The organism is Thioalkalivibrio sp. ARh3 (assembly GCF_000377265.1).
Classification (GTDB): domain Bacteria; phylum Pseudomonadota; class Gammaproteobacteria; order Ectothiorhodospirales; family Ectothiorhodospiraceae; genus Thioalkalivibrio; species Thioalkalivibrio thiocyanoxidans.
Genome location: NZ_KB897947.1, coordinates 170,079 through 227,491 on the forward strand (window position 1 = coordinate 170,079; position 57,413 = coordinate 227,491).

Here is a 57,413-nt window from a genome sequence, read left to right on the forward strand (position 1 = left end):
ATCTGCGAAACCTGTTGATCCATGGTTATGCCAAGATCGATAGCCGTATTGTCTGGAGCACTGCCACGACCGACGTCCCGGTTATGGCGCGAGAACTGGACAGTTTACTGCGGCAACTGGATGAGTGAGGCCCGCAATAGCGGCCGTCACGTTGGGCTGCTAGCTGTTTGGGAAACCTTGCCTACGTTGCCCCTCGGCGGAGCACCACATACAGGTCCCGGATAAACGCTTTGCAATTCCCGGGGTGGCAAAGAACCTGGTTCCAGCGGACATGACACGAAAAAGCGCCCGGCGGATGATCCGACCGGGCGCTTCTTTTTGCCTGGCCCACTGACGGGGCGCTGGCGTAGGCCTTATGCCGAGGCGGCGCGGGCGGCCTTCTTGCGTTCGTGCTCGAGCAGGAACTTCTTGCGGATGCGGATGTTTTCCGGGGTGACCTCGACCAGTTCGTCGTCGTCGATGAACTCGATGGCCTGCTCAAGGGTCATGCGGATCGGCGGGGTCAGCTGGATGTTCTCGTCGGTCCCGGCAGCACGGATATTGGTGAGCTGCTTGGCCTTGAGCGCGTTGACGACCAGGTCGTTCTCGCGCGAGTGCAGGCCGATCACCATGCCTTCGTAGACCTCGTCGCCGGGGCCGATGAACAGCTTGCCGCGATCCTGCAGGTTGAACAGGGCAAAGCCCAGCGCCTTGCCGGCGGCGTTGGCGATCAGCACACCGTTCTGGCGCGAGGCCACCGCCCCCGGCTGGTAGGGGCCGTAGTGGTCAAAGATGTGGTGCAGGATGCCGGTGCCGGAGGTCGCGGTCATGAACTCGGTCTGGAAGCCGATCAGTCCGCGCGACGGGATGATGAAGTCCAGGCGCACGCGGCCCTTGCCGTCCGGGACCATGTTGGTCATGTCGCCGCGGCGTTCGCCGAGCTTCTCCATGATCGTGCCCTGGTGCTGCTCCTCGACGTCGACGGTGACGGCCTCGTAGGGCTCCTGCTTCACGCCATCCACTTCCTTGATGACCACTTCCGGGCGCGAGACGCCCAGCTCGTAGCCTTCGCGGCGCATGTTCTCGATCAGGATGCCCAGGTGCAGTTCGCCGCGCCCGGAGACCTTGAACTTGTCAGCGTCGTCGGTCTCTTCCACGCGCAGGGCGACGTTGTGCTTGAGCTCTTCCAGCAGGCGGTCGCGCAGCACGCGCGAGGTCACGTACTTGCCCTCGCGCCCGGCGAACGGCGAGGTGTTGACCTGGAAGGTCATGGTCACCGTCGGCTCGTCCACCGTCAGCGGTTCCATCGCCTCGACGTTATTCGGGTCGCACAGGGTGTCGGAGATGTACAGCTCGTCCATGCCGGTGAAGGTGATGATGTCACCGGCGCGGGCCTCCGCGACCTCGACACGCTCCAGGCCATGGAAGCCCATGATCTGCAGCATGCGGCCGTTACGTACCTTGCCCTCACGGTCCACCACCTTGACCGGGGTGTTCGGCTTGATGCGTCCGCGCTTCACGCGGCCGATGCCGATCAGACCCTGGTAGGAGTTGTAGTCCAGCGAGGAGACCTGCATCTGGAACGGGCCGTCGGCGTCCACGTTCGGCGCCGAGACATGCTCGACGATGGTCTCGAACAGGCAGGTCATGTCGCCTTCGGTGACACTGGAATCCATGCCGGCGAAGCCGTTCAGCGCGGAGGCGAACACGATGGGGAAATCCAGTTGCTCGTCGGTCGCGCCGAGGCGGTCGAATAGGTCGAACACCTGGTCCACGGCCCAGTCCGGGCGGGCGCCGGGGCGGTCGACCTTGTTGACCACCACGATCGGCTTGAAGCCCATCGCGAAGGCCTTCTGCGTCACGAAGCGGGTCTGCGGCATCGGGCCGTCGACCGCGTCCACCAGCAGCAGCACCGAGTCGACCATGGACAGCACCCGCTCGACCTCACCACCGAAGTCGGCGTGTCCGGGGGTGTCGACGATGTTGATGCGGTAGTCCTGCCATTTGATGGCGGTGTTCTTGGCGAGGATGGTGATCCCGCGTTCCTGTTCAATCGCGTTGGAGTCCATGACCCGCTCGCCGTGATCACCACGTTCGTCGAGGGTGCCGGACTGGCGCAGGAGCTGGTCCACCAGCGTGGTCTTGCCATGGTCGACGTGAGCGATGATGGCGATGTTGCGAAGCTTTTCGGTCATGAACGCGAGAACTCTGATACTGAGGAAAAAGGGCGGCTACTATACAGGACTCTGACCGCGCGCGTTGCTTCTTCCGCGTCGCGGGTGCAGGCAAAGCCCCTTCGGGCCGCGCGATGGCCGAGTCATTTTCCCGTCACCGCGAGAAGGCGCTGCCGCCACGCCGGTCGGGTGGGATACCCCGGGTTGGGGCAGCGCCAGGCGAATGGTGCCCGGTCCAGCGCCGTGATCGGCCAGGGGCTGGCCTCCTGCACGGCAGGTCGAGACCCCGGGAACGGGACGGGCTGCCCCCAAGGCTTTGGTTACCCCGGCGTACGGGCAACCCCGAACTGTAGGAGGCCGGCCCTCCGGCCGATGCGACGGCGTGCATCGCTCCGGCGCCCGGACCCGCCCCGGCGTTGGGACAGCACCCGGCGAATGGTGCCCGGTCCTGCGTCGTGATCGGCCAGGGGGCTGGCCTCCTACACGGCAGGTCGAGGCCCCGGAAACGGGACGAGCTGCCCCCAAGGCCTTGGTCACCCCGGCGTACGGGCAACCCCGAACTGTAGGAGGCCGGCCCTCCGGCCGATGCGACGGCGTGCATCGCTCCGGCGCCCGGACCCGCCCCGGCGTTGGGACAGCGCCCGGCGAATGGTGCCCGGTCCTGCGTCGTGATCGGCCAGGGGCTGGCCTCCTGCACGGCAGGTCGAGACCCCGGAAACGGGAAGAGCTGCCCCCAAGGCCTTGGTTACCCCGGCGCACGGGCAACCCCAAACTGTAGGAGGCTGGCCCTCCGGCCGAGGCCGGCGGCACATCCGTGTGCCGTTGGGAAACGCCGATGAATCCGCGTTTCTTCAGGCGCCGGGGACCTGTTCTTCTTCCTCCGGGGGCGGGAACTGGAGGTGGAAGCCCTGCTCCTTGAGGTTGGCGAGGACCTGCTGCGGGTCTTCCTGGGCCAGGGTGCGGTCCGGCGTCAGTTCGAACTCCAGCGCAAACTCGAGGCGACCCAGAGCACGGGTCAGGCCATCGGGGAGCTCGGAGAAGTCGTCCTTCTCGGGCAGGTAGACATAGGTATCGGCGCGCCGGGTCGCGCGGTAGACATAGCACTGCATCGGTTCAGTCCTCGAGATAGGTGTATCCGGTCAGGCCCTGTTCCAGTTCGGCCAGCAGCCGCCCGGCCTCGCCGCCGCGCAGGCCCAGGGCGTCGATCTTGGCGCGGAAGGCGCGGCGCAGGTCGTCCGGGGCAAAGTGCACGTAGGACAGCAGTTCGTCCACGGTGTCGCCGCGCTCCGGGTCGACCAGCCGGTAGCCGCCCTCCGGCAGCAGCTCCACGTTTACGGTGTCGGTGTCCCCGAACAGGTTGTGCAGGTCGCCCAGGATCTCCTGGTAGGCGCCGACCAGGAAGATGCCAAGATAGTACGGCTCGCGGTCGTTCCACGGGTGCAGGGCGAGCGTGGTGTGCGTGCCCTCGCGCTCCACGTAGTGCTCGATGTGACCATCGGAATCGCAGGTCAGGTCCTGCAGCACCGCGCGCCGAGTCGGCCGCTCGTCCAGCCGGTGCAGCGGCACGATCGGGAAGATCTGGTTGATCGCCCAGGTGTCCGGGATCGACTGGAATACGGAGAAGTTGCAGAAGACCTTGTCCGCCAGCTTGTCCGTCAGTTCTGCGTGGATCTCCGCCGGCAAAGCCTCCGGCTGCGCCAGCAGGCGCTGGCACAGCGCGAAGTAGATTGCCTCGGCGCGGGCGCGGTCGGCCAGCGACAACATCCCCCGGGCAAAACGCGCCTGTACCTCGGACAGGCCGTAGGCGGCATCGTGGTAGATCTCGGAGGCCGGGCGCTCGCCGTCCTCCAGCAGGGCACGCATGGCGGCGATTTCGGGCAGTTCGCCATCCTCCGCGGGCGGCACGTCGCCATCCCCCGGGGCCGGCTCGCAGTCGATCACGTTGGTGATCAGCACCGCGTGGTGCGCGGTCAGCGCGCGGCCGGACTCGCTGAATACCTCGGGCATGGCCAGGCCATGCTCGTCGCAGACGCGCTTGAGCGGGCGCAGGATGTTCAGCGCGTACTCCTCCACCGAGTAGTTGATCGAGCACTCGTTGCGCGAGCGCGAGCCCTCGTAGTCGATCCCCAGCCCGCCACCGACATCCACCACCTGTAGCGCGGCGCCCGCCTCGGTCAGCGCGGCGAAATAACTGGCGGCCTCGCCCATCCCGTTCTGGATGTCGCGGATGTTCGCGATCTGCGACCCCATGTGAAAGTGCAACAGCTGCAGCCGATCCAGCCAGTCGAGACCCCGCAGGCGTTCCAGGATGCCCAGGACATCCGCCGCGGACAGGCCGAACTTGGCCTTCTCGCCTCCGGTGTTCTGCCACTTGCCCTTGCCGATCGAGGCCAGGCGTACACGCAACCCCAACAACGGCGCGATATCCATCTCGTGCGACTGGCGGATGACTTCTTCCAGTTCCGAGGGCTTCTCGATCACGATAAACACGCGATGCCCCAGCTGGCGTCCGATCAGCGCCAGGCGCACATACTCGCGGTCCTTGTAACCATTGCAGATGATCACCGACCCGGGGCGCGACTGGGCCAGCACCGCGATCAGTTCCGGCTTGCTGCCCGCCTCCAGCCCCACTTGCGGGGTGAAGCCCTCGGCGTCCGGGGTATCGCCCGCGGCCAGGATGCAATCCACCACCGAGCGTTGCTGGTTCACCTTGATCGGATAGATGGCGGTAAATGCGCCGGCGTAATCCAGCTCCTCGGCGGCATTGGCGAAGGCCCGGGCCAGGCGCCGGACCCGCCCGTCCAGCACATCCTGAAAACGCACCAGCGCCGGCGGCCCGATATGCTCCTCGCGCAGGCGGCTGGCCAGGTCGTACAGATCCACCCCCGGGTGCTCCGGCCAGTCCGGACGGCGCATGACCACATGTCCCGCCGCACTCAGCTCGAAGAACCCACCGTTCCAGTGGTCGATGCCGTAGGTGGCACGGGCCTCGTCCAGATTCCAGGGCGTAACGGTCATGATGTTCCCGGATTTCAAAAGCTAGGAAAGTCCCGTCATTGCGAGGAGCGAAGCGACGTGGCAATCGCCTTCATCATCCCCCCGAACACCAGGGGCGATCAGGGCAACCAACCGCACTGCCCTCATTCAGGAGATTACTCGCTACGCTCGCCCTTCGGGCCGGCCGGCGGCCGTTCAACGCAGCTTCGCTGCTTTTGTACGTCGCCGCCTGCGGCTCCTCGCAATGACGAGAAGAGCAGAGTTGCCCGCAGGATACAGGGCACTATCATAGCGGCGCATCATACCGTCCACCGCACCGGCAAGGGGAGCCGCCAATGGCACTCGACAACAACTGGTTCAGCGAACCGCACGAAGACATGGCGCTGTCCCTGCGCATCAAGCAGAAGCTGCATGAAGAGCAGACCCCGTACCAGAAGATCGAGATCTACGAGACCGAGGCCTTCGGCAACCTGATGGTGATCGACGACTGCGTGATGCTCACCGGCCGCGACAACTTCATCTACCACGAGATGATGTCGCACCCGGTGCTGTATTCGCACAGCGCGCCGAGGAACGTAGTGATCATCGGCGGCGGCGACTGCGGCACCCTGCGCGAGGTGCTCAAGCACGACGAGGTCGAACACGCCGTGCAGGTGGATATTGACGAGCGCGTCACCCGCCTGTCCGAGCAGTACTTCCCGGAGCTTTGCGACGCCAACGACGACCCGCGCGCCGAGCTGCTGTTCGACGACGGTGTGCAGTACTTGAAGGACGCCGCCCCCGGCTCCATCGACGTGATCATCGTCGACTCCACCGACCCGGTCGGCCCGGCCGAAGGGCTGTTCTCCACCGCGTTCTACAAGGACTGCGTGAAGGCCCTGGGCGCAGACGGCCTGCTGGTGCAGCAAAGCGAATCACCGCTGCTGCACACCGACAGCATCATCCGCCCAATGCACGACAGCCTGCGCGCGGCGAACTTCATCGACGCCCTGGCATTGCACTTCCCGCAACCGACCTATCCCTCCGGCTGGTGGACCTGCACCATCGCCGCGAAGGACTGCCCGGTGTCGTTCCTGCGCGAAGAGGCAGCCGAGGAGCTGCCGTTTCTCACGCACTACTACAACGCCGCGATCCACCGCGCGGCAGGCGCTACTCCGGAGTTCTTCCGCCGCAAGCTGTTCGCCTGATCGCGCGCCAGGCCCCTGGCGGGGCCCTTCAATAACCCGTCATTGCGAGGCCCCGCATGGGCCGTGGCAATCTCCCAACGAAACCCCCGACGTCTGCCCCGGCCGGCGTCAGGGCCGCCCACGGAGATCGCCACAGCGCTGCGCGCCTCGCGATGACGGGCACCACAAACGCCGCAGGGTGCATTGAGCTCGTGACTAGGCGTGGCGGCCGGCCTTGAGGCGGTCGAGGCGCAGGCGTTCGCGGGTGTCGAAGAGGCGGCGGGAGGCGAACCAGACCGCACCGAGGGTGCCGAAGCCCGTGCCCGCGGTGATCAGGAACATGATCAGGATCTGGTACTTGACCGCCTCCACTGGCGGGGCGCCGGCCAGGATCTGGCCGGTCATCATGCCCGGCAGGCTGACGATGCCGGCGGCGGCCATGGCGTTGATGGTCGGCATCAGGCCGGAGCGCGCGGCCTCGCGGCGCATGGTCGTGACCGCCTCGCTCCAGGAGGCCCCCATCGCCAGCCGGCCCTCGATGGTGCGGCGCTCGCGCCAGACGGTCTGCGTCAGGCGGTCCAGCCCCAGCGCGATGCCGGTCATGGTGTTGCCGAGCAGCATGCCCAGCAGCGGGATCGCGTACTGCGGCTCCCACCAGGGGGTTGGTCCGACCATGGTGGTCAACGCCAGCACCGTGACCGCGAACGCCGAGATGAACATGGTGACGGTGCCGATCCCGTAGCCCCAGAGCCCGGCGAAACGGCGCTGCTGGCGCGCCATCACCTCGTAGCCGGCCACCGCCAGCATGACCACGGCCATCAGCGCCACCCAGCCGAGCTGGGCGTGATCGAACAGCGTCTGCAGGATCAGCCCGACCAGCAGCAGCTGGATCACGGTGCGCGCCCCGGCGATCAACAGGCTGCGCCCCAGGCCCATGCGTGCCCAGACCGTCACTCCGGCCAGGGCAACGACCAGCAGCGCGGCCAGCGTCAGATCGAACGGGGAGAGCGAGATCAGGTCCATGCCGGCGCCTCCAGTTGTCCGTCGCGGATCGTGAGGATGCGGCCGCCAAGGCGCTGGCGTTGCAGGGTGTCGTGACTGACCCACAGCGCCGCCGCTTCTTCCTCCGCGAGATACGCCCGCACGGCGCGCTCGATGCGCTTAGTGTTCTCCAGATCCAGGTTGGCGGTGGGCTCATCCAGCAGCAGGACACGCGGCTGGTTCATGAGCGCGCGCACCAGGCCCAGGCGCTGCTTCTCGCCGCTGGAGAGACGTTCGATCTCCCAGCGCAGTGATTCCTCCGGGAGGGCCACTTGTTCCAGGAGGTGCAGCGCCTTCGGGCGCGCGAAATCGGCCGGGAGGTGCTCGTCTACGCGCTCGCCCCACCAGGCGGTCTCCGCCGGCACGTACGCCACGCGTCGGCGCCATTCGACCGGCGGGATGGAATCGCGCGGTTCCCCGTTCAGCGTCACTGCGCCGGCGTTGGGGTCGAGGTCCGCCAGGGCCCGCAGCAGCAAGGACTTGCCGGAACCCGAGGCGCCCGTGATCTGCACCAACTCGCCCGGCTGAACCGCCAGGTCCAGCGGGCCAAGATGTGCGGTTTTCAGTTGGCGAACGTCCAGAAGGCGATCCATGCGACAGGGTTCCGAGGCGACGAACTGGCGATCGTAACCGAAGCCGGGGCAGCGGGATGAATGGCCGGACCGGAAGGCGCTGCTTGCTGCGAGAAGAGCGGTCGGCTGGGTCGGGTTACCTCTGCGGATGTCGACCGCGCGGTCCGGCGCGGGCCAGGGCTTCGCGGGCGAGCCCGCTCCCACAGCTTTGTAAACAAAAAAAGGCGCCCTGGGAGGGGCGCCCAAAGGCCAACATCCGAGTCCCGGGAGACTGTCTTGTCGGCGTCGGAGGAGACGATATCGGGGCCGAGCCAGCGGCCCGACCCCGGTTCAGGTTAACGCGGGTTTATTGCTTGCCGGTGAACTCCGGATAGGCCTCGAGGCCACACTCGGTGATGTCGGCACCCAGGTCCTCGTCCTCTTCGCTCAGGCGGATGCCCATTACCGCCTTCAGGATGGCCCAGACGATCAGGGAGGCCACGAAGACGAACACGAAGATGGACAGCAGACCCAGCAGCTGGGCGACGAAGGTCGCGTCCGGGTTGGACAGCAGCACCGCGAACACACCCCAGATACCGGCAGTACCGTGCGCGGAGATCGCGCCGACCGGGTCGTCGATCTTCAGCTTGTCCAGCGCGACGATCGAGAACACCACGATCACGCCACCGATGGCACCGATGATCATCGCCAGGAACGGGCTGGGCATCAGCGGCTCGGCGGTGATGGACACCAGACCCGCGACTGCACCGTTCAGCGCCATGGTCAGGTCGGCCTTGCCGAACACCAGACGGGTGGTAATCAGAGCGGCGACCACACCCCCGGCCGCAGCCAGGTTGGTGTTGGCGAACACGGCAGCCACGGCGTTGGCGGACTCGATGTCCGAGACCTTCAGCTCGGAACCGCCGTTGAAGCCGAACCAGCCCAGCCACAGGATCAGCACACCGAGGGTGGCCAGCGGCATGCTGGAGCCCGGGATCGCGTTGATCTGGCCGTCCTTGCCGTACTTGCCCTTGCGTGCCCCGAGGAGCAGCACGCCGGCCAGCGCCGCGGCGGCGCCCGTGAAGTGGACGATGCCGGAACCGGCGTAGTCGAGGTAGCCGATCTGGTCGAGGAAGCCCTCGCCCCAGCTCCAGAAGCCCTGGATCGGGTAGATGAAGCCGGTCAGCACGACCGCAAAGGCGAGGAAGGCCCACAGCTTCATCCGCTCGGCCACGGCACCCGAGACGATGGACATCGCGGTGGCCACGAACACGACCTGGAAGAAGAAGTCGGCACGATCGGAGTAGTAGATGTCGCCATTGCTACCCAGCACGTCACCCACCGCGTTATCGCCCGTGATCAGGAAGCCGATACTCGGGATCACGGAGCTCAGGCCATCGCCGTACATGATGTTGTAGCCGATCAGCATGTACATGATGCTCGCGATCGAATACAGGGCGATATTCTTGGTAGCGATTTCGGCGACACTTTTGGTGCGCACCATCCCGGCCTCGAGCATGGTAAAGCCCGCGGCCATCCACATCACCAGTGCACCGGCCACCAGAAAGTAAAATGTGTCCATCGCATAGGCGAGTTCGACGACTTGTTGTTCAATTTCCATGATTGAAATTCCTCATTCGATGGAAGAGGGAAAACCCTTAAAGGGCCTCCGGGCCGGTCTCGCCCGTGCGAATACGCACGACCTGCTCCACCGGGGTGATAAAGATCTTGCCGTCGCCGATCTTGCCCGTGCTGGCAGACTTGGAAATGGCCTCGACCACCTGATCGACCAGGTTTTCGTCGACAGCCACTTCCAGTTTCACCTTGGGCAGAAAATCGACCACGTATTCGGCACCGCGATAGAGCTCGGTATGGCCGCGCTGACGACCAAAACCCTTTACTTCGGTCATGGTCATGCCTTGCACGCCGATCTCCGAGATCGCCTCGCGAACATCATCAAGCTTGAACGGCTTGATCACGGCGGTAATCATCTTCATGTCGGACTCCTTGAGCGGGGCCGCCGAAAGGCGGGCCCGCGGTTACTTGAGGGTAAAAGCCGGGTCTAGAACGTCTTGGTCCAGCCCACCCAGGCACCAACGTCCTCGTCGGACTCGTCGACGTATTCGAGATTGAAGCTGAACTCGCCCCAGTCACCGGCATCGCGCGTGAGGCTCGCGGTGTAGTGGGTGTAGTTGTCGTTCTCGTTGGTGTCGTCGAAGGTCTGGCGACCGACCAGGAAGCCGGCGCTGTAGACATCCATGAACGGGATGTCGAGGCCGCCGTAGTAGTACGTATCCTTGCGCTCCAGGGCGGAGTCGGAGCTGTCGGTGACGACGTGCGCGATACCGCCGTACAAGCCGACGGGGCCAGTGTCGAAACTCAGTTCGCCGTAGATCTCGCCAAAGTCGGCGCTCAGGGATCCGCTGTCATCACGGGCATCGGGATAGGCGTAATAGAGGTAGCCGACGTCATAGCCAAAACCATTGTCGAACTCGTCGGCAAATCCGAGATAAAGATCCATCTCGTAGCTGGTGTCGTCACCAAAGTCGACATTGGAGAGCCAGGTACCGACGTAGAAACCGGACTCATGTTCGTAATCAATGCCACCCTGGATTGCGGCGCCATCGTCGGTCTCGGAAAAACCGCGGAAGTAGTAATTGGAGACCGCCCCGATGTTTACGGAAAGCTCCGCGGTGGCAGTCGAGGTAAAGGCCACACCGCCGGTGGATCCGACAGTGACGATGGCGGCGGCCAGTGCGGAACGAGTGAACTTCTTCATGTTGTGTTCTCCCAGTTGTGCAATCGAGTGTCGCGTAATCGACACCCGGTCCTTGCACGGGGCGTGCCATATCGGGAAAACGGAGCCAGATCGGCTTTTCACAACACCTGTTGCAGGCGAACGACGCCAGCACGCACAAGAGCGGTGCGCACTAAAAGTGCACACGCACCAAGATGGGTCAGGAAATGAGGAATCTGTGACCGGCCGCACGGCCGGAGTCGAGAGGAGCTAAGGCAGGAATCGAGGCGAAGGGATCAGGAGGAGGCCGGGAGGGTGCCGCGTTCGACCGCGATGCCGACTTCGGCCACACCGGCGACCGCGCCGGGCTTGCCCAGCTCGATGCGCACCCACGGAGTGCGAAACTCGGTCATCAGGGCCTCCGCGATCTCTTCGGCCAGGGACTCCAAAAGCGCGTGGGGTTCGCGCGTGACGATCGCGCGCACGGCATTCGCCACGGCCTCGTAATCGACCGTGTCCGTGATCTCGCCGGAGTGCGCGGCCACCCGCGTATCGGTAGCCAGCTCGATGTCGAAGCGCAGGGGGCGCCGGATGCGCTGCTCCCAGTCATAGACGCCGACGACGGCATCAATGCGCAGATCCTTGAGGTAGATTCGATCCATCCCGTACCTTCGCGGTCCGGCCGTGGCGGCCGGCGCCTATCGTACTGGCTTGCCCACAGCAGGTACACCGAACCGTTATCATGACGCGGCACCTCCCCGAGGACACCCTTGATGCCCGAGGCCTTTCACGAACTGCCCTGGCCCGACAATCCGGAAGGGGCACCCCGACGGGTGGGCGTGGAGATCGAGATGGCCGGCGTCTCCCTCGAGCGCATGGCCGAGGCGATCCGCGCGGAATTCGGCGGACAGGTGCACTGTGACAGTCCGTTCATTGCCCGGGTCTGCGATACGGAACAGGGCGACTTTCAGGTCGAGCTGGATGCCCGGGTACTGAAGGACCGGGCCTACCGCAGCCACCTGCGCCGCCTGGGGATCGAGCTCGACGACTCCGACGAGGCCGCGCTGGACCGCTGGCTGGCCGATGCCGCCGGGCGCCTCGTGCCGCACGAGATCGTCGCGCCACCGATGGCGGCCTCGACACTCCCGCGCCTGGACCGTGTACGCCACGCACTGCAGGAGGCCGGGGCGCTGGGCACCGAGCGATCGCTACTCTACGCGTTCGGGTTGCAGCTCAACATCGAGATACACAGCACCGATACTCAGTGGATCCTCGACGTCCTGCGGGCCTTCCTGCTGTTGTACGAGATGCTGGTGAATGCGGGCGCGATTGACCTGGCAAGACGGCTTTCCCCCTACATCCGCGCGTTCCCCGGTACTTTCGTGCGCGAGACCCTGGACCCTGATTTCGAGCCGGACCAGGGGCAACTGATCGACCATTACCTCGCGCACAACACCACGCGCAATCGTCCACTGGACATGCTGCCGCTGTTCGCAGAACTGGACCCGAAACGCATCGACGCCGCACCGGTGGAGCACGAACTGGTCAAGGCTCGACCCGCATTCCACTATCGCCTGCCCAACTGCGAGATCGACGACCCCGACTGGAGTCTGGCCCACCCGTTCAATGGCTGGGTCGAGGTCGAACGGCTGGCCGCGGACCGCGAACGCTTGCAGCGGATGAGCCGCGAATACCTGGAACGCCCCACCCAGGCGGTGGGCCGCTGGGCCGACGACTGGGCACGGAGGCTGCGTGGCTGGTTCTGAGCGCGGCACCACGACCTCGGCCGACCACCCGCAACCACGGCGACCTGTGATTGCCATCACCGGCCCTGACGAGGGGGGAGGCCCCGCCTGGCTGTTCACGGCACTGGCCGTCTGGCGCGCCGGCGGGCGCCCCCTGCGCGTACGTCCCGGCAAGCCGCGCCACCACCAAGCATTCGACGGGCTCGTGGTCGGGGGCGGAGCGGATGTCGACCCCGAACTCTACGGGGAATCACTGCCTCAGGGCCCGAAACCGGAGGCCATTCGCGGCGCAGAGCGTCGACTGTCCCAACGGCTGATCGGCTACCTGTTCTATCCCGCACTGTGGCTGCTGCGCCGGCTGTTCCAGTCGCACGGCGGCGTACTGGACATCGAGCGCGACCGGCTGGAGAAGGCGCTGATCCGTCGCGCGCTGGACGAGCACCGGCCGGTACTGGGCATCTGCCGCGGGATGCAGCTGATCAACGTGGTACGCGGCGGGACCTTGCGGCAGGACCTGGCGGAGTTCTATATCGAAACCCCACAGGCGCGCAGCCTGCTGCCGGTCAAGCCAGTCATGCTCGACAGCCGCAGCCATCTGGCCGACATTCTGGGCTCAGGCGCCATTCGCGTGAATGCACTGCACAATCAGGCGGTGGACCGGCTGGGCCAGGGGATGCGCGCCGTCGGACGCGAGGCGACGGGTGTCGTCCAGGCGATCGAGGCCGAGCAGGGCTGGTGCATCGGCGTGCAGTGGCACCCCGAATACCTCCCGCAAAAGGGCCGCCACCAGCGCCTGTTCCGGGCACTGGTGGCGGCAACACGGGTCCCGGAAGGGTCCCGCTGATCAGGCCTCCAGGGCCCGGGCCGGGCCAAAGAACTCGAAGAAGCAGCGTTCGTCCGGCACGCCCAGCTCCCGCAGCTGCTGACGCACCTGCCGCATGAACGGGGTGGGCCCCAGGAAGTAGACATCGACCTCGGTGCGATGCGGGAGCCACTCGGCGAGCCGCTCGCGGGTCAGAAAACCCGTCGCGTCGGCGGCATCCTCGTTGGCTGGCTCGCTGTAGCAGAAGTACGGGCGCAGGTGCTCGTGCTCTTGCGCCCGCGCCTCGACCTGCTCGCGAAAGGCATGGACCCCACCATGGCGGGCGCAATGGATAAAGTGCACCTGGCGTCCGGCCTCCAGTGCCGGATCCAGCATGGCCATGGTCGGGGTAATCCCCACACCCGCCGAGATCAAGGCCAGCGGACGATCGCTTTCGCGCAGGACGAAATCACCGGCCGGCGGGGTGAGCTCCAGGACATCGCCCTCCTGGATGCGGTCGTGCAGAAAGCGTGATACCTGGCCTTCGGGCTCCCGTTTCACGCTGATGCGCAACCCGCCCGCACCCGGGGGGATGGAGAGCGAGTAGTTGCGGCGCAGCTCTTCGCCATCGATGTCGACCTTCAGCCCGATGTACTGGCCGGGCTGGAACGGGGGGACAGCGCCACGGTCCTGAGGCTCCAGATAGAACGAGGTGATCTCCTCGCTCTCCGGCACCTTGCGGCGCACGACAAACGAACGCAGTCCGCGCCAGCCGCCCGCCTGCGCCTCGGCCTGCTGATAGGCATCCTCCTCGGCGGCGATCAGGATATCCGCCAGCTGCTGGTAGGCCGCACCCCAGGCCTCCAGGACGGCGTCGGTCGCGACCTCCTCGCCCAGCAACTCGCGCATCGCCCGCAGCAGACACTCGCCGACAATCGGGTAGTGCTCCGGCTGCACCTGCAGCGACACATGCTTGTTCACGATCTGCCCGACCAGCGGCCCCAGGGCCTCCATCTCGTCGATATGCCGCGCGTACTGCAGCACCGCATTCGCCAGTGCCCGCGCCTGCTGGCCGCTCGCCTGATGGGCCTGGTTGAACAGGGGCCGCACCTCGGGGTAGTCGCGGAGCATGATGTTGTAGAAGTGGCGGGTCAGGTCCTCGCCCCCGGATTCCAGAATGGGGACCGTCTTCTGGATGATGGCCTTGTGGTCGTACGACAGCATGTATCTCTCCTTATGTTGCATTGTGCGTGCAGCTTTATACGGGAACGGCGGCTGCCCGTCAAACGGTGCATAGCATATGCAACTTAACGGCGGGTACCGCCAGCATCAGCCGCTCCCTCGGTCACGGTGGTAAACTGCGCGCCCGCAAGCCCGAACAGCCAGAACCGCCATGGATACCCAGACGGCCCATTCCGTAGCTCATGTCCTGATCGAGGCGCTGCCCTATATCCAGCGCTTCGCGGGCAAGACGATCGTGATCAAGTACGGCGGCAACGCCATGACCGAGGACCACCTGAAGGCCTCGTTCGCGCGCGACATCGTGCTGCTCAAGCAGGTGGGCGTGAATCCGGTGGTGGTGCATGGCGGCGGCCCGCAGATCGGCCAGCTGCTGGAACGGCTGGGCAAGCAGACGGAGTTCGTCAACGGCCTGCGCGTGACCGACCGCGAGACCATGGACGTGGTGCAGATGGTGCTCGGCGGGATCGTGAATCAGGAGATCGTCTCGCTGATCAACCGCTTCGGCGGGCGCGCGGTGGGCCTGACCGGCAAGGACGGCCAGATGATCCGCGCAAACCCGCTGCGCGACTACGGCGCGTCCGAGGGCCAGCCCACTGTGGACCTGGGGCACGTGGGCGAGGTCGAGGGCGTGGACCCGGCGATCGTGCATACACTGGATGACAGCGACTTCATCCCGGTGATCGCGCCGATCGGCTTCGATCGTGAGGGCAAGGCCTACAACATCAACGCCGACACCGCGGCCGAGAAGCTCGCAGTGGTGCTGGACGCGGAAAAGCTGTTCCTGCTGACCAACACACCGGGCGTCCTGGATGGTAACGGCCAACTGCTGCCCAGGCTGTCAGCCCCCGAGGTGGACGAGATGATCCGCGACGGGACGATTCACGGCGGGATGATCCCGAAGATCCGCTGCGCGCTGGATGCCGTACGCAGCGGCGTCAACGCCACGCATATCGTCGATGGCCGCGTGGAGCACGCGGTGCTGCTGGAGCTGCTGACCGACGAGGGCGTGGGCACCCTGATCAGCCGCTAGTAGACCGACCTTTAACGGCGTTGCTAGCCTTCGCCGTCGAGGACCAGCCGCTGATAGTCCTCCCGGTCCAGATCCAGCCGCTGCTGGATGGCGGCGAGTCGATCTTCCTGCCCCTGCCGGTAGGCGCGCTCGCGGGCGATACGCTCTTCCAGATCCTCGAGCTGCACCTCGAATCGCTCCCGATCCGTGGCGGACTCGCTGTCGGCACGCTGTTGGCGGATACGCTCGCGCTCACGCAATAGCGTTTTCTCCTGAGTCTCGGAACGCGCGATATCCGCACCAATGGCCGCTTCGCGGCGTGCACGTAGTTCCTCGATCTCGTCCAGATTCTCGTAGGCCTGACGCAACTGACGCTCGCGCGCCGCCCGATCGGCCCGCGCCTGGCGCGCAACTTCCAGGTCCTGCTGCGCCTGTTCCTGTTCGGCCCGGGCCTGTTCGCGCTCCTCGAGGGTGGGGGGAGCGGGTATGATCTCCCGCATCAGGCCACGCGAATCAAATACGCGCCGCTCGCGCTGGCTGGCCTCGGGCTGCGGGGTGTTCGAGTAGTGCACGGTGCCGTCATCATCGACCCAGCGAAAAATATCCGCATGAGCCGGCAACGCCAGCACCAAGACCAGCAGTCCCCAAAAAACACCGTGCCCCCACACGGAACCGCGCTTTCTGCCCCCTGACATGACCATACTCGAACACCTCGGCCTGCTCGTGATCGCCATCCTGGCGAACGGATTCTCCGCCCTCGCAGGCGGCGGGGCCGGCCTGTTGCAGCTGCCGGTCCTCATTTTTCTGGGACTCCCCTATCCCGTTGCCCTGGCCACCCACAAGATCGCCACCGTTGCGCTGGGCGCCGGGGCCAGTGTGCGGCACATCAAGCAAAGCACATTCGAACCGGCGCGCCTAGCGGTCATTCTTGCGGCCGGTCTTCCCGGGGTGCTGATCGGTGCCTGGCTGGTGCTGGAGATCCCCCCGCGGGCCGGCGAGATTGCGCTGGGGCTGCTGACCATTGCCCTGGGCTGGTACTCCTGGCGCCGGCCACAACTGGGCCAGGTCGTGCGCGAGACCGACAAGACCCTGCAGCACGCCCTGATCGGCGCGCTGGGCCTGTTCATCATCGGCATCCTGAATGGCTCGCTGGCCTCCGGCACCGGGCTGATGGTGACCCTCTGGCTGGTGCGCTGGTACGGGATGAGCTACACCCAGGCGGTCGCCTACACCATGGTACTGGTGGGGCTCGTCTGGAATGGCGCCGGGGCCCTGCTGCTCGGCACCTTCGGCACGGTCCAGTGGGACTGGCTGCCGGCACTGCTGATCGGCAGCTTTATTGGCGGCTATCTGGGGGCGGCCCTGGCCCATCGCTACGGCAACCGGCTGGTCAAGCGGACGTTCGAGGTGGTCACGGTCCTGACCGGGATCGCGCTGCTGGCCCCGGTGCCCTGAGCCAGGACGGAAACACGCACAAAAAGAAGCCCCGCGCGAGGCGGGGCTTCGATTAGCGGCATGTCTTGTAGCCGATCAGGCGGACCGGGCCTCGCGCTCGGCCCTGGCTTCCGCCTTGGCCTCGTCGCTGTCGTCGTACCCGATATTCGGCGCGAGCCAGCGCTCGGCCTCCTCGAACGACATGCCCTTGCGCTTGGCGTAGTCCTCGACCTGGTCGCGGTTGATCTTGCCCAAACCGAAATAGCGCGACTCCGGATGGGCGAAGTACCAGCCGGACACGGCCGAGACCGGCAGCATCGCGTAGCTCTCGGTGAGCGTCATGTCCGCGTGCTCGTCGGCCTGCAGCAGCTCCCAGAGCGTGCCCTTCTCGGTGTGCTCGGGGCAGGCCGGGTAGCCCGGGGCCGGGCGGATGCCCTGGTACTGCTCGTCGATCAGGTCTTCGTTTTCGAGCGCCTCGTCCGGGACATAGCCCCAGTAGTGCTTGCGCACGTACTGGTGCATGCATTCGGCAAAGGCCTCCGCCAGACGGTCCGCCAGGCTCTTCACGAGGATCGCGTGGTAGTCGTCGTTGGCCTTCTCGTACTCCTCGGCCTTGGCATCGACGTCGCCACCGGCGCTGACCGCGAACGCACCCAGGTAGTCCGGGCCACCGGCCTCCTTCGGCATCAGGAAGTCGGCCAGCGAGTGGCTCGGCTGACCACGGCGCTTCTCGGTCTGCTGACGCAGGTGGTGCAGCTTCTTCAGCACCTTGGAGCGACTCTCGTCGGTATAGACCTCGATGTCGTCGTCATTGACGGTGTTCGCCGGGAAGAAGCCGACCACACCACGCAGGGTGACCCACTTCTCCTCGATCATGCGATCGAGCATCTCCTGGCCATCCTTGAACAGCTTGCGCGCCTCTTCGCCCACCTTCTCGTCATCGAGGATGCGCGGGTAGGCGGCGTGCAGCTGCCAGGAGTGGAAGAACGGCGTCCAGTCGATGAAGTTCCTGACCTCGTTCAGGTCGAAGTCATCGAAGCGCAGCAGCACGGAACCGTCGCCATGCGGGTGCAGCACCTTCGGCGCGCCCGGCAGGTCCTCGGTCTCCAGCGCCTTCGGCTTCGTCGGGGTGTAGCTCGACCAGTCGATCTGCGGCTTGTTGGAACGCGCCTTTTCCAGCGAGAGCCACTGAACCTTCTTCTTGCGGCCGGCCGTCTGGACCCGCAGCTTCTCGTATTCCTCGCGGATCTCGGCGGCGTAGTTCTCACGCAGCTCGGGGCTGATCAGGCTCTGGGCCACACCCACCGCACGCGAGGCGTCCTTCACCCAGACCACCGGGCCGGAGTAGTTCGGCTCGATCTTGACCGCGGTGTGGGCGCGTGAGGTGGTGGCACCACCGATCATCAGCGGCGTGGTCATGCCCTCGCGCTCGAGGTCGGCGGCGAAGTTCGCCATCTCCTCCAGGGAGGGGGTGATCAGGCCGGACAGGCCGATCACGTCGACATCGTGCTCCTTGGCCGCCTTCAGGATCTCGGCCCCCGGCTGCATCACCCCGATGTCGATGACCTCGAAGTTGTTGCACTGCAGCACCACGCCGACGATGTTCTTGCCGATGTCGTGGACGTCGCCCTTCACCGTGGCCATCAGGATCTTGCCGTTGTTCTCGGTACCGGTCTTCTCGGCCTCGATGTACGGGATCAGGTGGGCCACGGCCTTCTTCATCACGCGCGCGGACTTGACCACCTGCGGCAGGAACATCTTGCCCTCGCCGAACAGGTCGCCGACCACGTTCATGCCGTCCATCAGCGGACCCTCGATCACCTGGATCGGGCGGTCATAGGCCTGACGGGCCTCTTCGGTGTCGTCCACCACGTAGGTGTCGATACCCTTGACCAGTGAGTGCTCGAGGCGCTTGGTGACTTCCCACTCGCGCCACTCGAGGTTCTCTTCCTTCTTGCCGCCGCCCTGGCCCTTGTACTCATCGGCCAGGTCCAGCAGCCGTTCGGTCGCATCGTCGCGACGGTTCAGGACCACGTCCTCGACCGCTTCCTTCAGCTTCTCGTCGATGTCGTCGTAGACCGCCAGCTGGCCGGCGTTCACGATCCCCATGTCCATGCCCGCCTTGATGGCGTGGTACAGGAACACCGCGTGGATCGCCTCGCGCACCGGCTCGTTGCCGCGGAAGGAGAACGAGACGTTGGACACGCCGCCGGAGACCAGCGCGTACGGCAGGTCCTGCTTGATGCGACGGGTGGCCTCGATGAAGTCCACGCCGTAGTTATTGTGTTCCTCGATACCGGTCGCGACCGCGAAGATATTCGGGTCGAAGATGATGTCCTCGGCCGGGAAGCCGACCTTCTCGGTCAGCAGCTTGTAGGCGCGGGTGCAGATCTCGACGCGGCGGTCCTCGTTATCGGCCTGGCCGTCCTCGTCGAAGGCCATGACCACGATCGCAGCGCCGTAGCGGCGGCACAGCTTCGCCTGTTCGATGAAGTTCTCCTCGCCCTCCTTCATGGAGATCGAGTTGACCACCGGCTTGCCCTGCACGCACTTCAGGCCGGCCTCGATGATCTCGAACTTGGAGGAGTCGATCATCACCGGGACCCGGGCGATGTCCGGCTCGCCGGCCAGCAGGTTCAGGAAGCGCACCATCGCGTCCTGCGACTCCAGCATGCCCTCGTCCATGTTGATGTCGATGATCTGGGCGCCGCCCTCGACCTGGTTCAGGGCGACTTCCAGCGCGACGTCGTATTCCTCGTTCTGGATCAGACGCAGGAACTTGCGCGAGCCGGTCACGTTGGTGCGCTCGCCGACGTTCACGAACAGCGAGTCGTCGGTGATGTTGCACGGCTCCAGGCCCGACAGGCGGCAGGCCGGCGCGATCTCCGGCACCTTGCGCGGCGGGTGCTTCTCCACCGCCTCGCGCATCGCGCGGATGTGCTCCGGCAGCGTGCCGCAGCAGCCCCCGATGATGTTCAGCATGCCCTGCTCGGCCCAGGGGCCGACGTCCTCGGCCATCTGCTCCGGGGACTCGTCATAGTCGCCGAACTCGTTCGGCAGACCGGCGTTCGGGTGCGCAGACACGTGGGTGTCGGCGATGCGCGACAGTTCTTCGACGTACTGGCGCATCTCTTTCGCGCCCAGCGCGCAGTTCAGGCCGATGGAAACCGGGTTCGCATGACGCACCGAGTTCCAGAAGGCCTCGGTGGTCTGGCCGGACAGGGTACGGCCGGAGGCGTCGGTGATGGTCCCGGAGATCATGATCGGGAGGTCCTTCCCGAGCTCGTCTTCCAGGGTCTTCACCGCGAAGATCGCCGCCTTGGCGTTCAGGGTGTCGAACACCGTCTCGATCAGGAGCAGGTCCACACCGCCCTCGACCAGCGCCTCGGCGGCCTCCTTGTAGGCCTCGACCAGGGTGTCGAAGTCGACGTTGCGCGCACCCGGGTCGTTCACATCCGGAGAAATGGAGGCGGTACGGTTGGTCGGGCCGAGGATGCCGGCGACAAAGCGCGGCTTGTCCGGGGTCTTCTCGGTCCAGGCGTCGGCGGCCTTGCGCGCGAGCTTCGCGGATTCGCGGTTCAGCTCGGGGACCAGGTCCTCCATGTGGTAGTCCGCCATCGCGATGCGGGTACCGTTGAAGGTGTTGGCCTCGATGATGTCGGCGCCGGCCTCGAGGTAGTCGTTGTGGATCTGCTCGATGATGTCCGGACGGGTCAGCGACAGCAGGTCGTTGTTGCCCTTGAGGTCGCTCTTCCAGTCCTTGAAGCGCTCGCCGCGATAGTCGGCCTCCTCCAGCTTGTACAACTGGATGGTCGTGCCCATCCCGCCGTCCAGGATCAGGATGCGCTCTTCAAGCGCCTTCTCGATGTCTTTTCGCGTTGCCGTCATGTGCGGTACACCATTGTGTTGAATGGATTCATTGTCGTGGCCGGGCGGCGCGTTGCGGCCCGGCGAGAACCCGCCCTCCGCGGCGGTGTTCCGGATATTGCGGTACGGGTCCGGCTTCCTGTTTTGCGCCCGTCGCGAGTCGTGTCACGATAGCGTCATGCAGGAGCACCCGATCCGTTGGTTTGTTACGGCCCCGCAGGCCTGCCCCTATCTGGACGACCGCGAGATGCAGAGCCTGCTGGTCGACCCCGCGGTCAACCTGGGCGGCGCGCGCTACGGGCAGCTGCTCGCCGAGGGTTTTCGCCGCAGTGGCCAGTTCGTCTACCGCCACCACTGCCCGACGTGCACGGCCTGTGTTCCGGTGCGCATCCCAGTCGGGGACTTCGCGCCCAGCCGCAGCCAGCGCCGCTGCCTGAAACGCAACCATGATCTCGCGGTCACGATCACGCGCCCTCCGGATCAGCCAGGGCATGCACCCTGTGCGGACCTGGACGAGCACATGCCGCTTTTCTCGCGTTATCTCGCCCATCGCCATACCGGCGGCGGCATGGAGCGCATGGGGCGCGACGATTACGCGGGCATGCTCAGCCACCGCAACGGTCCGGTGGATATCCTCGAATTCCGCCAGGACCACGCGCTGGTGGCCGTTGCGCTCACCGACCGCACCCCGCAGGGGCTGTCGGCCATGTACAGTTTTTTTGATCCGGAGGCTCCGGATCGCGGCCTGGGCACCCTCGCCGTGCTTACGCAGATCGCGCATGCCCGGCGGCTGCGCCTGCCGCATGTCTATCTCGGGTACTGGATCGACCAGGCCCCGAAGATGGCCTACAAGACCCGCTTCCGCCCCATCGAGGGCCGGGTGAGCGGGGTCTGGAAGCGGCTGGCGGACCGCCCGTAGCGCTCGCCAACCGCTTCCAGGGCCGCCTTACTCGGCCGGCTTGCGGAAGCGGAAGATGCCCCAGGTCAGATAGCCCGAGTTGCCGCCATCCACCCAGTGCTGAAGCCCCTGCTTCATGCGGTCGATGTAGTCCTGGGAGATGTGTTCGCGCAGCTCGTCTTCACGCGACTCCAGTTCCTGCTTCACGCGGCCGTAATGGGTCGCGATCTGGCTGGAGTGTTCCTCGAACCCGACCTCGTAGAGGCCCGCTTCCTTGGCCGCCTCGCGATAGAGCGAGGGGCTGGCCAGCGAGTCGAGGTGGATGCGGGCCAGGATCGGATCGAGCACGCCATCCGGGCAGTTGTCCGTCTGCATCGGATCGGTAAAGATCAGCCAGCCGCCCGGCTTCAGCAGGCGCGCGGCCTCCTTGATCACTTCCTTCTTCTTGTCGTTCTGGCTGTGCAGGAACGAGTCCTCCGACCAGACGACATCATAGGATTCGTCGGGCTCGTCGACCTTCTCGAAGGAGCCGTCGACTACGGTGATCTTGTGGTCGAGATGACGCGCCTTGTTGATCTCGCGATCACGCTCGTTTTCCTTCTCGGAAAGATTGAGCGCGGTCACGTCACAGCCGTAGTTTTCGACCAGGTAGCGGGCCACACCGCCATACCCGGCACCCATGTCGAGCACGCGCCATTCCGGCTGTGGCTCGCCCAGCAGGTCGGACATGTGCGCGACGGTACGCCGGCTGGCATCACCGATCGGCTCGCCCTGGTACTCGTACATGCCGATGTGCAGGTCTTCACCACCCCACACCAGCTTGTAGAAGGTATCGGCGTCTTCGCTGTTGTAGTAGTCGCGCGCCGTCTCGACGACGTCGGAATACTGCGTGCTCATCGGTTCTCGTCCTCGATGTACTTCTTGTCGGCCACGTGGATGAAGAAGTCCGGATCCGACTCGCGGTAGGTCTCCTGGAAGTCGCCGTAGGTCTCGATCTTCTGGAAACCGACCTCGCGCATCAGACGACGCACATAGGCCTTGCGCAGCGGGAACATGTTCAGGAAGTACTCGGAGCCATCCGGGAAGCGATACTGGAAGCGGGCCAGGCCCTCGTCCACATGCGCCGGCTGTACCTGCACGTCGTCGCCGCAGTAGTAGTACGTGTGCTTGGACGAGTAGCCGTGGTCCATGATGGTGTCGTAGTTGCGCTGGTCGAGGATCAGCACACCGTCATGGTTCAGGGCGGAGTAGAACTCGGCCAGGGCCTTGCGGCGGTCGTGTTCGTTGAACAGGTGGGTAAACGAGTTACCCAGGCAGACCACCGCGTCATAGCGGCCGTAGATGTCACGGTTCAGCATGCGCCAGTCGGCCTGCACGGTGCGCAGGATGTGGCCCCGCTTGCGACCGTTCTCGAAGGCCTTGGCCAGCATCTCCGGGCTGCCGTCGGCAGTCACCACGTCGAAGCCCGCCTCGATCAGCTGGACCGAATGGAAGCCGGTACCGGCTGCCACGTCCAGCACGCGCTTGGCGCCACGCTTCTTCAGCTCTTCGATAAAGAAGGTGCCTTCGCTCTTCGCGCGGTTGTCCCAGTCGATCAGGTCGTCCCACTTGTCGACAAAACCGGTGGTGTACTCCTTGCGATAGTTCTCGGTATCGCGACGCTCGGTCGGCTTCTCGCCGAAATCCTGATCATTCTTGATGTTCGCGGACATGCTGATTCCTCTTGTCTGTACTGCGTTGTTCACGCGGTCCGGCCGACCTTCGGCCGGACCGCCGGAACCAGGGTCACACCGGACGCCGTCGCGCACCCCGTTCGGTCGGCACATCGACGATGATCCGGACCGGGCTGACTGCGCCCGGCGATCAGGCGTCCTCTCCCACAGGCGCGTTGATATCTGGCAGCGCCTGCGGCCGACCGAAGCCGGCTTTCCCTTGCATCCGGGAGGGCAATCAGGCCCGGATACCGAACCGTGGTCTGGCGGGCCCACCCGCCTGGCTCGGGGAAACGGTAACGGCGCCTCGCAACGCATTGGGTCGCAGGCGATTGGTTCCGAAATCGTTTCTATACCCTGAAGGTTTTGCGCAAAAATTACAAGTTGTTTTGCGCAAAAGTACAAGCGAGCGGCCGCCGCGGGGGCCTCGAACACGGACCACCCCTCCCGACGAGCTTCGCTATAATGAGGGCTTTTGATCCGATTCCAGAGGCCCCGAATGACCGCCAGCCGCCCCGTCCGCCGAGCCCTGCTGTCCGTATCCGAGAAGACCGGCGTGGTCGAACTCGCGCGCGCCCTGCACGAACGGGGCGTCGAACTCCTGTCCACCGGCGGCACCGCGCGCCTGCTGGCCGAGGAAGGCCTGCCGGTGACCGAGGTCTCGCAACACACCGGATTCCCCGAGATCATGGATGGTCGGGTCAAGACCCTGCACCCGCGTATCCACGGCGGCCTGCTGGGGCGGCGCGATATCGATGCCCAGGTCATGGCCGAACAGGACATCCCGCCGATCGACCTGCTGGTCGTCAACCTGTATCCGTTCGAGGCCACCGTGGCCCGTCCCGGCTGCACGCTGGCCGAGGCGATCGAGAACATCGACATCGGCGGACCGGCGATGCTGCGCGCGGCCGCCAAGAACTATCGCGACGTGGCCGTCGCCACCAGCCCGGATCAGTACGGCGCGATCGTCGAGGCCCTGGGCGAGCATGGCGAGATCCCGGCGCGCCTGCGCTTTCGCCTCGCGGTGGCGGCCTTCGACCATGTCGCCCGCTATGACGCGGCGATCAGCAACCACCTCTCGGCGGTGGACGAAAATGGCGAGGCCGAACCCTTCCCGGGTCAGCTCAATGCCACCTTCGAGCGCGTGGAGGCCCTGCGCTACGGCGAGAACCCGCACCAGCGCGCGGCGTTCTATCGCGATCCCGCGCCCGCACCCGGCTCGCTGGCCAGCTACCGCCAGCACCAGGGCAAGTCCCTTTCCTACAACAACCTGGCCGACGCCGACGCCGCCTGGGAATGCGTGCGCCAGTTCGAGGCCGGGGCCTGCGTGATCGTCAAGCATGCGAACCCCTGCGGCGTGGCCGTCGCCCCGACCCAGCTGATGGCCTACGAGCGCGCCTTCCAGACCGACCCCACCTCGGCCTTCGGCGGCATCATCGCCTTCAACCGCCCGCTGGATGGCGACACCGCACACGCGATCGTCAGCCGCCAGTTCGTGGAGGTCGTGATCGCCCCGGAGATCACCCCCGGGGCCCTGCGCGCGCTGTCCACGAAGAAGAACGTACGGGTGCTGGAGATACCGACTGCGGCGGCCGCCCCGGGCCTCGACTACAAGCGCATCGGCGGCGGCCTGCTGGTACAGGATGCCGACCGCGGCTCGCTCGCGGACGTGGAACTGAAGACCGTGACCGCGCGGGCCCCTTCCGAGCAGGAGGCCCGGGACCTGTGCTTTGCCTGGCAGGTCGCGAAGTACGTGAAATCGAATGCCATCGTCTATGCGCGTGACGAACAGACCATCGGGGTTGGCGCCGGCCAGATGAGCCGGGTCTACTCCGCACGGATCGCGGGCATCAAGGCCGCCGACGAGGGCCTGCAGGTGGCCGGCTCGGTGATGGCCTCGGACGCCTTCTTCCCGTTCCGCGACGGCATCGACGCGGCCGCCGAGGCCGGCATCACCGCCGTAATCCAGCCGGGCGGCTCGATGCGCGACGACGAGGTGATCGCCGCCGCCAACGAACACGACATCGCGATGCTGTTCACCGGCATGCGCCACTTCCGCCACTGAGGTCCGTGATGAACGTACTCGTTATCGGCAACGGCGGCCGCGAGCATGCCCTGGCCTGGAAACTCGCCCAGTCCCCGCGCGTGCAGCGCGTGCTGGTCGCCCCCGGCAATGCCGGCACCGCGCGCACGGACAAGTGCGAGAACCACGCGGTGGACGTCACCGACATCGACGGCCTGCTGGCCCTGGCCGAGCGCGAAGACATCGCCTTCACCGTGGTCGGCCCGGAGGCGCCCCTGGTTGCCGGGGTGGTAGACGCCTTCCGCTCCGCCGGACGGCGCTGCTTCGGCCCGACGGCGAAGGCCGCGCAGCTCGAGGGCTCCAAGAGCTTCGCCAAGGACTTCATGCAGCGCCACAGCATCCCCACCGCGGCCTACGGCAGCTTCGAGGACGAGGCGGCCGCGCTGGATTTCATCCAGGCCCACGGGGCCCCGATCGTGGTCAAGGCCGACGGCCTGGCCGCCGGCAAGGGCGTAATCCTCGCGCAGACCGAGGACGAGGCCAGCGCCGCGGTGCGCGACATGCTGGCCGGCAACGCCTTTGGCGAGGCCGGGCACCGCGTGGTGATCGAGGAGTTCCTGCGCGGCGAGGAGGCGAGCTTCATCTGCATGGTGGACGGCGAGCATGTCTTGCCGCTGGCCTCCTCGCAGGACCACAAGGCCCGCGATGACGGCGACCAGGGCCCGAACACCGGCGGCATGGGCGCCTACTCGCCGGCCCCGGTGGTCACGGATGCGCTGCATGCGCGCATCCTGCGCGAGGTCATCGAACCGACCGTGCGCGGCATGGCCGCCGACGGCGAACGCTACACCGGCTTCCTGTATGCCGGCGTGATGATCGACGCCGAGGGCAACCCGAAGGTGCTGGAGTTCAACTGTCGCTTCGGCGATCCGGAGACCCAGCCAATCCTGAGCCGCCTGGAATCGGACCTGACCGACCTGGTCGAGGCCGCGCTGGACGGACGCCTGGACCAGACCGAGGCGCACTGGGATGCCCGCGTGGCCCTGGGCGTGGTGCTGGCTGCCGGGGGCTATCCGGGCGCCTACCGCAAGGGCGACGTGATCACGGGCCTCGAGGCGGTGGAGCGAGACCCCGAGGCTTACGTTTTTCATGCCGGGACCGCAACACGCGAGGACGGCGCGGTTGTAACCTCGGGTGGGCGCGTGCTTTGCGTGGTAGGCCTCGGAAACGATGTGCGATCCGCGCAGAAAAAGGCCTACGAGGCCGTGCAACGGATCCAGTTCGAGGATATATACTGCCGCACAGATATCGGCTATCGCGCCGTCGCTCGCGAGGGATAACCCCGGGCGGCGGTCCAACCCTTTTCTGGAGACCGCCGAATGGCCGCCCCCGAAGTAACGCACCTGCCCCACCTCCCCAACGACGTGGAGGGCCTGCGGCAATCGATTCGCGATGCCGTCGTCCGCGTGGTGGGAGAGGACCCGCGTGAGGCCAGCGACCGCGACTGGCTCGAGGCCCTGGCCTTCGCCATCCGCGAGCGCATGATCGAACGTCGTCTGCTGACCCGCCGCCAATTCGTCGAAGAAGACGTCAAGCGCGTCTACTACCTGTCGATGGAATACCTGATCGGGCGCATGCTCGAGGCGAACCTGCGCAACATGGGGATCCTCGACGAGGCACGCCAGGCGATGGCCGACCTTGGGGTGGACCTCGACGGCATCATAGACCTCGAGGATGACGCGGCCCTGGGCAACGGCGGCCTCGGTCGGCTCGCCGCCTGCATTCTGGAATCGCTGGCCACCCAGGGCTTCCCCGGTTACGGCTATGGCATCCGTTACGAATACGGCATGTTCCGTCAGGACTTCGAACCCTACCGGCAGGTGGAACACCCGGACACCTGGCTGCGGTACGGAAACCCCTGGGAGTTCCCGCGCTCGGACCGGAAGTTCCCGGTCCACTTTTACGGCTACGTCGTCGAGCACCACCACCCCCGTGGTGGCACCCGCTATACCTGGGAAGACGGAGAAGAAGTCCTGGCCATGGCCTACGACTACCCGACCGCGGGCTACGGAAGACGCAACGTCAACAACCTGCGCCTGTGGGCCGCCAAGGCGACCCGCGACTTCGACCTGCGCTACTTCAACGAAGGGGATTACATCCGGGCGGTGGCAGACAAGGCCGAGTCCGAGACCATCTCCATGGTGCTGTACCCGAACGACGCCACCGCAATCGGCAAGGAACTGCGTCTGAAGCAGGAGTACTTCTTCGTCTCCGCCTCGCTGCAGGATGCCCTTGAGCGTCACCTGGCGCTGGGCTACTCACTGGACGCCCTGCCGGACAAGGCCGCGATCCAGCTGAACGACACGCATCCCGCAATCGCCGTGGCCGAACTGATGCGACTGCTGGTCGACTGCCACGAAGTGCCCTGGGATCGCGCCTGGGACCTGACACGACGAACCCTCGCCTACACCAACCACACCCTGATGCCCGAGGCCCTGGAAACCTGGCCGGTCCCGCTGATGCAGCATGTACTGCCGCGCCACATGGGCATCATCTACCAGATCAACCACGAGTTCCTGGAAGAGGTACGGCACCGCTACCCGGGGGACAGTGACCGCCTGGCGCGCCTGTCGATTATCGACGAGGAAGGCGAACGCCGGGTCCGCATGGCGCACCTGGCGGTGGTCGGATCGCACCACATCAATGGCGTCGCCGCGCTGCATACGCGTCTGCTGCAGGAGACCCTGTTCGAGGACTTCTACGAGCTCTGGCCGGAACGCTTCGTCAACGTCACCAACGGCGTAACCCCGCGGCTGTGGATGATCCAGTCCAACCCGGCCCTGACCGAGCTCCTGGGCCGGCGTATCGGCAACGACTGGCAATATGACCTGGAGCGCCTGCGCGCCCTGGAACCCTACGCCACCGACCCCGAATTGCAGCGGGAATTCATGTCGGTGAAGCGCGCCAACAAGGTCCGGCTCGCGGAACTGGTGCGCGAGCGCACCGGCGTGGAGCTGAACCCGGACGTGCTGTTCGACGTCCAGGTGAAGCGCATCCACGAGTACAAGCGCCAGCTGCTGAAACTGCTGCACGTGATTGACCTGTACCGCCGCATCCGCGCCGGCGAGGACATCCCGCCGCGCGTCGTGCTGTTCGGCGGGAAGGCGGCCCCGGGCTACGCCCGCGCCAAGGCGATCATCCAGGTGATCAACGAGGTGGCCGACATCGTGAACCACGACCCGGCCGTTGGCGACCGCCTGAAGTGCGTGTTCTTCCCGAACTACGAAGTCAGCGCGGCCAGCATCATCATCCCGGCCGCGGACCTCTCCGAACAGATCTCGACAGCCGGTTTCGAGGCCTCCGGCACGGGCAACATGAAACTGGCCCTGAACGGGGCCCTGACCATCGGCACGCTGGATGGCGCCAATATCGAGATCCGCGATGCGGTAGGCGACGACAACGTCTTCATTTTCGGCATGACCGCCGCCGAGGTTGTCGAACACCGCGCCCGCGGCGAACAGCCATCCACCATCCTTGAGCGCGCGCCCGGTCTGGCGGCCGCCGTGGACATGATCGAGTCCGGGTTCTTCACCCGTGACGATCCGGAGACCCACCGCGACCTGGGGCGCTACCTGCGCGAGGACGACCCGTTCTTTGTGCTGGCCGACTATCAGGCCTATGCGGAGGCCTGCGATCGAGCGGACGCCCTGTATGCGGACACGTCCGCCTGGGCCGAGGCGGCGATCCACAACGTCGCGCGCATGGGCTTTTTCTCCATCGACCGCACCGTGCGCGACTACGCCAACCAGATCTGGGACGTCGTCCCCGAACCGGTCGCCCCCTCCAAGACCAACGGGGCCGCCTGAGCCGGACTCCGCCTCAGTGCGCGGAGGGTTCGGGTGCGATCGCGCTGTAGATCGCGGAGTAGTCGGCATCCGCCAGCCCGCGCTCCTGCGCCTGCTCCAGCAGCTGCGCCAACAGGGGCAGCCACGGAGCCACCAGCTGTGCATCTTCGGCGGCCCGTTCGACCAGGTGCACGTCCTTCAAGAGGTGCTTGACAGGGAAATTCGCCTTCCCGAAATCGCCGGAAAGCATCTTGTCCAGCTTCTTGTCGAAGGTCGGCGCATACAATGCCGACTCGCGCAGGATGTCCATGAAGGTATCGATGTCCGCCCCCTCGCGGCGGACCAGACCCAGGCTTAGCGAGAAGGCCGCGGTCAGGCTGGCGATCAGCTGGTTGAACGCGAGCTTCAGGGCCGCGCCCTGGCCCACCGGTCCGACATGGCGCGGGTTTTCACCCAGTGCGGCCAGCACCGGGGACGCCCGCGCAAACTCCGTCTCCTCGTCAGCGCCCGCCATGATCAGCAGCCTGCCCTCGCGTGCCTCCGGGATCGACCCCAGCACGGGGGCCTCGACATAACAGGCCCCGGCGCGGCGCAGGTGCTCGGCGAGCTGACGGCTCTCGGCCGGCAGGATCGTTGCCATCTGGATTACGCAGCGCCCGCTCAGCGCGCCTTGCGGCAATGCCCCCAGTGCGGACTGGATCGCGGTGGCGTCCGAGAGCATCAGCACCAGGGTATCGGCCCCGGCTACCGCGGTCGCCGGTTCGCTGTGTACCGGCACCCCCTCGCTGGCCAGCTCGCTGGCTCGCTCCGGCGTGCGGTTGTAGGCCTCGACATGGAAACCGGCGCGCAGAAGACGCAGGCCCATGGGTTGCCCCATGAGCCCACAGCCCAGCAGCGCCACGCGGGACGCAGCCATAGTGACCTCCTACTTGATCTTGTCGTCCAGATCGTCGGTATACCCGAGCAGGGTATGTGGCGGTGGCGCCTCTTTCTGGTACTTGGTGGGCGTGACGGCCTCGGTCTGATGCAGGCTTTTCCAGAGCCCGATCACCATCACCAGCATTACCACCGAAAACGGCAGGCCAACACTGATCGCCGCCGCCTGCAGCGCGGCCAGCCCCCCCGCCAGCAACAGGATCGAGGCCACAACCCCCTCGAGGACCGCCCAGTAGACCCGCTGGGTCACGGTCGGGTTGCGCACGTCGCCGGACGCCAGGGTGTCGATGACCAGCGAGCCCGAGTCAGACGAGGTCACAAAGAAGGTCACGATCAGGACCGTCGCAGCGGCCATCACCGCCACCGCAAACCAGTCCCACAACGGCATGGCCTGAATGGTCGCGAACAACGCGGTGGACACGCTTTCCTCGACCGCCCCGGTCAGGTCGGCCACGCCACCGAGCTCGTAGCTCATCGCGGTACCGCCGAACACGGCCAGCCAGACGAAGGCCGCAGCGGTCGGGGCCAGCAGCACGCCCACCACGAACTCGCGAATGGTGCGCCCGCGCGAGACGCGCGCAATGAACATGCCGACATACGGCGCCCAGGAGATCCACCAGCCCCAGTAGAAGATGGTCCAGGCGGTGGCCCAGCCGGTCTCGTCGATGGTATCGGCCCACAGGCTCATCGCGGGCAGGTGCTGCACGTAGGTGCCGGTGGACTCCACCAGCACGCGCAGGATAAACAGCGTCGGCCCCATGATCAGCAGCAGCGCGAGCAGGATCACCGCCAGCCCGATATTGAAGTTGGACAGCCGCTTGATGCCCTTGTCGATCCCGAGGGCAACCGAGCCCACCGCAATCAGGGTGATGATCGCGACCAGGGTGATCTGCATGGTCGTGGATTCCTCGATCCCGAACACGAAGTTCAGGCCCGAGTTGATCTGCATGACCCCGAGACCCAGCGAGGTCGCCACCCCGAACATGGTCCCGAACAGGGCCAGGATATCGATCAGGTGCCCCCAGGGGCCGTAGATGCGATCACCGATGAACGGATACAGCGAGGAGCGGATCAGCAGCGGCAGGTTATGCCGGTAGGCGTAATAGGCCAGCGACAGGCCGACGACGATGTAGATCGCCCAGGCGTGCAACCCCCAGTGGAAGAAGGTATAGCGCATCGCCTCGGCAGCGGCCTCGCTGGTCTCGCCCTCGGCATGCGGCGGACTCAGGTAGTGGTACATCGGCTCGGCGATGCTCCAGAACAGCAGCCCGATCCCCATGCCCGCCGAGAAGAGCATCGCAAACCACGCGGCGTAACTGAAACGGGGCGCCTCGAACTGGTCCCCGAGCCGTATGCCGCCGTAACGCGAGAACATCAAGTAAAGGGAAAAGACCAGAAAGACCGTCACCACCAGCATGTAGTACCAGCCGAGATACTCGGAGATGCCGGTCTGGAGCTGCTCGAAGATGCCCTCCGCTGTCGTCGGGAACAGGGCCCCGAACAGTACGAATGCGGCGATAACGGCGGTGGAAACCCAGAAGACCGGACTGCAGATCACACCGAACCCGGCGATCCGAGTCTGGTTCAGCCCCGGGCTCGAAGACGACTCTTCCATGGGTGGCTCCCCTTATCTTGTGTTGCGTTCCAACGCCGCACCGGCATGCTCGGCACACCCCCGGGACATTGCATCCCGAGCCTTCCTGTGTACCTGACGGTCGGGGACGCGCTCAGCCAGCGCAATCGCGGAGCCGACTGACGACGCCCTTACCGTAGCCAATGGCCTGACAAACTGCAAAGCACATTCCTGGCGCCCCTTCTCACGCACTTCGCGTCAGGAGAAGGCCTCGGGCCTGTCCGCCCACCCGTTCGCGCTCGATGTCCCAGCCGGGGCCGGCCACGAGCGCCGGATCGAGGTCCGATTCCAGCTCCGCATAGACGCGCGCACCGGGGGCCAGCCAGCCCTGCGCGACCAGGGCCGCCAGTGCCGGCGTCACACGCTCCTGCCCAAAGGGGGGATCGAGAAACACGAGATCAAAGGGGCCGCCTTCGGGCGGCTGGCTTAACAGGCGGGCTACGTCGTCGCGCCGGACATGCACCTGAACGGCACCGAGCCGCTCCCGGTTGGCCTCGAGCTGAGACGCCGCGCGCGCGTCACGCTCGACCAGCCAGACCTCCCGGGCTCCCCGCGAAGCCGCCTCGAACCCCAAGGCACCCGTCCCGGCATAAAGATCCAGCACCCGCGCCCCCGGGAGTTGCGGCTGCAGCCAGTTGAACAGGGTCTCGCGCTGGGCATCCGCGGTCGGGCGCAGGCCACCGACGGACGGCACCGGCAGCCACTGCCGGCGCCAGGCCCCGCCAATAATGCGGATGCGCGCGCTGCGCCCCGGCGGACCTCGCCTAGTCTTCCTGGCCACCAACGATGACCGTCACCAGGGCTTCGGGGTTGAGACGCTCGGCCAGCTGCGCATTCATCGTCTCCAGTTCCACCGCCTGCATGCGCTCGACATAGCGTTCCAGGTAGTCATCGGCCAGGCCGTAGAAGCCCATCATGCCCAGCAGACCGACGATGTCGCTGTTGGACGCCAGCGACAACGGGAACGAGTTGATCACGTTCTCGCGCGAGGCCTCCATCTCTTCGGGCTCCACGCCGTTGGCATGCCAGCGCAGCACCTGTTCGCGCAGGACCTCGGCGGCTTCATCGGCCTGATGTACACCGGTCTGCATATTGATCATGAAGGGGCCTTCGACCGCCATCGGCTGGAAACGGCTGTGCACGGAGTAGGCAAGGCCGCGGGCACTGCGCACCTCCTGGAACAGCCGCGACGTGAAACCGCCTCCGCCCAGGGCATGGTTGGCCAGCGTCAGCGCGAAATGGGCCTCGTCACCGCGGCTCAGGGCCGGAGCCCCCATGAAGATATGCGCCTGTTCGGACGGGAATGCGATCCGCTCCTCCACCGGCTCCTCGCGCATGGGTACCGGTGGCAGTGGATCCACCGCCCCACCAGCGGGCAGCGCGGCGGAGATCCGGTCGGCCAGTGCCTCGGCCTGCTCGCGGCTCACACCACCGGTGATCGCCAGCGAGCCGTTGCCCGCCGCGTAGTGGTGCTCGAAGAAGGCCCGCGCGTCGTCGCGCGTCATCGCCTCCAGCGAATCGACCTCGCCACCCGGCCAGCTGGCATACGGGTGGCCCTCGTACATCAGCTCGTAGAAGCGTCGGCTGGCCACTGCCGCAGGTTCCTGGCGCTCGCGCTGGAGGGACTGCAGGGCCTGGCGGCGGCTGCGCTCGAAATCGGCCTCGGGGAAGGCGGGGGCGGACAGCGCATCGGCCAGCGTGCCGACCGCCGTCTCCATCCAGTCCGGTTCGGTCAGCGTGCGCAGGCTGACGATCGCCATGTCGCGCAGGGAACTGGTGCTGAAGCGCGCGCCAACCGACTCGAAGCGCTCGGCCAGCTCGGAGGCATCCATGTCCTCGGTGCCGTGGCGCAGACTGCGGGAGGTCATCATGGCCAACCCCGGCAGATCGCCATCCCGTGCCGCACCGCCATCAAAGGTCAGGCGCAAGTCCACCATCGGCAGATCGGGCGCCTCGACATACAGGACCCGCAACCCCTCGTCGGTTTCCCAGCGGTCGACCTCCACCGCCTGTACCGGGATCGTCAGCAAGGTCAACGGCACCAGGGCCAGTCCCGCGAACAGAGACCGGCGCGATAGTTTCTTGATTGCGTGCAGCATTAGTGATCCCCCTCCGGATAGCCACCATCGAGGTCCGGGGCACCATAGGCCCCGGGTGCCGGGGCCTCCTCGTCATCCATCGGCTGCGGGTCGAGGACCCCGACCGTAAGCCGCTCGGGCACCAGGTACTCGCGCACCACGCGCTGGACGTCCTCGGCCGTCACCTCGCGCACCCGCTCCAGGAAACGATCGTTCTCCCGCCAGCCCACACCGACGGTCTCGAGCATACCCAGCTGGAAGGCCTGTGCCCGCACCGAGTCACGCTCGTAGACCTCCGAGGCAATCACCCTCGCCTGCACGCGCTCCAGTTCGCGATCATCCACGGGCTCGTCAGCCAGGCGATCGATCTCGTCCAGAAGCGCCTGCTCCAGGGTCTCGATATCCGTGTTCGAGGTCGGCACGGCGGCAACCATGAACAGGTCGTCCAGCCGCGCGAACGGGCTGTAGCGTGCCGAAGTGGCGCTCGCCAGCTCCTGCCCCCGGACCAGTTCGCGCGCAAAGCGCGAGGCCTCGCCCGAATCCAGGATCCCGGCAGCCACCAGCAGGGCGTAGGCGTCCTCATGCGAGTCCAGCGTGTTCAGCACCGGGGTCTTCCAGCCCATCATCAGAAACGGGACCTGGGCCGGGGCCTGCACGGTAATCCGGCGTTCCCCCGTCTGCGGGGTCTCCCGGCGCGGCTTGGCCTCCGGCACATTACCGCCGGGGATGGCGCCAAAGTGCTTCTCCGCGGCCGCAACCACCTCGTCGGCGTCGACATCGCCCACGACCACGACCACTGCGTTGCTGGGGTGGTAGTAGCGGTCGTACCAGTCCTGGAGATCTTCCAGGGTGTAGGACTCGATGTCGGTCATCCAGCCGATCACGGGCTGACCGTACGGGTGGTTGAAAAAGGCCGTGGCCATCAGCTGCTCGCGCAGCAGGGCGTTCGGCTGATCCTCCACGCGCAGGCGCCTCTCTTCCTGCACCACCCGCAGCTCCGGACGGAACTCGTCCTCCTGCAGCCGCAGGTGCTGCATGCGCTCGGCCTCCATGGCCATCACGGTCTCCCAGTGGTCGGCCCCGATCACCTGGTGGTAGCCAGTATAGTCACGCCCCGTAAACGCGTTCTCGCGACCACCCATACGCGCGACGACACGCGAGAACTCGCCCGGCTCGTACTTCTCCGAGCCGCGAAACATCATGTGTTCCAGCATGTGCGAGACACCGGTGATACCGCTGTGTTCATCAGCGGATCCCACGCGATACCAGACCATGTTGGCCACCACGGGTGCGCGCCGGTCCTCCAGCACCAGCACGGTCAGACCGTTGTCCAGCGTGGCCTCCACCACATCCGATTCGATCTCCAGCTCCCCGGCCACGACACTGGCACCGAGCAGCCAGACCACCATCCATCCAACGAGACTTCCGAGCACTGCTCTACGCATTGCAATACGATCCCCGTGCTAGCATGAACACTTTCTACTGGACCTCCTGAAACATGTTCGGTTTCCGCAAGAAGAAATCCGAAGAATCCGCCACGCCCCGCCCCGAACCCCAGCCGGAGGCCCCGCCGGAATCCGCAGCGGCCCCCGAGCCGGAACCCGACGCGCAACCGGCCCGAGGCGGCTGGTTCCAGCGCCTGCGCCAGGGCCTGGCCAAGACCGGTCAGGCGCTCGGCGGCGACCTCAAGAGCCTGTTCCGGCGCAAGATCGACGACGAGCTGTTCGAGGAACTGGAAGAGCGCCTGCTCCTGGCCGATGTCGGCCTGGATGCGACCCAGCGGATCATGGATCGTATCACCCGCGAGGTAAAACGGCGCGAACTGGACGACGCCGACGCCCTGATGGACGCGCTGGAGACCGCGATGGTGGAGATCCTGGAGCCGGTCTCGCGGCCGCTGGAGATCCCGCAGGCCGAGCGGCCGTTTTCGATCCTGGTGGTCGGCATCAACGGCGCCGGAAAGACCACCACCATCGGCAAGCTGGCGCACCGCTTCCAGGCCGAGGGCCGCTCGGTGCTGCTGGCCGCGGGGGATACCTTCCGCGCGGCCGCCGTGGAACAGCTGCAAACCTGGGGGGATCGCAATGGCGTCGCGGTCATCGCCCAGGGGACCGGGGCCGACTCGGCCTCCGTGGTCTACGACGGCCTCCAGGCCGCCCAGGCGCGCAGCACCGATATCCTGATCGCCGATACCGCCGGGCGCCTGCACACCCAGACCAACCTGATGGACGAGGTGCGCAAGGTGAAGCGCGTGATGGGCCGGCTGGACGAAAACGCCCCGGATGAAGTACTGCTGGTGGTCGATGGCGGCACCGGGCAGAACGCGCTGAGCCAGGCACGGCAGTTCCACGAGGCCCTGGGGCTGACCGGGATCGTGGTCACCAAGCTGGACGGGACCGCCAAGGGCGGCGTCCTGTTCGCGCTGGCGGAGCAACTGGGGGTACCCGTGCGCTTTATCGGCGTGGGCGAGAAGGCCGAGGACCTCCAGCGCTTCGATGCCCGCGCGTTCGTGCGGGCGCTGCTGGGTCGCGAGGAAAACTAGCCGGCATGATCCAGTTGCAGCGCGTAACCAAGCGCTTTGGCAGCGCGTCCGATGCGCTGTCCAGTGTCAGCCTGCGCGTGGATGCCGGCGCCATGGCCTTTGTCACCGGCCCGTCCGGGGCCGGCAAGAGCACCCTGCTGCGCCTGATTGCCGGACTGGAACGGCCCACCCGCGGCCGCATCCGCGTGAACGGGCACGAACTGGACCGCCTGTCCGCGCGCGCCATCCCGCGTTTTCGCCGCAGCATCGGGCTGGTCTTTCAGGACCACCGCCTGCTGTTCGACCGCCCCGTGTTCGATAACGTCGCCCTGCCCCTGGAGATCCTGGCCTACCGCCGCCCGGAGATGCGCAAGCGGGTGCGCGCGGCGCTGGACAAGGTCGGGCTGCTGCACAAGGAGACAGCCAATCCGCGCACGCTCTCGGCCGGGGAGCAGCAGCGTGTCGGCATCGCCCGGGCCATCGTGCACCGCCCCGTGCTGCTGCTCGCAGACGAACCGACCGGCAACCTGGACCCGGCCCTGTCGCAGGAGATCCTCGCGCTGTTCGACGACTTCAACCGCGTGGGCATGACCGCCCTGATTGCCAGCCATGACCAGGAACTGATCGGCCGCATGGGCAAACCGGTGCTGCACCTGGAAAACGGCCGCATCGAGGCCCGCGGCGGGGCCAGCGCATGAGACCCGGGCGCCGCCTGATCGATGCCCTGCCCGCCTGGCTGGACAGCCACCGCGATGCCGCCCGACGCAGTCTTGGCCGACGCCTGCAGGCACCGATCCTGAGTCTGATCACCATCGCGGTACTGGGCTTCATCCTCGCGCTCCCCGCGTATCTCTGGGTACTGCTGGACAATGCGCGCGCCCTGTCGGCGCATATCGACCACGATCCGCGCATCGCGCTCTATCTCGATCATGTCGACGAAGAGACCGCCGGGCGGCTCGAGGATGCGCTGGACGACGACGAGCGCGTTGCACGCTGGGAGCGCATCGACGCCGACACCGCACTCACCACGTACCGCGACAGCCTGCCAGACCCGGAGCTACTGGACTGGCTGGAGGACAACCCGCTGCCGGACGTAATCGACGTCGTACCCGCGAGCACGCAGCCCCACACGGTGGCCGCACTGCGCGAAGACCTGCGGGCGCTGGCGCCCGAGGCCGGGCTGGTCGCCGACGACGAGTGGGTACGCCAGCTCAACAGCCTGCACGAGCTGGGCCTGCGCATCCTGTCCGTAGTCGCCGCGCTGCTGGGCCTCGGGGCGGTGCTGATCCTGGCGCTCGCCACCGCCTCCGAGCTGCGCGAACGCCAGGAGGAGATCGCGATCTCGCGCATCAGCGGCGCCACCCACCGATTTCTGCGCCGCCCGTCGCTGTACGGGGGCGTGCTGACCGGGTTTGGCGGGGGCGTCTTCAGCGTGATTCTGCTACTGGCGGGGGTCGCGCTGAGCCGCGAACCGCTAACCGAGGCCGCCGCCGCCTTCGACCTGGAGTTCACCCTGCGCCTGCCGCATGCCGGGGATCTTCTGGGCCTGATCCTGGCAGGCCTGATATTGGGCTGGCTGGGCGCGCGACTGGGCAGCGGCCATGCCCTGCGCGATGCCCCCTGAGGCCGGCGGGATACCGGGTGAAGGGGGTGGAACTCCCGGAACTTTCGCCGGGTTTAGCACTCTATTTGCATGAGTGCTAATCTCTAACTTTATTCTCAGGAGGCATCCATCACGATGAGCAGCAAGGCCCTGGCAACCGTGCATGCAGACCTGCCCGTTCCCGTCGGGAACCTGGACCATTACATGCAGGCGGTCAGCCGGATCGAGGTACTGGACCCGGAACACGAGCGCGAGCTCGCGCGGTCGCTGCATGAACGCAACGACCTGGACGCGGCGCGCCAGCTGATCCTGCACAACCTGCGCTTTGTCGTGCATGTGGCCCGCGGCTACCAGGGCTACGGCCTGCCCCTGGGCGACCTGATCCAGGAGGGCAATGTCGGCCTGATGAAGGCCGTGCGGCGCTTCGACCCGAACCAGGGGGTGCGCCTGGTCTCGTTTGCGGTGCACTGGATTCGCGCGGAGATCCACGAGTTCATCCTGCGCAACTGGCGGATCGTGAAGGTGGCGACGACCAAGGCCCAGCGCAAGCTGTTCTTCAACCTGCGCAGCGCCAAGCAACGCCTCGGCTGGATGTCGAACGACGAGGTCTCGGCCGTCGCCCGGGACCTCGGGGTATCCGAGAAAGATGTCTGGGAGATGGAGCGGCGCCTGTCCAGCCAGGATGCGAGCTTTGATCCCGTGCCCGAGAGTGACGACGAGCAGACCTACCTGGCCCCGGCCCAGCGCCTGAGCCTGGAAGACATGAGCGACGACCCGGCGCAGATGGCCGAAGACGAGGACTGGGACCGCCATTATCAGGAACAGCTGGCCACCACGCTGGGCGAGCTGGACGACCGTTCGCGCGACATCCTGGCGCGGCGCTACATGAGCGAACCCAAGGCCACGCTGCACGAACTGGCGTCAGAATACGGCGTCTCCGCCGAGCGCATCCGCCAGATCGAGAACAGCGCGATCAAGCGTATTCGCGCGGCCTTCGCCGACTGACGCACCGCGTCGGCAACGCCCAACGAAAAAGGCCCCGACCGCTTGCGCGATCGGGGCCTTTTTCATGGCTGCCTGCGCCGCTCAGGCGGCGCCCGGAAACCCCCGGCTCAGCCGCCGAACAGGATGACCGAGAAGAAGCTCAGCCAGGAGAAGATGATCAGGCCGGCCGTGAAGGTCAGCGGGAAATTCTCGAAGGTAAACCAGTCACGCATGGCGCAATCCCCTGAAACGGTTCGAATTCGTATGCGCAAAGGGTACGCCGGAGCGCCAGGGGCGCGCAAGTTTCCGGATCGCTCTGCTCAGTCTTCCCGATCCCGGCGCGCGCCGGATTCGTGCTCGTTGTCGTTATCCGGGGTCGGAATGCGCGGATCATCGTCATCCATCAGGATGCGGTGGGCCGGCCCCTCCAGATCCTCGTACTGACCCGACCGGATCGCCCAGAACAGGACCAGGCCCACGACCAGTGCGAACAGCATCGCCAGCGGAATCAGCAGGTAAAGGATCGTCATAGTGGACAGTCTAAGGAAACGCGAATCCCTGGCTCAACCCGGGGGAGCGGCCGAAACCGTGCTGGCTGCACGGCTCGCGCGCTCGGGCGGCACAGCGACCCGGTCGCGCCCTGGACGCAGGCGCAGGGCATTCCCCACGACCAGCAGCGAGCTCATGGACATCCCCAATGCCGCCAGCCAGGGAGTGAGGAGGCCGGAAGCGGCGAACGGCAAGGCCACTACGTTGTAGCCGATAGCCCAGGCGATATTCTGGCGCACGATCCGGGTGGTTCGGCGGGCCTGGTCCAGCGCCTCCGGGAGCCGATCCAGGCGATCCGAGGTCAGCACGAGATCGGCCTGCGTCTGCGCCAGTCGGGTGCCGCCCCCCATGGCCAGCGAGACATCGGCCCCCGCGAGCACCGGTGCGTCGTTGATCCCCTCCCCAGCCATCAGCACCGTCCGGCCCCGGGCCTGGAGTTCGCGCACGTGGCGCAGTTTGTCCTCCGGCGTCAGGCCGCCATGGACACGCTCGATCCCCAGGTGTTCGGCGAAGCGCTGCCCCGCCTCCGGCCGGTCCCCGGTCAGCAGGACCACCTCGAGCCCGCGGGCGCGCAGTGTCGCAACAGTCTCGGCCGCCTCGGGCCGCGGTGTGTCAGCGAGCCAGAAGGTAGCGACCGGCTGGCCGTCCACCACCAGCCAGACCGGGGATGCGAACGGGCGGTCCACAGGGGCCTGTGCATCAGGGGGTTCCGCGCCAGACAGCATCGCACGCCCCCCAATCGCCACCTCGTGCCCGTCAATGCGCCCGGACAAACCGCTTCCCGGCTCGTTGTGTACGTCCTGCGCCTCCACACCAGGGGCAGGAACGGCTTCGCGGAAAGCCCGGGACAGCGGGTGCTCGGAATGGGCCTCCAGTGCCGCTGCCCAGGCACGCCAGTCCTGACCCGCGGGTGGCGCGGCATGATCCTGCTGGGCGACCAGGCGCGGGCGGCCCTCGGTCAGGGTTCCGGTCTTGTCGAGGCAGACGGTATCAACGCGGGCGAGGGCCTCCAGGGTGCGCCCGCGTGTGACCAGGAGTCCGAGACGCGAGAGCGTACCCGTGGTCGCCGTCAGGGCAACCGGCGTTGCGAGCGCCAGCGCACAGGGGCAGGTGGCGACCAGCATGGCGACCATCACCCACAAGGCCCGGCTCGGGTCGATCCACGCATACCAGACCAGACCCGCCAAGGCAGTCAGGATCAGGACGGCTGCGACAAACCACCCGGTGCCCGTCTCTGCGAGGCGGGCGATGCGGGGTTTCTCGCTCTGGGCACGATCGAGCAGGCGCTGGATCGCGGCCAGAGTGGTTTCGGCACCGACGCGACGGACCTGCACCACCAGCGGGCCATCCACGTTGACGGTACCGCCCACGACTTCGTCGCCGCTGGCGACCGGATCGGGATCCGGTTCGCCGGTAAGCAGGGCGCGATTGATGGTGGAGCGCCCCTGGACGACCACGCCATCAGCGGGGACCGATTCTCCGGGACGGACCCGCACACGGTCGCCGGGGACGAGCTCGCCAAGGGCGACGGGCGCCTCGTGGCCGTCGCCATCCAGACGATGCGCCAGGGCCGGCACAAGTCGGTCCAGACGATCGATCTCCTGACTCGCGTGCTGACGCGCGATCAATTCGAGGTAGCGGCTGGTGAGCAGGAAGAACACAAACATGACCACGGACTCGAAATACACATGCTCGCCCGTTCCGAGAAAGACCGCGTAGAGACTCGCCACGTAGGTCACGATAATCGCCAGACTGACCGGGACATCCATGCCGAGGCGCCTCTGGCGGAGGTCACGCCAGGCGCTCTGGTAGAAGGGAATCGCCGAATAGAAGACCACCGGAGTGGTCAGGCCGGCCGCCACCCAGCGCATGAACTGCATCAGGTCGGCGTGCTGGGGATCGTCCTCGCCCAGCCAGATGGCAACCGCCAGCATCATCACCTGCATCATGCCGAGCGCCGCAACCCCGATCCGGCGCAGCGCCAGGCCACGTTCGCGGGCAATGGCTTGTTCGCGGGTGCCCGGGTCGTACGGGTGGGCGTGATAGCCGATATCGCGAATCGCCTTCAGGATCGCGGACAGGGCAATACGTTCCGGGTCCCAGACCAGGCGGGCGCGGTGGGTCGAGTAGTTGATGTTGAATTCGAGCACACCCGGGAGCGACTGCACGTGTCGCTCGTTCAGCCAGACACAGGCGGCACAGGTGATCCCCTCGAGAATCAGTGCGGCTTCGCGCCGGGCCTCGCCATGCCCCATGGCCGGGTCGTTACGGGTGACGAAAGAGCGCTGGACGGCCTCGGTGTCGAATAATTCAAGTTCGCGCAGTTCGTCGGGCACCAGTGGCTGGCCCGCCTGACCCGGTGGCGCTGGACGGTGGTGATAGTAGGCACCGAGCCCACGCTCGATGATGGCTCCGGCCACGGCCTGGCAGCCGGGGCAACAGGTGGGCCGTTCGCGCCCTTCGAACTCGACCGGATAGTGAGCGCCCTCCGGTACCGGAAGGCCGCAATGAAAGCAGTCAGCCACCGCCCCGGCAGTTCCAGCGGGCGATTCCGGCACGGGACGAGATCCCCTCACCGGCGGTTACGCAAACCTAGCTCGACTCGCCACGAACGCGCGTACGCGCCTGCTGCTCCACAAGCTGTCCGTCGTGCTCGACGTGGAACCGCAGGTCCCAGCGCCCCGGAGCGGGCAGCGTGAGCTCAACCTGATAAAGCCCCTCGCCTACGGACTGCATTCGGAAGGCCTGGTCTTGTCGTTCGTCGGCGACCCACATGAACAGGCCGTTGATATCGGCATCGGAGATCGGGCGCCCCTCGGCGTCGTGGACCTCTACCTGGAACGTGGCGGTCTCGCCCTGAACCGGGCTTTCCACCCAGCCCTGGCGCACCTGCCAGCCCAGTTCGCGCTGCTCCTGGAGACGCGACATGCGGTGGACTGCCAGGGCCTCGTCACGCTCCTGGATGCCGCCGACGGTTCCGGGGAAGGCCGAGGTCACGCGCTCAGCGGGTGTCTCGGGCTCGGGCAGCAGGGTACCGATATAGCGCTCCGGCATGCCGTTATGGGCCAGCGTGATCAGCACGGCCTGAACTGAGGCAATGATCGTGAAGAAGCCAACGATCACCAGGGGCGCCCAGTGGAAGCGGAAGCTGCCCTTCTCGCCGTTCGCGGCCTCCGCCTCCTTCTGCGTTAGGATGATCCCGAGCCCGTACGGGACGATGATGTACAGGGCCAGATGGATCGCGAACACGTCGGCGCCCTGCCACGTCAGAATCGAGGCCGGGATAAAGACGAACAACATGATCGCCACCACGACCGCAGCGGTGTGGTAGGCGCGAAGGCGCGTGAACTTGTAGATCAGCGCGAACAACAGTGCCAGTGCGGCACTGCCAAGCCCCAGGGAAATGACAAGGTTACTCATGATGTCTTCATCGTCTCGTTCCGGCGCAGCAGGGTATCACTCGGCTGGCGGTGCGCCAGTTTCGTCAGCCGTATTGTCGGTTTTCGGGGCTTCAGCGATGGCTGAAGCGGGCATCGGCCTCGACCGGGTCAATCCGGCCCTCGCGGTCACTGATCACGAAGTAGAAACGGATGGGTGAATCCGCCCCGTCCTCGACTTCGTGGCGCACGCGCGCCAGCACCGTCAGCCGCTGCCCGGGCTCAAGCTGGATATCGCGAACCTGCCCCAGGTCGAGCTCCGCGCCTTCGAGCCCCTCAAGGTCGAGGGTGAAGTCCAGTTCCTCCTGGGAGACATTATTCAGGCGCAGTTCGTAGCTGTTCTGTACGCGCCCATCGGACATCTGCACGAACAACGGCTGCCGCACCTGGTTAACGTTCACGTCCACCGGGGGGCGCTCAATAATGCTGAACACGAGCGCCCCGAGGACCACCAGTATGGCCGCCCCGTAACCCAGGCTCTTGCCCTTCAGCCAGCGGGTCTTCTCGCCCTGCAGCTCGCGTTCCGAGGAGTAACGGATCAGACCGCGCGGCCAGCCCTGCTTGTCCATGATCGTGTCGCAGGCATCAATGCACAGCGCGCAATGGATACACGACACCTGCAAGCCGTCGCGGATGTCGATCCCGGTGGGACAGACCTGAACGCAGTAGCCACAGTCGATGCAGTCACCGACCCCCGCCGCCTGACGCTCCTCGCGCGTCTTCAGTCCGGCCTGGACCTTCGCCCGCCCGGCCGTCCCCTCGCCCCGGTTCGGATCGTAGGAGACGATCAGGGTGTCGCGGTCGAACATCACGCTCTGGAAACGGGCATACGGGCAGATGAAGGTACAAACTTGCTCGCGCGCCAGCCCGGCGAAGGTGTACGTCGTAGCGGTCAGCAGCCCCGCGGTCACATAGGCGGCAAACCGCGCATCCCCGGTGACGAAATCGCGCACGAGCGTCGGGGCATCCCCCCAGTACAGCACGAACCCAAGCGCCGTGGCGAAGGCGACAAGCAGCCACGACAGGTGCGTCGCACCCAGCTTCAAGACCTTCTCGGCATTCCAGGGTTGCTTGGACAGGCGGATACGGGCCGGACGCTCGCCCTGGATCTTCCGCTCCAGATACATGAACACGTCGGTCCACAGCGTCTGGAAGCAGAAATAACCGCAGAAGACGCGGCCCAGCACGCCGGTCACAAAGAACAGCAGCAAGGCCGCCAGGACAAGGATTCCCGCGAGCCAGAAGATATCCTGCGCGTAGACGACCAGATCAAACAGGAAGAACTGCCGGTTCGGGATGTCGAACAGCACGGCCTGGCTCGGCCCGAACTCGCGATCCCAGCGCAGCCACGGGAGTCCGAAGAACACCCCGTAGGCCAGGAAGAGGATCCCGGTCTTGAGGTTACGAAAGCGCCCCTTGACCGATCGCGGATGGATCGGGATGCGGGCCTCGTACATTGGCTGGGCTTGCGCCATGAATCCTCCCGGGCATGAACCCGGCGTGCGCACACCACTATGTGCGTGGGAATGTCTTCCCAACGGAAGCAGGGCCCGGTGCGGCGGTCAAGAAACCCGCGCGCGAGCCCTGTAGTGCGGCCCGGGACTCTTTACGTGGAGAGAGCCCCGGGATCCAAATCCTTACTGACCACCACCCAGCGAATGCACGTACGCCGTCAGCATCTTGATTTCGTCATCCGAAAGCCGATCGGCGAAGCCGGGCATCTCGCGCTGAATGCCATCGCGGATAAAATTGGACACCAGGCGCAGGCGCTCGGAATCGCTTTCCGCACCCGGGACGTCAATCAGACCCCACAGGTTGTTGGTCAGATTGGGCGCCCCCTGCGAGGCCAGTCCCTGCCCTTCCTCGCCGTGGCACTGGAAGCAGCCCCCTTCCATACCGGTGAAGATACGTTCACCGGCATCCGCCATGTCGGCGTCGACATCGTAGTCGTTCAGCGCCAGGACATACGCCGCCACTTCGTTGAGCTGGTCGCTGCTGAGGGTGTTGCGATAGCCCGGCATGTAGCCCAGGCGACCCTCGCGGATCGTTTGCTCGATCTGATCCACGGTGCCGCCCCACTTCCAGTGGTCGTTACGCAGGTTCGGGTACTGACCGATCACGCCGGCGCCACCCACCTGGTGACACGCCGCGCACCAGGTCCCGAACGAGCCCTGGGCATACGCGTTCACGAAGCTCATCGAATCGGCATCGGCCAGGATCGTCTCGTAGTCCTGGGCGGCGACCTGTTCCAGCATCTCGCGCTGACGCACCGCGTATTCGCCGGTCTGCATGTCGCGGGCCAGCAGGGCACGGGTATTCCAGTGCGTGGTGCGTTCCTCGCCATCGACCTCGTAGGTAATGGTGGCAAAGCCCTTGGTAAAGGTGTCACCGATGGGCCAGGCCGGATAGATCAGCCAGTAGACCAGCGCGAACACGACCGTGGCGTAGAAGCCCCACAGCCACCAGCGCGGGAGCGGGTTGTTGTATTCCTGGAGGTTCTCGTCCCAGACGTGCCCAGTGGTCTCGACCTGATTCTTGTCGCCCTGGTTTTTATCGCGATTGTCCTGTGTGCTCATTGCTTTTCGCTCTCGGTTTTGTCGCGCCGGGCCGTGGGCTCCAGGTGCGAATCATCTTCTTCCAGAGGAATGTAGCGATACGTCTCGAACTTCCTGGCCCGGCTCGGCTTGGCGAACAGGTAAATCACGATTCCGATGAACGTGCTCATGAACAGCACCAGCGCGAACATCTTGCTGTTGCCGAGATCCGTGATCCATTCCCAGGCTGCTGCCATTTCTCCCAACCTTGGCCGGGCCGAATTCCCTAGCGGAATTCGGCGAAGTGGCCGTCGTCGTATTCGCTAAAGTCCACCATAGTGCCGAGCACCTGCAGGTAGGCCACCATGGCGTCCATCTCGGAGATGAACGAGGAATCGCCGTCGAAGTTCTCGGCCTGCGCCTGCTCGATCAGCATTTCCTCGGCGTTGTTGATGTCGAACATCCGCGCGTGCTCTTCGCCGAACTTCTCGACGTTGGCCTCGTACTCCTCTTCGGTAATGGAGTACGGCACGCCCACTCGCTTCAGGGCACGCATGCGCGCCGCGACATCGGAGTAGTCCAGCGGTGTGGTCGCCAGCCACGGATAGCCGGGCATGATCGACTCGGGCACCAGGGACTGCGGGTCGATCAAGTGCTGGACCTGCCACTCGTTGGAGTACTTGCCCCCCACACGCGCCAGATCCGGTCCGGTTCGCTTGGAGCCCCACTGGAAGGGATGGTCATACATCGACTCCGCCGCCAGCGAGTAGTGGCCGTAGCGCAGCATCTCGTCACGGAACGGACGCACCATCTGCGAATGGCAGGTGTAGCAGCCCTCGCGGACGAAGATGTCTCGCCCGCGCTGTTCCAACGGGGTGTAGGGGCGCACGCCGTCCACTTCTTCGATCGTGTCGTCGATGTAGAACAGCGGGACGATTTCGACCAGGCCGCCCACACTGATCACCGCGAGCGTCAGGATGATCAGCAGGCCGGCATTGGTTTCAACGCTTTCGTGCTTCATGGATCTAGTCTCTCCCTATCAGGCCGTGCGGGCTTCGGCCGCGCGGGCTTCTTCACGCTCGCGAGCTTCGGACTTGATGCCCATGCGGACGGTCATGGCGATGTTCCAGGCCATGATCAGCATGCCGGCGAGGAAGAACCCGCCACCAATGGCACGCACCACATACGGACGGTGCAGGAACACCACCGACTCGGTGAAGGTGTAGGCAAGGTTCCCGTACTGGTCGAAGGCACGCAGCATCAGGCCCTGACCGATACCGGCCACCCACATCGCGGTGATGTACAGCACGATCCCGATGGTCGCCAGGAAGAAGTGCACATACACCAGCTTGAGGCTGTACAGGTTGACCCCCCACAGACGCGGGATCAGATGGTACAGCGAACCGAAGGTGATCATCGCCACCCAGCCCAGTGCACCGGAGTGCACGTGGCCGACGGTCCAGTCGGTGTAGTGCGACAGCGCGTTCACGCTCTTCAGCGACATCATCGGACCTTCGAAGGTCGACATGCCGTAGAACGACAGCGCGGTGATCAGGAACAGCATGATCGGGTCGGTGCGCAGCTTATCCCAGGCCCCCGACAGGGTCATGATCCCGTTGATCATGCCACCCCAGGAGGGCAGCAGCAGCAGGATGGAGAAGGTCGCCGCCAGGGTGGAGACCCAGTCCGGCAGGGCGGTCCAGTGCAGGTGATGCGCGCCCACCCACATGTACAGGAACACCAGCGCCCAGAAGTGGATGATCGACAGCTTGTACGAATAGATCGGTCGACCGGCCTGCTTGGGCACGAAGTAGTACATCATCCCGAGGAAGGCCGCGGTCAGGAAGAAGCCCACCGCGTTATGGCCGTACCACCACTGACGCATCGCGTCCTGCACCCCGGAGAACAGCGGGTAGGAGTGCGAGTGGAAGATGCCGACCGGCACCTCGAGGTTGTTGAAGATGTGCAGCAAGGCTGTCGCCAGGATGAACGACATGAAGAACCAGTTCGCCACATAGATGTGCGGCTGGTTGCGACGCAGCAGGGTCTGCAGGTAGATCCAGAAGTAGGCCACCCACACGACCAGGATGATGATGTCGATCTGCCAGTTGAACTCGGCGTACTCGCGGCCCTGGGTGATCCCCATCATGTAGGTAATCACGCCAAGGATCAGCGCCAGGTTCCACCCGTAGAAGGTGAAGCTCGACAGCGAATCACTGTACAGCCGTGTCTGACAGGTCCGCTGGACGACATAGTACGACGTCGCAAACAGCGCATTACCCCCGAAACCGAAGATGACCGCGGTGGTGTGCACCGGACGGAAACGGCCGAAGGTGATCTGGGCGATATCGAAGTTCAGGAACGGGAACGCGAGCTGCGAGGCAATCCAGACCCCCGCGGCCATGCCGAACACGCCCCAGAGGACGGCGGCAATCGCGAACCGCTTGACGATCGCGTAGTTGTACTGCTCGGTTGAAGCGACTGACGATGCGGGTACGGAACCCGCCGTAGTGGCTGCTTGCGACATGACTTTTTCCACCTTGCTGCGGGGAACACGGATGTCCCGATGGTTTCGGGGGGCGTGAACTTTACCCCATTCCAGACGCACAAAAAACCAAGACCGCCTGTAACACTCGGAAATAGTCCCAAGTCAGGCGGAACTTTCAGCGCCAGAGAGAATACATCTTTATGGGCGCGTTCTGCGAGGGGTCAGGCCATCCCAATTTGATCTGGATCAAGAGACCGGCCGAACCGGGATCACGCGGCCTTGCGGTCGCGAAGGCGGCGGGGCGTCCGGCACCCAGGCATGGCCGTACACGATCTCCCAGGTCGCCGGCAGGCGATCCTCGACCGCGAACGCCCGCGCATAGGCGCTGGCCACGGCCTGCAACCGGCGCGGGCCCAGCAGTCCACGCGCCCGCCCGGCCAGCGCATTGCGCACCCCTACCCCGCGCAGATCCCGCAGCAGGGTCTCGAAGTCGCCATAGGTAAGCGTCAGGGTCTCCTGATCCATCACGGGGTCCGCGAAGCCCGCACGCACCAGGGCATCGCCGATGTCATGCATATCGACAAACGCATTCACGTGTTGCGCGCCCCCGCCGTCGACCTGGGCAAAGGCCGCGCGCAGCTCGCGCAGGGTATCCGGGCCGAAGGTGGAAAAGGTCCACAGCGCCCCTGGCGCCAGCACGCGCCGCACCTCGGCAAAGGTCTGGTCGAGGCTGGAACACCACTGCAGCGCCGCGCTGGAGACCGCCAGATCGTAGTGCGCCTCCGGCAGAGGCAGGGCCTCGATATCCGCACAGGCGACCACAGGCCGTCGCCACCAGCGGCCGCGGCGCTGCGCCGCCGCGACCATGCCCGGGGCAAAATCGACACCGGTCAGCTCGGCCTTGCGGTAGCGCCGCGCCAGGAGGTCCAGCGCCTCCCCGGTCCCGCAGCCGAGATCCAGCACGCGGGCCGGCTGCAGCTTGACCAGATCGAGGCGCTCGAGCAGCCGCCCCTGGACCTCGCGCTGCAGTACCGCATGCGCCTCGTAGCCCGCGGCCGCCCGCCCGAAGGCCTCGCGTACGCGCGCCTTGTCCAGTGCGTATTCATCCACCTCCGTCATGGGTCGCCGACCACTCCAGTGCCGCTACAAACTCATTGATAAAGGCCGCCACGGGCGCCGGGTCCTGCCACCACTGCGCATGCCCCCCGGGCAGCACAGCCAGCCGGGCATCCGGGCGCAGCCTGCGCAGGTCTTGCGCCACGGCGGGGGGCACCAGCGCATCGCCCTCGGCGAGACAGGCGCCGACCGGCCCCGGACTGGACTGCCAGCAGGCGCGCTGGTCGCGCTCCATCAGACAGGCCAGCCCGGCCGCGAGCCCCTGGTCGGTCGCCGGGGTACCCTCCAGCTCGCTCACCAGATCGGCGGCCAGCGAGGCCGCCTCCGGCGTCCCCCTGGCGCAGAGCATGGCCAGGCGCCGGTGCAGCCGCCGCCGGGGTCCGTCGAGAGCCAACTGAAAGTCCGCAAGCTCCGCGGCCGGCAGCGCATGCGTCCAGTCCGGGGCCGCTGCAAAACGCGGCGTGGAATTAAGCAGCATCAGCCCCCGGGTATCCGGCATCCTGCGCGCCAGTTCCAGCGCGATCAGTCCACCCAGCGACCAGCCGGCCCAGACCGGACGTGAAAGCGTAGGCGGCAGCTGGGCACGGATGGCCTCGCAGGTGGCCACAGGATCGCCCAGGGCGTCGCCGGCGGCGAGTTCCCCGTGCCCGGGCAGGGCCGGCGCGTGGATCTCGACCTCGGGCAGCGCGGCGCGCAACGGTGCCCAGACCGAGGGCGAGAACCCCCAGCCGTGCAGCAGCACCAGGGTCGGGCGCGTCATCGCGAGCCAACCCCCCGCCATCCTGAACGCAGCGCCCCGGCTTGCGTATCATGGGCGCCGGTTCGCCCCACACCCCACCCAACCGAATCTTCAGGTCGAGTTTGCATGGACATCGTACTGGGCATTGTCATCGCGTATCTGCTGGGATCGCTTTCCACGGCCATCGTCGTGAGCAAGTTGCTGCGGCTGCCGGACCCGCGCCAGACGGGCTCGGGCAACCCCGGTGCGACCAACGTACTGCGCTACGGCGGCAAGAAGGCGGCCATCATCACGTTGATCGGGGATGTCGGCAAGGGCTGGTTGCCGGTGTTCATCGCCGCCCAGCTCGGCATCTTTCCGACCTGGGCGCTCGGCCTGATCGGCCTGGCCGCCTTCCTCGGACACGTGTTCCCCGTGTACTACGGCTTTCGCGGCGGCAAGGGCGTGGCCACCGCGCTGGGCGTGCTGCTGGCACTCAACCCGCTGGTCGGCGGGCTCACGCTGCTGACCTGGCTCGTGGTCGCCGCGATCTGGCGCTACTCCTCCCTGTCGGCCCTGGTGGCTGCAGCCCTGGCGCCCGTCTATTTCGTATTCCTCGAGCCGGATTTCTGGGTCGCACTGATCGTGGCGGCCATGGCGGTGGTGCTGTTCATCCGCCACGACAGCAACATCCGTCGCCTGATGCGCGGCGAGGAAGGCAAGATCGGCTACAAGAAGGACGAGGCCGAGGCGGAAGAACCGCCGCGAGACTAGCCTTTTGCCTCAGGCGGAGAGTTCCGCCAGCGGCCAGCGGGCACGCGCCGTGATCGCCGGGGCCTGATCGTCGGGCGCCCAGCCCGCCTGCAGGCGGCGCAGCCCGGCGAGCGCGATCATCGCGCCGTTGTCCGTGCAGAACTCGATCCGCGGGAAATACACCGGCACGCCCTGCTGCGCGGACATCGCCTGCAGCCCGGCGCGCAGCCGGGTATTCGCGGCCACCCCGCCGGCGACCACCAGCGCCGGGGCCTGGCTCTGCTCCAATGCCCGGCGGGTCTTCTCCACCAGGGTCTCGCTGACCGCCTCCTCGAACGCGCGCGCGACATCCTGCGGGCGGTATTCCTGCTTGTTCAGCGCGGTCAGCACGGCCGTCTTCAGGCCGGAAAAGCTCATGTCCAGCCCCGGCCGGTCGAGCATCGGGCGCGGCAGGCGCAGGGCATCGCTCGCCCCCTGCTCGGCCAGGCGCGACAGGGCAGGGCCGCCGGGATAACCCAGCCCCAGGAGCTTGGCGGTCTTGTCGAAGGCCTCGCCGGCGGCGTCGTCGATGCTCTCGCCCAGCAGTTCGTAGTCGCCCAGAGACCGGGCATGGATCAGCTGCGTGTGCCCACCCGAGACCAGCAGCACCAGGAACGGGAAATCGAGTCCGGCGTCTTCCAGGAACGGGGCGAGCAAATGGCCTTCGAGGTGGTGCACCGGCATCACCGGCACGCCCCAGCCCCAGGCGAGCGAGCGTGCGACCGAGGCCCCCGTCAGCAGGGCCCCGAGCAGTCCCGGCCCGCCGGTATAGGCGATTGCATCCAGCTCGGGCCCCTTCACGCCCGCCTCGTCCAGCACCGCCCGCAGCAGTGGCAGCAGGCGCCGGATGTGATCGCGCGAAGCGAGTTCCGGCACCACGCCGCCGTAGACCGCGTGCAGGTCAGTCTGGCTGTACAGCCGGTGCGCAAGCAGACCGCGCTGATCATCGATCAGCGCCACGCCCGTCTCGTCGCAGGAGGTCTCGATACCCAGGACTTTCATAAGCGCAGCATGCCTCGGGGCACGGGTACGGGGAAGGATTCCGGGCGAACCGGACGGAATTGCGAGCCCTTCACAGGCGGCCGCGCCGATCGGGAATCGCGGAGAAGTCGAGCGCGGCACTACGGCGCCCGAGGGTCATCACCTGAAAGCGCTCGCCCATCTCTCCAGGCAGGGTCAGCATGCGCACGGCCTGGGCGGCCTGCATGGTCTTGCGGGCATCCTCGCCACTGCCGACGCGCGCCTCGAAGCGCTGTGCCAGGCCCGCACCCAGCAGGAACTCGCCCTGCGCCGCATAGCCGAGCACATCGAGCCCCGCCGCGTCCGCGGCCTCGGCCACCGCAGTGAAATCGACGCTGGCCGTCAGATCCATCAGCCCGGGCTGCGCCAGGGGGTCCAGCATCATCTGCTGACGGTAATAGCCGACCAGCGTGCCCTGGTGGCGCTCCGGGGCGTAATACGCCGCCCGCGGAAAACCGTAGTCAACCAGCAGCGCGACACCCTGTTCCAGGCAGGACGCCACGCTCGCAATCCAGGCCGCCTGCGCCGGGCGCCACTCGGAGGTATACCCGTCGGGCCAGGGGCCATGTGCCGCCTGCAGCTCGCGCACGACCTCCGCCAGCGGTTCCGCAGCCGGCTGTTCCGCCAGCACAAGGGCACCGTCGCCATCCACGGTGACACCCATCTGCCAGGGCTGGCCCTCGCGCCAGCGAAAGAGCTCCACCGGCAGCGCGTCGAGCACCTCGTTCGCCAGTACCACACCCCGGATTGGCTCCTCGGGCAGGGCATCGAGCCATTCCACCCGGGCGTACTCCTCCGGCTCCAGGCGTTCGGCCAGGTGCTCCTGCTGCATGGCCCGCAGGTCCGGGCTGACCTCGATGATCTTGAAGCACTGCCAGCCCACACCCAGCTCGCGCAGTGTCACGAGCACATCGCCGGCCAGCCGCCCGCTGCCCGCGCCAAACTCCAGCAGCTGCCCAGCCCCCGCCAGCTCGTCGCGCAGCAGCGGGGCCAGCCAGCTGGCCAGGGTCTCGCCGAACAGCGAGGACAGCTCCGGCGCAGTCACGAAATCCCCGCCCGCGCCCAGCTTGCGCGCCCCGTTCACGTAATAGCCGAGCCCCGGCGCGTACAGCGCCTGGTGCATGTAATCGACAAACGGGAGGAACCCGCCGTGCTCGGCGATACTCTGTTGCAGGGAGTCGTACATCTGCCGCGCGATGGCGGCGGCCGGGTCATCCGGCGTGGTTGTGCTAGGTTTCGGCGGCAGCATGGCGACAAATGGTACCAAGGCGAGGCATGACGTGACGGAACACACACAGGGAGCACCACAGGACGCAGGGGTGGTACTGGTCACCGGATCCGCGCGCCGCGTCGGCGCGACCATCGTGCGCTGGCTGCACGACGAGGGTCTGCGCGTGCTGATCCACTATCGCGGATCGCGCGAAGACGCTGCCGCCCTGGCCGACTCGCTGAATGCCCGGCGCGAGGACAGCGCGCGCATCCTGCAGGCGGACCTGCTGGACCCGAACGACATCCAGCGCCTGGCGCGCGAGGCCGAAGAGGCCTGGGGACGCCTGGATTACCTGGTCAACAACGCCTCGACCTTCTACGCGACCCCGGTCGGCGAGATCGATACGCAGGCATGGGACGACCTGGTCGGCTCCAACCTGAAGGCCCCCACGTTTCTGACCCAGGCCTGCGCCCCGGCGCTCGTGCGCACCCGGGGCGCGGTGGTCAACATTGTGGATATCCATGCCCTGCGCCCGCTGAAGGGCTACCCCGTGTATTCCGCGGCAAAGGCGGGGCTCTGGGCCCTGACCCAGGCCTATGCCCGCGAGCTGGGCCCGGACGTGCGCGTGAACGGTGTCGCACCCGGCGCGATCCTCTCACCCGAGGATCCGGCCAACGCCGGCACGCACGAGGCGATGGTCGAGCGCACCGCGCTCAAGCGCGAGGGCCACCCCGACGATATCGCGCGCACGGTGCGCTTTCTGCTGCTGGATGCGCCCTACATCACCGGGCAGGTGATCCCGGTGGATGGCGGACGCTCCGCCTCGCAGTAACGATCCGCGCGACGCGCTACACTGAGTACATCCCGAATCAAGAGAAGAGAACGGCCCATGATCGACCCCAAGCGCTTTGACGATCTCGCGCGCCGGATCACCGAGAGCCTGCCGGAATCCGTGCGCCACATGCAGGAGGATGTCCAGCGTCAGGTCCGCTCGTCGCTGCAGCACGGCTTCGAGCGCATGGATCTGGTCACCCGCGAGGACTTCGACGTCCAGGTCGCGCTGCTGGAGCGCACCCGCGAACGCCTGGCCGAGCTGGAAGCCCGCGTGGAGGCACTCGAGGCCGAGCGCAAGACCGCGGAGTAGCACACCCCCGATAGAACCGCCGGGCATGGAGGCCCGGACCCGCAAACAGGGAGGGCAAGGATGCCCATTGCCATCAGCCATGCCCGTGCGGTCGCCGGCATCCAGGCACCGCTGGTCACCATCGAGACCCACCTGGCCAACGGCCTGCCGTCGTTCCAGATTGTCGGCCTGCCGGAGGCGGCCGTGCGCGAGAGCCGTGACCGCGTGCGAGCGGCCATCCAGACCAGCGGCTTCGACTTTCCCCGCCGCCGCATCACGGTCAACCTGGCCCCGGCCGACCTGCCGAAGGATGGCGGGCGTTTCGACCTCGGCATCGCGCTGGGCATCCTGGCCGCCAGCCAGCAGATCCCGGGCAGCGCCCTCGAGGGGCGCGAGTTTCTGGGCGAACTGGGACTGGACGGGACCCTGCGGCCGGTCGGCGGCACGCTGGCCGCCGCACTCGCGGCCGCCGTTGACGCGCGCGAGCTGATCGTGAACCCCGAGGACGGGGCCGAGGCGGGTCTGGCCAGCGCCGCGCGGGTGCGCACGGCCGGCCACCTGATCGCGGTCTGCGCCGGGCTGCAGGGCCAGGGCGAGCTGGACGAGGGCCGCCCCGTCGAAGCGGAACCGGATCGTTACCCCGACTTGGCCGACGTGCGCGGACAGCACCAGGCACGTCGCGCGCTCGAGATCGCGGCCGCCGGCGGCCACCACCTGCTGATGGTCGGCCCGCCCGGCAGCGGCAAGTCGATGCTGGCCGCGCGCATACCAGGCATCCTGCCACCGATGTCCGAGGCGGAGGCGCTGGAGACCGCCGCGATCCACAGCCTGCGCGACACCGGCCACCTGCAACGCGACTGGCGCGCCCGGCCGTTCCGCTCGCCCCACCACACGGCGTCGGGGGTCGCGCTGGTCGGCGGCGGCTCCACGCCGCGCCCGGGCGAGATCTCGCTGGCCCATCACGGCGTGCTGTTTCTGGACGAGCTAACCGAGTTCCAGCGCAGCGTGCTGGATGTCCTGCGCGAACCGCTCGAGACCGGGACCATCCATATCGCCAGGGCCGCCCGGCAGGCCGAGTTTCCCGCGCGGTTCCAGCTGGTGGCCGCGATGAACCCCTGCCCGCAGGGCTTCGACTGCGACCTCGGGGCGCGCTGCCAGTGCTCGCCGGAACAGATGGCGCGCCACCGGCGGCGCCTGTCCGCCCCACTGCTGGACCGTATCGACCTGGCGATCGAGGTCCCGCGCATCCCGCCCCGCGAACTGGTCACGCACAGCGCACCTGGCGAGGACTCCAACACTGTCGCGCAGCGAGTCGCCCTGGCTCATGAGCGCCAGCGGCAACGCCAGGGGTCACTCAATCGCGAACTGGCGGGCCAGGCGCTGGATCAGCACGCCACCCTCGAACCGGACGATCGCGCACTACTGGACCGGGCGGCCGAGCGCTTTCGTCTGTCGGCGCGCGCCTACCACCGCATCCTGCGGCTCGCACGAACGATCGCCGACCTCGAATCCAGCGACCCGATCACGACCGCGCACCTGACCGAGGCGCTAAGCTATCGCGCGCTGGATCACTGGCGTACCCAGTAAACCAGGCAAAGAAAAGGCCCGCACGGCAATTGCCGGTGCGGGCCTTGAGATCACATCAAACTCGATCAGTCGTCGAAGGTCGCGACGTACACCGCCAGGTCGGCAATGTCCTGGTCCGACAGGCGGGCCGCATTCGGCGCCATCAGGGCCGTGCGGTCACCCACGGTCTCGCCGGCACGATAGCGCGCGAGCTTGTCGGCGGTGTACTCGGCGGTCTGGCCGGCAATCTTCGGGAACGCGGGGGAACCCTGACCCTGGGCACCATGGCAAGCGATGCAGGTGCTGTACAGGGACTCGCCACGGCTCACATCGCCGTCGTCAAGCGGGATAGCCGCCAGCAGGTCATCGTCATCCTCAGCCGCGACTTCGTCGTTGCCGTTTTCCTCGCCATTGGCGTCTTCCGCCTCCCAGCCATGATCAATGCCCGCTTCATCCAGCATGTAGGCGACCACCAGCTTGACGTCCTCGTCACTCAGGCTGGCATCGCCACCGCGCGGGGGCATCGCGCCCATGCCGCCGATGGCATTGTCGAACACCTCGTCCAGGCTGCGCTCGTCGAGACGGGCGGCCCAGGCGTCGGAATCGTCCTTGAGCGGGGCGTCGGAGGCTCCGGTATCGTGACAGGCCGCGCAGACGTTGCTGTAGATATCGCCCGGGCTCAGGTCAGCGGCCTCCTCCTCGACGTCCACCGGACCGTAGGCCACGCGACCAATCGGCTGGATGCGCTCGGCGATGCGTTCGAGCTCGGCCTCGCCGGGCTCGCCCAGCTGGAGCCCTCCCATGAAGTTCGCCAACTGGATCAACAGGTAGATCACAGTGGCGAGCAGCGCCACGGACGAGATGAACATCAACACCTTGTTACCGGTGTCCATCTTGATCGGTTGATTCGCCACTTGCTCTCCCTCCGAAAAGTGCGGGCCGCGCGCGGCCGTAATGGTTCCTAGCCCAAGTCTTCCCACGCGCCAGGCGCGCAAATCGGGCGCCGAGTATAGGGCATCGTCCCGCTCGAGACCACAAACCCAGCAGGGCGGTCAAAAAATGCGCTGGACGGACCCATTCGGCGCCCCGTATCATTAGCCGTCTTGCGCCCGTAGCTCAGCTGGATAGAGCGCTGCCCTCCGGAGGCAGAGGTCAGAGGTTCGAATCCTCTCGGGCGCGCCATCATTAAGAAGAAGGGCCCCTTAGCGGGCCCTTCTTCTTAATGGGGGTGTGCCCCGAGGGCCCGATGAGAACCTCCGTTCGAATCGAGGGCCGCGAAGCGGGCCGACATCGCGGTGCAGCCAATGGCTGCACCGGTCCGAAGGACCGAGCCGCCACAGGCGGCGAAGCCATCCTCTCGGGCGCGAAGCACGAACACCCAGGAAGCCAGCCCCATGCCTCCGTTCGAGCCGAGGCCCGCGCAGCGGGCCGACGCGCGGCGCCGCCGCAGGCGGTGCCAGTCCGCAGGACCAAGCGACCAAAGGTCGCGCAGCCATCCTCTCGGGCGCGACGCCTGAACACCCCCGAGCCCAACGCCGCGCCCCCAGCGAATCAAGGCCTGCACAGCGACACGACATCGCAACTCACTCCTCGGCGATAGCCTCGGGGCGTTCGCCGGTGCGAAGCCGTGCTTCGCGAAACCCCGGCTCACCCTCTCGGGCGCAATATCGTTGTGCTTCCCAACAGGCTCTCGCTCCACCAGCCAGGCGCACCAACATCCTGAACCGCAAATGCCGCCAATCCCTTGATCCAGATCAAATCGAGGCCCCGGCAGTGGCGCTAGCTTGAGGGTGACCATTGAAATCGGGAGAGCGTGATGCTGACGGAAATCATGTTTCAATCACCCATCGGGATCCTGACGATCCTGACCCTCGTGGGCATCG

51 protein-coding genes and 1 tRNA gene (2 of these 52 cut by a window edge) are annotated in these 57,413 nt (G+C 66.3%); 20 read left to right on the plus strand and 32 right to left on the minus strand.

Annotated elements, in window-relative coordinates; all coding sequences use genetic code 11:
- Positions 1–128, plus strand: partial view of a DUF86 domain-containing protein gene (locus C995_RS0100810; RefSeq protein WP_018875235.1) — the final stretch only. 220 nt of this gene lie to the left of the window's left edge; 128 of the gene's 348 nt are visible here — the last part of the coding sequence; its start codon lies beyond the left edge, outside the window; its stop codon occupies positions 126–128.
- A 225-nt stretch (positions 129–353) separates the two neighbouring features.
- On the opposite strand, the gene typA is transcribed toward C995_RS0100810, so the two are convergent.
- The 3 genes from typA to speA all read right to left on the minus strand — a co-directional run bounded on the left by typA (position 354) and on the right by speA (position 5,171).
- Positions 354–2,174 carry a translational GTPase TypA gene (gene typA, locus C995_RS0100815; protein ID WP_018863118.1) on the minus strand — a complete coding sequence of 607 codons (1,821 nt, stop codon included), beginning with the start codon at positions 2,172–2,174 and terminating at the stop codon, positions 354–356.
- An 830-nt stretch (positions 2,175–3,004) separates the two neighbouring features.
- Entirely contained in the window at positions 3,005–3,262 is a 258-nt protein-coding gene (locus tag C995_RS0100820) for a YcgL domain-containing protein (protein ID WP_018863119.1), read from the minus strand.
- A gap of 4 nt (positions 3,263–3,266) precedes the next feature.
- Positions 3,267–5,171, minus strand: coding sequence for a biosynthetic arginine decarboxylase (speA, locus tag C995_RS0100825; protein ID WP_018863120.1), 1,905 nt, complete (start codon positions 5,169–5,171; stop codon positions 3,267–3,269).
- A 314-nt stretch (positions 5,172–5,485) separates the two neighbouring features.
- Here speA and speE point away from each other — a divergent pair, with 314 nt between their 5' ends.
- Positions 5,486–6,337, plus strand: a complete 852-nt coding sequence (gene speE, locus C995_RS0100830) for a polyamine aminopropyltransferase (protein ID WP_018863121.1) — start codon at positions 5,486–5,488, stop codon at positions 6,335–6,337.
- A gap of 195 nt (positions 6,338–6,532) precedes the next feature.
- Here speE and fetB read toward each other — a convergent pair whose 3' ends face one another.
- The 6 genes from fetB to folB form a co-directional block, all read right to left on the minus strand.
- Entirely contained in the window at positions 6,533–7,339 is an 807-nt protein-coding gene (fetB, locus tag C995_RS0100835; protein ID WP_018863122.1) for an iron export ABC transporter permease subunit FetB, read from the minus strand.
- Positions 7,330–7,950, minus strand: a complete 621-nt coding sequence (locus C995_RS0100840; protein ID WP_018863123.1) for an ATP-binding cassette domain-containing protein — start codon at positions 7,948–7,950, stop codon at positions 7,330–7,332. Before C995_RS0100840 ends, fetB begins: the two co-directional genes overlap by 10 nt.
- A gap of 325 nt (positions 7,951–8,275) precedes the next feature.
- Positions 8,276–9,529, minus strand: coding sequence for an ammonium transporter (locus tag C995_RS0100845; RefSeq protein ID WP_018863124.1), 1,254 nt, complete (start codon positions 9,527–9,529; stop codon positions 8,276–8,278).
- Positions 9,530–9,566: 37 nt separating this feature from the next.
- Positions 9,567–9,905 (minus strand): P-II family nitrogen regulator, encoded by a 339-nt coding sequence (locus C995_RS0100850; protein WP_012981610.1) that lies wholly within the window; start codon positions 9,903–9,905, stop codon positions 9,567–9,569.
- Between the two features lie 65 nt (positions 9,906–9,970).
- Positions 9,971–10,687, minus strand: coding sequence for a TorF family putative porin (locus tag C995_RS0100855; protein WP_018863125.1), 717 nt, complete (start codon positions 10,685–10,687; stop codon positions 9,971–9,973).
- A 254-nt stretch (positions 10,688–10,941) separates the two neighbouring features.
- A complete protein-coding gene (gene folB, locus C995_RS0100860) occupies positions 10,942–11,307 on the minus strand; it encodes a dihydroneopterin aldolase (RefSeq protein ID WP_018863126.1) in 366 nt (121 codons plus the stop codon).
- A gap of 111 nt (positions 11,308–11,418) precedes the next feature.
- Here folB and C995_RS0100865 point away from each other — a divergent pair, with 111 nt between their 5' ends.
- Entirely contained in the window at positions 11,419–12,411 is a 993-nt protein-coding gene (locus tag C995_RS0100865; protein ID WP_018863127.1) for an amidoligase family protein, read from the plus strand.
- A complete protein-coding gene (locus C995_RS0100870) occupies positions 12,398–13,234 on the plus strand; it encodes a gamma-glutamyl-gamma-aminobutyrate hydrolase family protein (RefSeq protein WP_026278864.1) in 837 nt (278 codons plus the stop codon). Before C995_RS0100865 ends, C995_RS0100870 begins: the two co-directional genes overlap by 14 nt.
- Here the strand turns inward: C995_RS0100870 and hmpA are convergent, their stop codons facing one another.
- Positions 13,235–14,416: an NO-inducible flavohemoprotein gene (hmpA, locus tag C995_RS0100875; protein ID WP_018863129.1), complete on the minus strand. Its 1,182-nt coding sequence runs from the start codon at positions 14,414–14,416 to the stop codon at positions 13,235–13,237.
- A 169-nt stretch (positions 14,417–14,585) separates the two neighbouring features.
- On the opposite strand from hmpA, the gene argB reads away from it, so the two are divergent.
- Positions 14,586–15,464: an acetylglutamate kinase gene (argB, locus tag C995_RS0100880; RefSeq protein WP_018863130.1), complete on the plus strand. Its 879-nt coding sequence runs from the start codon at positions 14,586–14,588 to the stop codon at positions 15,462–15,464.
- Between the two features lie 23 nt (positions 15,465–15,487).
- On the opposite strand, the gene C995_RS0100885 is transcribed toward argB, so the two are convergent.
- A complete protein-coding gene (locus C995_RS0100885; RefSeq protein WP_038080508.1) occupies positions 15,488–16,144 on the minus strand; it encodes a DUF4124 domain-containing protein in 657 nt (218 codons plus the stop codon).
- On the opposite strand from C995_RS0100885, the gene C995_RS0100890 reads away from it, so the two are divergent.
- On the plus strand, positions 16,137–16,898 hold the full coding sequence (locus tag C995_RS0100890) for a sulfite exporter TauE/SafE family protein (protein ID WP_018863132.1): 762 nt from the start codon (positions 16,137–16,139) through the stop codon (positions 16,896–16,898). The genes C995_RS0100885 and C995_RS0100890 overlap by 8 nt on opposite strands.
- Positions 16,899–16,973: 75 nt before the next feature.
- Here the strand turns inward: C995_RS0100890 and metH are convergent, their stop codons facing one another.
- Positions 16,974–20,765 (minus strand): methionine synthase, encoded by a 3,792-nt coding sequence (metH, locus tag C995_RS0100895; RefSeq protein WP_018863133.1) that lies wholly within the window; start codon positions 20,763–20,765, stop codon positions 16,974–16,976.
- A 157-nt stretch (positions 20,766–20,922) separates the two neighbouring features.
- Between metH and C995_RS0100900 the strand changes: the two genes are divergently transcribed.
- On the plus strand, positions 20,923–21,663 hold the full coding sequence (locus C995_RS0100900; protein WP_018863134.1) for an arginyltransferase: 741 nt from the start codon (positions 20,923–20,925) through the stop codon (positions 21,661–21,663).
- Positions 21,664–21,690: 27 nt separating this feature from the next.
- Here the strand turns inward: C995_RS0100900 and C995_RS0100905 are convergent, their stop codons facing one another.
- Both C995_RS0100905 and C995_RS0100910 read right to left on the minus strand, forming a co-directional pair.
- Positions 21,691–22,539 (minus strand): methyltransferase domain-containing protein, encoded by an 849-nt coding sequence (locus C995_RS0100905; protein ID WP_018863135.1) that lies wholly within the window; start codon positions 22,537–22,539, stop codon positions 21,691–21,693.
- Positions 22,536–23,354 carry a class I SAM-dependent methyltransferase gene (locus C995_RS0100910; RefSeq protein WP_018863136.1) on the minus strand — a complete coding sequence of 273 codons (819 nt, stop codon included), beginning with the start codon at positions 23,352–23,354 and terminating at the stop codon, positions 22,536–22,538. Before C995_RS0100910 ends, C995_RS0100905 begins: the two co-directional genes overlap by 4 nt.
- 499 nt (positions 23,355–23,853) lie before the next feature.
- On the opposite strand from C995_RS0100910, the gene purH reads away from it, so the two are divergent.
- The 3 genes from purH to C995_RS0100925 are packed head-to-tail and all read left to right on the plus strand — an operon-like array spanning position 23,854 to position 29,243.
- Entirely contained in the window at positions 23,854–25,419 is a 1,566-nt protein-coding gene (gene purH / locus C995_RS0100915) for a bifunctional phosphoribosylaminoimidazolecarboxamide formyltransferase/IMP cyclohydrolase (protein ID WP_018863137.1), read from the plus strand.
- An 8-nt stretch (positions 25,420–25,427) separates the two neighbouring features.
- Positions 25,428–26,717, plus strand: coding sequence for a phosphoribosylamine--glycine ligase (purD, locus tag C995_RS0100920; RefSeq protein ID WP_018863138.1), 1,290 nt, complete (start codon positions 25,428–25,430; stop codon positions 26,715–26,717).
- Positions 26,718–26,756: 39 nt separating this feature from the next.
- Positions 26,757–29,243, plus strand: coding sequence for a glycogen/starch/alpha-glucan phosphorylase (locus C995_RS0100925; RefSeq protein WP_018863139.1), 2,487 nt, complete (start codon positions 26,757–26,759; stop codon positions 29,241–29,243).
- Positions 29,244–29,256: 13 nt separating this feature from the next.
- Here the strand turns inward: C995_RS0100925 and C995_RS0100930 are convergent, their stop codons facing one another.
- From C995_RS0100930 to C995_RS0100950, 5 genes are all read right to left on the minus strand, one after another.
- A complete protein-coding gene (locus C995_RS0100930) occupies positions 29,257–30,138 on the minus strand; it encodes an NAD(P)-dependent oxidoreductase (protein WP_018863140.1) in 882 nt (293 codons plus the stop codon).
- Between the two features lie 9 nt (positions 30,139–30,147).
- Complete coding sequence (locus C995_RS0100935; protein ID WP_018863141.1) at positions 30,148–31,773, minus strand: BCCT family transporter; 1,626 nt, start codon at positions 31,771–31,773, stop codon at positions 30,148–30,150.
- Positions 31,774–31,975: 202 nt separating this feature from the next.
- Positions 31,976–32,518, minus strand: coding sequence for a 16S rRNA (guanine(966)-N(2))-methyltransferase RsmD (gene rsmD / locus C995_RS0100940; RefSeq protein WP_231362402.1), 543 nt, complete (start codon positions 32,516–32,518; stop codon positions 31,976–31,978).
- 37 nt (positions 32,519–32,555) lie between these two features.
- The gene (locus C995_RS0100945; RefSeq protein WP_018863143.1) at positions 32,556–33,890 is read right to left on the minus strand and encodes a pitrilysin family protein; all 1,335 of its coding nucleotides are present in this window, start codon (positions 33,888–33,890) and stop codon (positions 32,556–32,558) included.
- Positions 33,890–35,278: a pitrilysin family protein gene (locus tag C995_RS0100950; RefSeq protein WP_018863144.1), complete on the minus strand. Its 1,389-nt coding sequence runs from the start codon at positions 35,276–35,278 to the stop codon at positions 33,890–33,892. Before C995_RS0100950 ends, C995_RS0100945 begins: the two co-directional genes overlap by 1 nt.
- An 89-nt stretch (positions 35,279–35,367) precedes the next feature.
- On the opposite strand from C995_RS0100950, the gene ftsY reads away from it, so the two are divergent.
- The 4 genes from ftsY to rpoH all read left to right on the plus strand — a co-directional run bounded on the left by ftsY (position 35,368) and on the right by rpoH (position 38,998).
- Positions 35,368–36,411: a signal recognition particle-docking protein FtsY gene (gene ftsY, locus C995_RS0100955; RefSeq protein ID WP_018863145.1), complete on the plus strand. Its 1,044-nt coding sequence runs from the start codon at positions 35,368–35,370 to the stop codon at positions 36,409–36,411.
- Positions 36,412–36,416: 5 nt separating this feature from the next.
- Entirely contained in the window at positions 36,417–37,088 is a 672-nt protein-coding gene (gene ftsE / locus C995_RS0100960; protein WP_018863146.1) for a cell division ATP-binding protein FtsE, read from the plus strand.
- Positions 37,085–38,014, plus strand: a complete 930-nt coding sequence (locus C995_RS0100965) for an ABC transporter permease (protein WP_018863147.1) — start codon at positions 37,085–37,087, stop codon at positions 38,012–38,014. Before ftsE ends, C995_RS0100965 begins: the two co-directional genes overlap by 4 nt.
- A gap of 114 nt (positions 38,015–38,128) precedes the next feature.
- A complete protein-coding gene (gene rpoH, locus C995_RS0100970; protein ID WP_018863148.1) occupies positions 38,129–38,998 on the plus strand; it encodes an RNA polymerase sigma factor RpoH in 870 nt (289 codons plus the stop codon).
- 299 nt (positions 38,999–39,297) lie between these two features.
- Here the strand turns inward: rpoH and ccoS are convergent, their stop codons facing one another.
- From ccoS to C995_RS0101025, 10 genes are all read right to left on the minus strand, one after another.
- A complete protein-coding gene (gene ccoS, locus C995_RS0100980) occupies positions 39,298–39,507 on the minus strand; it encodes a cbb3-type cytochrome oxidase assembly protein CcoS (protein ID WP_018863150.1) in 210 nt (69 codons plus the stop codon).
- Positions 39,508–39,540: 33 nt separating this feature from the next.
- Complete coding sequence (locus tag C995_RS0100985; RefSeq protein ID WP_026278867.1) at positions 39,541–42,102, minus strand: heavy metal translocating P-type ATPase; 2,562 nt, start codon at positions 42,100–42,102, stop codon at positions 39,541–39,543.
- A 16-nt stretch (positions 42,103–42,118) separates the two neighbouring features.
- Complete coding sequence (locus C995_RS0100990) at positions 42,119–42,946, minus strand: FixH family protein (RefSeq protein ID WP_018863152.1); 828 nt, start codon at positions 42,944–42,946, stop codon at positions 42,119–42,121.
- A gap of 91 nt (positions 42,947–43,037) precedes the next feature.
- Complete coding sequence (ccoG, locus tag C995_RS0100995; RefSeq protein ID WP_026278868.1) at positions 43,038–44,438, minus strand: cytochrome c oxidase accessory protein CcoG; 1,401 nt, start codon at positions 44,436–44,438, stop codon at positions 43,038–43,040.
- A 162-nt stretch (positions 44,439–44,600) separates the two neighbouring features.
- Positions 44,601–45,539, minus strand: a complete 939-nt coding sequence (gene ccoP / locus C995_RS0101000) for a cytochrome-c oxidase, cbb3-type subunit III (RefSeq protein WP_018863154.1) — start codon at positions 45,537–45,539, stop codon at positions 44,601–44,603.
- Positions 45,536–45,754, minus strand: a complete 219-nt coding sequence (locus C995_RS0101005) for a cbb3-type cytochrome c oxidase subunit 3 (RefSeq protein WP_012981575.1) — start codon at positions 45,752–45,754, stop codon at positions 45,536–45,538. The genes ccoP and C995_RS0101005 overlap by 4 nt, the downstream gene beginning before the upstream one ends.
- A 29-nt stretch (positions 45,755–45,783) precedes the next feature.
- Positions 45,784–46,518, minus strand: a complete 735-nt coding sequence (gene ccoO, locus C995_RS0101010; protein ID WP_018863155.1) for a cytochrome-c oxidase, cbb3-type subunit II — start codon at positions 46,516–46,518, stop codon at positions 45,784–45,786.
- 18 nt (positions 46,519–46,536) lie between these two features.
- Positions 46,537–48,024, minus strand: a complete 1,488-nt coding sequence (gene ccoN / locus C995_RS0101015) for a cytochrome-c oxidase, cbb3-type subunit I (protein ID WP_018863156.1) — start codon at positions 48,022–48,024, stop codon at positions 46,537–46,539.
- A 207-nt stretch (positions 48,025–48,231) separates the two neighbouring features.
- Positions 48,232–49,104: a malonyl-ACP O-methyltransferase BioC gene (gene bioC / locus C995_RS0101020; RefSeq protein WP_018863157.1), complete on the minus strand. Its 873-nt coding sequence runs from the start codon at positions 49,102–49,104 to the stop codon at positions 48,232–48,234.
- On the minus strand, positions 49,088–49,861 hold the full coding sequence (locus C995_RS0101025) for an alpha/beta fold hydrolase (RefSeq protein ID WP_018863158.1): 774 nt from the start codon (positions 49,859–49,861) through the stop codon (positions 49,088–49,090). Before C995_RS0101025 ends, bioC begins: the two co-directional genes overlap by 17 nt.
- A gap of 105 nt (positions 49,862–49,966) precedes the next feature.
- Between C995_RS0101025 and plsY the strand changes: the two genes are divergently transcribed.
- A complete protein-coding gene (gene plsY, locus C995_RS0101030) occupies positions 49,967–50,593 on the plus strand; it encodes a glycerol-3-phosphate 1-O-acyltransferase PlsY (RefSeq protein ID WP_018863159.1) in 627 nt (208 codons plus the stop codon).
- Between the two features lie 9 nt (positions 50,594–50,602).
- Here plsY and tsaD read toward each other — a convergent pair whose 3' ends face one another.
- Together tsaD and C995_RS0101040 are read right to left on the minus strand one after the other, a co-directional pair.
- On the minus strand, positions 50,603–51,613 hold the full coding sequence (gene tsaD / locus C995_RS0101035; RefSeq protein WP_018863160.1) for a tRNA (adenosine(37)-N6)-threonylcarbamoyltransferase complex transferase subunit TsaD: 1,011 nt from the start codon (positions 51,611–51,613) through the stop codon (positions 50,603–50,605).
- A 70-nt stretch (positions 51,614–51,683) separates the two neighbouring features.
- Positions 51,684–52,817, minus strand: a complete 1,134-nt coding sequence (locus C995_RS0101040) for a class I SAM-dependent methyltransferase (RefSeq protein WP_018863161.1) — start codon at positions 52,815–52,817, stop codon at positions 51,684–51,686.
- A 133-nt stretch (positions 52,818–52,950) separates the two neighbouring features.
- Here C995_RS0101040 and C995_RS0101045 point away from each other — a divergent pair, with 133 nt between their 5' ends.
- Genes C995_RS0101045 through C995_RS0101055 form a run of 3 tightly spaced genes read left to right on the plus strand, consistent with a single transcriptional unit; the run spans position 52,951 to position 55,551 of the window.
- Positions 52,951–53,673: a pteridine reductase gene (locus C995_RS0101045; RefSeq protein ID WP_018863162.1), complete on the plus strand. Its 723-nt coding sequence runs from the start codon at positions 52,951–52,953 to the stop codon at positions 53,671–53,673.
- A gap of 57 nt (positions 53,674–53,730) precedes the next feature.
- A complete protein-coding gene (locus C995_RS0101050) occupies positions 53,731–53,985 on the plus strand; it encodes an accessory factor UbiK family protein (RefSeq protein ID WP_012981566.1) in 255 nt (84 codons plus the stop codon).
- Between the two features lie 60 nt (positions 53,986–54,045).
- Positions 54,046–55,551 (plus strand): YifB family Mg chelatase-like AAA ATPase, encoded by a 1,506-nt coding sequence (locus C995_RS0101055; protein WP_018863163.1) that lies wholly within the window; start codon positions 54,046–54,048, stop codon positions 55,549–55,551.
- 65 nt (positions 55,552–55,616) lie between these two features.
- Here C995_RS0101055 and C995_RS0101060 read toward each other — a convergent pair whose 3' ends face one another.
- The gene (locus C995_RS0101060; protein WP_018863164.1) at positions 55,617–56,444 is read right to left on the minus strand and encodes a c-type cytochrome; all 828 of its coding nucleotides are present in this window, start codon (positions 56,442–56,444) and stop codon (positions 55,617–55,619) included.
- A gap of 191 nt (positions 56,445–56,635) precedes the next feature.
- Between C995_RS0101060 and C995_RS0101065 the strand changes: the two genes are divergently transcribed.
- Together C995_RS0101065 and C995_RS14290 are read left to right on the plus strand one after the other, a co-directional pair.
- A tRNA-Arg gene (locus C995_RS0101065) sits at positions 56,636–56,712 on the plus strand.
- A gap of 634 nt (positions 56,713–57,346) precedes the next feature.
- Positions 57,347–57,413: the start of a hypothetical protein gene (locus C995_RS14290; RefSeq protein ID WP_018860922.1), read on the plus strand. Its footprint extends 71 nt past the window's final position; only the first 67 of its 138 coding nucleotides appear in the window; its start codon is at positions 57,347–57,349; its stop codon lies beyond the right edge, outside the window.

Coding starts and splice junctions, on each gene's coding strand:
- typA (WP_018863118.1), bottom strand. CDS start 2,174: ATGACCGAAAAGCTTCGCAACATCGCCATCATCGCTCACGTCGACCAT.
- C995_RS0100820 (WP_018863119.1), bottom strand. CDS start 3,262: ATGCAGTGCTATGTCTACCGCGCGACCCGGCGCGCCGATACCTATGTC.
- speA (WP_018863120.1), bottom strand. CDS start 5,171: ATGACCGTTACGCCCTGGAATCTGGACGAGGCCCGTGCCACCTACGGC.
- speE (WP_018863121.1), top strand. CDS start 5,486: ATGGCACTCGACAACAACTGGTTCAGCGAACCGCACGAAGACATGGCG.
- fetB (WP_018863122.1), bottom strand. CDS start 7,339: ATGGACCTGATCTCGCTCTCCCCGTTCGATCTGACGCTGGCCGCGCTG.
- C995_RS0100840 (WP_018863123.1), bottom strand. CDS start 7,950: ATGGATCGCCTTCTGGACGTTCGCCAACTGAAAACCGCACATCTTGGC.
- C995_RS0100845 (WP_018863124.1), bottom strand. CDS start 9,529: ATGGAAATTGAACAACAAGTCGTCGAACTCGCCTATGCGATGGACACA.
- C995_RS0100850 (WP_012981610.1), bottom strand. CDS start 9,905: ATGAAGATGATTACCGCCGTGATCAAGCCGTTCAAGCTTGATGATGTT.
- C995_RS0100855 (WP_018863125.1), bottom strand. CDS start 10,687: ATGAAGAAGTTCACTCGTTCCGCACTGGCCGCCGCCATCGTCACTGTC.
- folB (WP_018863126.1), bottom strand. CDS start 11,307: ATGGATCGAATCTACCTCAAGGATCTGCGCATTGATGCCGTCGTCGGC.
- C995_RS0100865 (WP_018863127.1), top strand. CDS start 11,419: ATGCCCGAGGCCTTTCACGAACTGCCCTGGCCCGACAATCCGGAAGGG.
- hmpA (WP_018863129.1), bottom strand. CDS start 14,416: ATGCTGTCGTACGACCACAAGGCCATCATCCAGAAGACGGTCCCCATT.
- argB (WP_018863130.1), top strand. CDS start 14,586: ATGGATACCCAGACGGCCCATTCCGTAGCTCATGTCCTGATCGAGGCG.
- C995_RS0100890 (WP_018863132.1), top strand. CDS start 16,137: ATGACCATACTCGAACACCTCGGCCTGCTCGTGATCGCCATCCTGGCG.
- C995_RS0100885 (WP_038080508.1), bottom strand. CDS start 16,144: ATGGTCATGTCAGGGGGCAGAAAGCGCGGTTCCGTGTGGGGGCACGGT.
- metH (WP_018863133.1), bottom strand. CDS start 20,765: ATGACGGCAACGCGAAAAGACATCGAGAAGGCGCTTGAAGAGCGCATC.
- C995_RS0100900 (WP_018863134.1), top strand. CDS start 20,923: ATGCAGGAGCACCCGATCCGTTGGTTTGTTACGGCCCCGCAGGCCTGC.
- C995_RS0100905 (WP_018863135.1), bottom strand. CDS start 22,539: ATGAGCACGCAGTATTCCGACGTCGTCGAGACGGCGCGCGACTACTAC.
- C995_RS0100910 (WP_018863136.1), bottom strand. CDS start 23,354: ATGTCCGCGAACATCAAGAATGATCAGGATTTCGGCGAGAAGCCGACC.
- purH (WP_018863137.1), top strand. CDS start 23,854: ATGACCGCCAGCCGCCCCGTCCGCCGAGCCCTGCTGTCCGTATCCGAG.
- purD (WP_018863138.1), top strand. CDS start 25,428: ATGAACGTACTCGTTATCGGCAACGGCGGCCGCGAGCATGCCCTGGCC.
- C995_RS0100925 (WP_018863139.1), top strand. CDS start 26,757: ATGGCCGCCCCCGAAGTAACGCACCTGCCCCACCTCCCCAACGACGTG.
- C995_RS0100930 (WP_018863140.1), bottom strand. CDS start 30,138: ATGGCTGCGTCCCGCGTGGCGCTGCTGGGCTGTGGGCTCATGGGGCAA.
- C995_RS0100935 (WP_018863141.1), bottom strand. CDS start 31,773: ATGGAAGAGTCGTCTTCGAGCCCGGGGCTGAACCAGACTCGGATCGCC.
- C995_RS0100945 (WP_018863143.1), bottom strand. CDS start 33,890: ATGCTGCACGCAATCAAGAAACTATCGCGCCGGTCTCTGTTCGCGGGA.
- C995_RS0100950 (WP_018863144.1), bottom strand. CDS start 35,278: ATGGTGGTCTGGCTGCTCGGTGCCAGTGTCGTGGCCGGGGAGCTGGAG.
- ftsY (WP_018863145.1), top strand. CDS start 35,368: ATGTTCGGTTTCCGCAAGAAGAAATCCGAAGAATCCGCCACGCCCCGC.
- ftsE (WP_018863146.1), top strand. CDS start 36,417: ATGATCCAGTTGCAGCGCGTAACCAAGCGCTTTGGCAGCGCGTCCGAT.
- C995_RS0100965 (WP_018863147.1), top strand. CDS start 37,085: ATGAGACCCGGGCGCCGCCTGATCGATGCCCTGCCCGCCTGGCTGGAC.
- rpoH (WP_018863148.1), top strand. CDS start 38,129: ATGAGCAGCAAGGCCCTGGCAACCGTGCATGCAGACCTGCCCGTTCCC.
- ccoS (WP_018863150.1), bottom strand. CDS start 39,507: ATGACGATCCTTTACCTGCTGATTCCGCTGGCGATGCTGTTCGCACTG.
- C995_RS0100990 (WP_018863152.1), bottom strand. CDS start 42,946: ATGAGTAACCTTGTCATTTCCCTGGGGCTTGGCAGTGCCGCACTGGCA.
- ccoG (WP_026278868.1), bottom strand. CDS start 44,438: ATGGCGCAAGCCCAGCCAATGTACGAGGCCCGCATCCCGATCCATCCG.
- ccoP (WP_018863154.1), bottom strand. CDS start 45,539: ATGAGCACACAGGACAATCGCGATAAAAACCAGGGCGACAAGAATCAG.
- C995_RS0101005 (WP_012981575.1), bottom strand. CDS start 45,754: ATGGCAGCAGCCTGGGAATGGATCACGGATCTCGGCAACAGCAAGATG.
- ccoO (WP_018863155.1), bottom strand. CDS start 46,518: ATGAAGCACGAAAGCGTTGAAACCAATGCCGGCCTGCTGATCATCCTG.
- ccoN (WP_018863156.1), bottom strand. CDS start 48,024: ATGTCGCAAGCAGCCACTACGGCGGGTTCCGTACCCGCATCGTCAGTC.
- bioC (WP_018863157.1), bottom strand. CDS start 49,104: ATGACGGAGGTGGATGAATACGCACTGGACAAGGCGCGCGTACGCGAG.
- C995_RS0101025 (WP_018863158.1), bottom strand. CDS start 49,861: ATGACGCGCCCGACCCTGGTGCTGCTGCACGGCTGGGGGTTCTCGCCC.
- plsY (WP_018863159.1), top strand. CDS start 49,967: ATGGACATCGTACTGGGCATTGTCATCGCGTATCTGCTGGGATCGCTT.
- tsaD (WP_018863160.1), bottom strand. CDS start 51,613: ATGAAAGTCCTGGGTATCGAGACCTCCTGCGACGAGACGGGCGTGGCG.
- C995_RS0101040 (WP_018863161.1), bottom strand. CDS start 52,817: ATGTACGACTCCCTGCAACAGAGTATCGCCGAGCACGGCGGGTTCCTC.
- C995_RS0101050 (WP_012981566.1), top strand. CDS start 53,731: ATGATCGACCCCAAGCGCTTTGACGATCTCGCGCGCCGGATCACCGAG.
- C995_RS0101055 (WP_018863163.1), top strand. CDS start 54,046: ATGCCCATTGCCATCAGCCATGCCCGTGCGGTCGCCGGCATCCAGGCA.